General features: G+C 66.3%; 50 protein-coding genes (2 of these 50 only partly in view). 32 read left to right on the plus strand and 18 right to left on the minus strand.

The genetic code is table 11. From position 1 onward, the window contains the following. The 4 genes in view from urtB to urtE are tightly spaced (each overlapping or abutting the next) and all read left to right on the plus strand, a layout consistent with a single transcriptional unit that may run on beyond the window. Positions 1 to 670: the 3' portion of an urea ABC transporter permease subunit UrtB gene (gene urtB, locus ABIA70_RS20245; protein ID WP_354149376.1), read on the plus strand. Its footprint begins 215 nt before the window's first position; 670 of the gene's 885 nt are visible here — the last part of the coding sequence; the start codon falls outside the window, past its left edge; it ends in the stop codon at positions 668 to 670. After that, complete coding sequence (gene urtC, locus ABIA70_RS20250) at positions 667 to 1,869, plus strand: urea ABC transporter permease subunit UrtC (RefSeq protein WP_354149377.1); 1,203 nt, start codon at positions 667 to 669, stop codon at positions 1,867 to 1,869. Before urtB ends, urtC begins: the two co-directional genes overlap by 4 nt. Beyond that, on the plus strand, positions 1,866 to 2,687 hold the full coding sequence (gene urtD, locus ABIA70_RS20255) for an urea ABC transporter ATP-binding protein UrtD (RefSeq protein WP_354149378.1): 822 nt from the start codon (positions 1,866 to 1,868) through the stop codon (positions 2,685 to 2,687). Before urtC ends, urtD begins: the two co-directional genes overlap by 4 nt. Beyond that, on the plus strand, positions 2,687 to 3,379 hold the full coding sequence (gene urtE / locus ABIA70_RS20260; RefSeq protein ID WP_354149379.1) for an urea ABC transporter ATP-binding subunit UrtE: 693 nt from the start codon (positions 2,687 to 2,689) through the stop codon (positions 3,377 to 3,379). Before urtD ends, urtE begins: the two co-directional genes overlap by 1 nt. 6 nt (positions 3,380 to 3,385) lie before the next feature. Here urtE and ABIA70_RS20265 read toward each other — a convergent pair whose 3' ends face one another. Genes ABIA70_RS20265 through ABIA70_RS20290 form a run of 6 tightly spaced genes read right to left on the minus strand, consistent with a single transcriptional unit; the run spans position 3,386 to position 9,893 of the window. After that, on the minus strand, positions 3,386 to 4,201 hold the full coding sequence (locus ABIA70_RS20265) for an aldolase/citrate lyase family protein (RefSeq protein ID WP_354149380.1): 816 nt from the start codon (positions 4,199 to 4,201) through the stop codon (positions 3,386 to 3,388). Continuing rightward, positions 4,186 to 4,971 (minus strand): 2-oxo-hept-4-ene-1,7-dioate hydratase, encoded by a 786-nt coding sequence (gene hpaH / locus ABIA70_RS20270; RefSeq protein ID WP_354149381.1) that lies wholly within the window; start codon positions 4,969 to 4,971, stop codon positions 4,186 to 4,188. The genes ABIA70_RS20265 and hpaH overlap by 16 nt, the downstream gene beginning before the upstream one ends. A gap of 2 nt (positions 4,972 to 4,973) precedes the next feature. Next, positions 4,974 to 6,059, minus strand: coding sequence for a 3,4-dihydroxyphenylacetate 2,3-dioxygenase (gene hpaD / locus ABIA70_RS20275; RefSeq protein ID WP_354149382.1), 1,086 nt, complete (start codon positions 6,057 to 6,059; stop codon positions 4,974 to 4,976). 53 nt (positions 6,060 to 6,112) lie between these two features. Beyond that, complete coding sequence (gene hpaE / locus ABIA70_RS20280; RefSeq protein WP_354149383.1) at positions 6,113 to 7,657, minus strand: 5-carboxymethyl-2-hydroxymuconate semialdehyde dehydrogenase; 1,545 nt, start codon at positions 7,655 to 7,657, stop codon at positions 6,113 to 6,115. A gap of 57 nt (positions 7,658 to 7,714) precedes the next feature. Next, the gene (locus ABIA70_RS20285) at positions 7,715 to 8,419 is read right to left on the minus strand and encodes a GntR family transcriptional regulator (protein WP_354149384.1); all 705 of its coding nucleotides are present in this window, start codon (positions 8,417 to 8,419) and stop codon (positions 7,715 to 7,717) included. Beyond that, a complete protein-coding gene (locus ABIA70_RS20290; protein WP_354149482.1) occupies positions 8,412 to 9,893 on the minus strand; it encodes a fumarylacetoacetate hydrolase family protein in 1,482 nt (493 codons plus the stop codon). Before ABIA70_RS20290 ends, ABIA70_RS20285 begins: the two co-directional genes overlap by 8 nt. A 255-nt stretch (positions 9,894 to 10,148) precedes the next feature. Between ABIA70_RS20290 and ABIA70_RS20295 the strand changes: the two genes are divergently transcribed. Both ABIA70_RS20295 and betT read left to right on the plus strand, forming a co-directional pair. Continuing rightward, the gene (locus tag ABIA70_RS20295; protein WP_354149385.1) at positions 10,149 to 12,065 is read left to right on the plus strand and encodes an FAD-binding monooxygenase; all 1,917 of its coding nucleotides are present in this window, start codon (positions 10,149 to 10,151) and stop codon (positions 12,063 to 12,065) included. Positions 12,066 to 12,248: 183 nt separating this feature from the next. Continuing rightward, the gene (gene betT / locus ABIA70_RS20300) at positions 12,249 to 14,504 is read left to right on the plus strand and encodes a choline BCCT transporter BetT (protein WP_354149386.1); all 2,256 of its coding nucleotides are present in this window, start codon (positions 12,249 to 12,251) and stop codon (positions 14,502 to 14,504) included. 15 nt (positions 14,505 to 14,519) lie between these two features. Here betT and ABIA70_RS20305 read toward each other — a convergent pair whose 3' ends face one another. Together ABIA70_RS20305 and ABIA70_RS20310 are read right to left on the minus strand one after the other, a co-directional pair. After that, entirely contained in the window at positions 14,520 to 15,377 is an 858-nt protein-coding gene (locus tag ABIA70_RS20305; RefSeq protein ID WP_354149387.1) for a prephenate dehydratase, read from the minus strand. Between the two features lie 100 nt (positions 15,378 to 15,477). Continuing rightward, entirely contained in the window at positions 15,478 to 17,415 is a 1,938-nt protein-coding gene (locus ABIA70_RS20310) for an amylosucrase (protein ID WP_354149388.1), read from the minus strand. A 190-nt stretch (positions 17,416 to 17,605) separates the two neighbouring features. Between ABIA70_RS20310 and gdhA the strand changes: the two genes are divergently transcribed. Continuing rightward, complete coding sequence (gdhA, locus tag ABIA70_RS20315) at positions 17,606 to 18,943, plus strand: NADP-specific glutamate dehydrogenase (RefSeq protein ID WP_354149389.1); 1,338 nt, start codon at positions 17,606 to 17,608, stop codon at positions 18,941 to 18,943. Here the strand turns inward: gdhA and map are convergent. Beyond that, positions 18,940 to 19,710, minus strand: a complete 771-nt coding sequence (gene map / locus ABIA70_RS20320) for a type I methionyl aminopeptidase (RefSeq protein WP_354149390.1) — start codon at positions 19,708 to 19,710, stop codon at positions 18,940 to 18,942. The genes gdhA and map overlap by 4 nt on opposite strands. A gap of 212 nt (positions 19,711 to 19,922) precedes the next feature. Here map and glnT point away from each other — a divergent pair, with 212 nt between their 5' ends. The 6 genes from glnT (at position 19,923) to ABIA70_RS20350 (ending at position 27,037) form a co-directional block, all read left to right on the plus strand. Continuing rightward, positions 19,923 to 21,305 carry a type III glutamate--ammonia ligase gene (gene glnT / locus ABIA70_RS20325; RefSeq protein ID WP_354149391.1) on the plus strand — a complete coding sequence of 461 codons (1,383 nt, stop codon included), beginning with the start codon at positions 19,923 to 19,925 and terminating at the stop codon, positions 21,303 to 21,305. Positions 21,306 to 21,379: 74 nt separating this feature from the next. After that, positions 21,380 to 22,288 (plus strand): class II glutamine amidotransferase domain-containing protein, encoded by a 909-nt coding sequence (locus ABIA70_RS20330; protein WP_354149392.1) that lies wholly within the window; start codon positions 21,380 to 21,382, stop codon positions 22,286 to 22,288. After that, positions 22,276 to 23,055 (plus strand): GltB/FmdC/FwdC-like GXGXG domain-containing protein, encoded by a 780-nt coding sequence (locus tag ABIA70_RS20335; RefSeq protein WP_354149393.1) that lies wholly within the window; start codon positions 22,276 to 22,278, stop codon positions 23,053 to 23,055. The genes ABIA70_RS20330 and ABIA70_RS20335 overlap by 13 nt, the downstream gene beginning before the upstream one ends. A gap of 8 nt (positions 23,056 to 23,063) precedes the next feature. Further along, positions 23,064 to 24,437 (plus strand): FMN-binding glutamate synthase family protein, encoded by a 1,374-nt coding sequence (locus tag ABIA70_RS20340; protein ID WP_354149394.1) that lies wholly within the window; start codon positions 23,064 to 23,066, stop codon positions 24,435 to 24,437. 60 nt (positions 24,438 to 24,497) lie between these two features. After that, positions 24,498 to 25,643, plus strand: a complete 1,146-nt coding sequence (locus ABIA70_RS20345; protein ID WP_354149395.1) for an FAD-dependent oxidoreductase — start codon at positions 24,498 to 24,500, stop codon at positions 25,641 to 25,643. 149 nt (positions 25,644 to 25,792) lie between these two features. Next, positions 25,793 to 27,037 (plus strand): allantoate amidohydrolase, encoded by a 1,245-nt coding sequence (locus ABIA70_RS20350; protein WP_354149483.1) that lies wholly within the window; start codon positions 25,793 to 25,795, stop codon positions 27,035 to 27,037. Between the two features lie 44 nt (positions 27,038 to 27,081). On the opposite strand, the gene ABIA70_RS20355 is transcribed toward ABIA70_RS20350, so the two are convergent. Beyond that, a complete protein-coding gene (locus ABIA70_RS20355; RefSeq protein WP_354149396.1) occupies positions 27,082 to 27,681 on the minus strand; it encodes a dihydrofolate reductase family protein in 600 nt (199 codons plus the stop codon). Positions 27,682 to 27,876: 195 nt separating this feature from the next. Here ABIA70_RS20355 and ABIA70_RS20360 point away from each other — a divergent pair, with 195 nt between their 5' ends. Then, the gene (locus ABIA70_RS20360; protein ID WP_354149397.1) at positions 27,877 to 28,536 is read left to right on the plus strand and encodes a helix-turn-helix domain-containing protein; all 660 of its coding nucleotides are present in this window, start codon (positions 27,877 to 27,879) and stop codon (positions 28,534 to 28,536) included. A gap of 317 nt (positions 28,537 to 28,853) precedes the next feature. Then, the gene (locus ABIA70_RS20365) at positions 28,854 to 30,143 is read left to right on the plus strand and encodes an ammonium transporter (RefSeq protein WP_354149398.1); all 1,290 of its coding nucleotides are present in this window, start codon (positions 28,854 to 28,856) and stop codon (positions 30,141 to 30,143) included. Positions 30,144 to 30,351: 208 nt separating this feature from the next. Here ABIA70_RS20365 and ABIA70_RS20370 read toward each other — a convergent pair whose 3' ends face one another. From ABIA70_RS20370 to ABIA70_RS20380, 3 genes are all read right to left on the minus strand, one after another. Beyond that, the gene (locus ABIA70_RS20370; RefSeq protein ID WP_354149399.1) at positions 30,352 to 31,353 is read right to left on the minus strand and encodes a glycoside hydrolase family protein; all 1,002 of its coding nucleotides are present in this window, start codon (positions 31,351 to 31,353) and stop codon (positions 30,352 to 30,354) included. A gap of 123 nt (positions 31,354 to 31,476) precedes the next feature. Then, positions 31,477 to 32,940 carry an HNH endonuclease signature motif containing protein gene (locus ABIA70_RS20375; protein ID WP_354149400.1) on the minus strand — a complete coding sequence of 488 codons (1,464 nt, stop codon included), beginning with the start codon at positions 32,938 to 32,940 and terminating at the stop codon, positions 31,477 to 31,479. Positions 32,941 to 33,152: 212 nt separating this feature from the next. After that, the gene (locus ABIA70_RS20380; RefSeq protein ID WP_354149401.1) at positions 33,153 to 36,614 is read right to left on the minus strand and encodes a DEAD/DEAH box helicase; all 3,462 of its coding nucleotides are present in this window, start codon (positions 36,612 to 36,614) and stop codon (positions 33,153 to 33,155) included. A 242-nt stretch (positions 36,615 to 36,856) separates the two neighbouring features. Between ABIA70_RS20380 and ABIA70_RS20385 the strand changes: the two genes are divergently transcribed. Then, positions 36,857 to 37,708, plus strand: a complete 852-nt coding sequence (locus ABIA70_RS20385) for a DMP19 family protein (RefSeq protein WP_354149402.1) — start codon at positions 36,857 to 36,859, stop codon at positions 37,706 to 37,708. A 64-nt stretch (positions 37,709 to 37,772) separates the two neighbouring features. Here ABIA70_RS20385 and ABIA70_RS20390 read toward each other — a convergent pair whose 3' ends face one another. Then, entirely contained in the window at positions 37,773 to 38,366 is a 594-nt protein-coding gene (locus ABIA70_RS20390; RefSeq protein ID WP_354149403.1) for a DUF5655 domain-containing protein, read from the minus strand. Positions 38,367 to 38,516: 150 nt separating this feature from the next. On the opposite strand from ABIA70_RS20390, the gene ABIA70_RS20395 reads away from it, so the two are divergent. From ABIA70_RS20395 to ABIA70_RS20405, 3 genes are all read left to right on the plus strand, one after another. Then, complete coding sequence (locus ABIA70_RS20395; RefSeq protein WP_354149404.1) at positions 38,517 to 39,215, plus strand: protein tyrosine phosphatase; 699 nt, start codon at positions 38,517 to 38,519, stop codon at positions 39,213 to 39,215. Between the two features lie 138 nt (positions 39,216 to 39,353). Next, positions 39,354 to 39,950 (plus strand): RNA polymerase sigma factor, encoded by a 597-nt coding sequence (locus ABIA70_RS20400; protein WP_354149405.1) that lies wholly within the window; start codon positions 39,354 to 39,356, stop codon positions 39,948 to 39,950. After that, positions 39,943 to 40,830 carry a hypothetical protein gene (locus ABIA70_RS20405; RefSeq protein ID WP_354149406.1) on the plus strand — a complete coding sequence of 296 codons (888 nt, stop codon included), beginning with the start codon at positions 39,943 to 39,945 and terminating at the stop codon, positions 40,828 to 40,830. The genes ABIA70_RS20400 and ABIA70_RS20405 overlap by 8 nt, the downstream gene beginning before the upstream one ends. Positions 40,831 to 40,885: 55 nt before the next feature. Here the strand turns inward: ABIA70_RS20405 and ABIA70_RS20410 are convergent, their stop codons facing one another. Beyond that, the gene (locus ABIA70_RS20410; RefSeq protein ID WP_354149407.1) at positions 40,886 to 41,431 is read right to left on the minus strand and encodes a COG4315 family predicted lipoprotein; all 546 of its coding nucleotides are present in this window, start codon (positions 41,429 to 41,431) and stop codon (positions 40,886 to 40,888) included. A 157-nt stretch (positions 41,432 to 41,588) separates the two neighbouring features. On the opposite strand from ABIA70_RS20410, the gene ABIA70_RS20415 reads away from it, so the two are divergent. After that, positions 41,589 to 42,089: a sigma-70 family RNA polymerase sigma factor gene (locus ABIA70_RS20415; protein WP_354149408.1), complete on the plus strand. Its 501-nt coding sequence runs from the start codon at positions 41,589 to 41,591 to the stop codon at positions 42,087 to 42,089. After that, positions 42,086 to 42,751, plus strand: coding sequence for an anti-sigma factor family protein (locus ABIA70_RS20420; protein WP_354149409.1), 666 nt, complete (start codon positions 42,086 to 42,088; stop codon positions 42,749 to 42,751). The genes ABIA70_RS20415 and ABIA70_RS20420 overlap by 4 nt, the downstream gene beginning before the upstream one ends. Positions 42,752 to 42,799: 48 nt before the next feature. On the opposite strand, the gene ABIA70_RS20425 is transcribed toward ABIA70_RS20420, so the two are convergent. After that, complete coding sequence (locus ABIA70_RS20425) at positions 42,800 to 43,618, minus strand: DUF1206 domain-containing protein (protein WP_354149484.1); 819 nt, start codon at positions 43,616 to 43,618, stop codon at positions 42,800 to 42,802. Positions 43,619 to 43,866: 248 nt separating this feature from the next. Between ABIA70_RS20425 and ABIA70_RS20430 the strand changes: the two genes are divergently transcribed. After that, entirely contained in the window at positions 43,867 to 45,447 is a 1,581-nt protein-coding gene (locus ABIA70_RS20430) for a fimbrial protein (protein WP_354149410.1), read from the plus strand. Positions 45,448 to 45,519: 72 nt separating this feature from the next. Beyond that, positions 45,520 to 45,966 carry a hypothetical protein gene (locus ABIA70_RS20435; protein WP_354149411.1) on the plus strand — a complete coding sequence of 149 codons (447 nt, stop codon included), beginning with the start codon at positions 45,520 to 45,522 and terminating at the stop codon, positions 45,964 to 45,966. A 29-nt stretch (positions 45,967 to 45,995) separates the two neighbouring features. On the opposite strand, the gene trmB is transcribed toward ABIA70_RS20435, so the two are convergent. Both trmB and ABIA70_RS20445 read right to left on the minus strand, forming a co-directional pair. Beyond that, positions 45,996 to 46,919, minus strand: a complete 924-nt coding sequence (gene trmB / locus ABIA70_RS20440) for a tRNA (guanosine(46)-N7)-methyltransferase TrmB (RefSeq protein ID WP_354149412.1) — start codon at positions 46,917 to 46,919, stop codon at positions 45,996 to 45,998. A 79-nt stretch (positions 46,920 to 46,998) separates the two neighbouring features. Further along, complete coding sequence (locus tag ABIA70_RS20445; RefSeq protein ID WP_354149413.1) at positions 46,999 to 47,391, minus strand: hypothetical protein; 393 nt, start codon at positions 47,389 to 47,391, stop codon at positions 46,999 to 47,001. Positions 47,392 to 47,680: 289 nt separating this feature from the next. On the opposite strand from ABIA70_RS20445, the gene ABIA70_RS20450 reads away from it, so the two are divergent. From ABIA70_RS20450 to ABIA70_RS20490, 9 genes are all read left to right on the plus strand, one after another. Beyond that, positions 47,681 to 48,886 (plus strand): MFS transporter, encoded by a 1,206-nt coding sequence (locus ABIA70_RS20450; RefSeq protein WP_354149485.1) that lies wholly within the window; start codon positions 47,681 to 47,683, stop codon positions 48,884 to 48,886. Positions 48,887 to 49,158: 272 nt separating this feature from the next. Beyond that, positions 49,159 to 50,364, plus strand: a complete 1,206-nt coding sequence (locus ABIA70_RS20455) for a substrate-binding domain-containing protein (protein ID WP_354149414.1) — start codon at positions 49,159 to 49,161, stop codon at positions 50,362 to 50,364. A gap of 13 nt (positions 50,365 to 50,377) precedes the next feature. Continuing rightward, positions 50,378 to 51,142: an ABC transporter ATP-binding protein gene (locus ABIA70_RS20460; RefSeq protein WP_354149415.1), complete on the plus strand. Its 765-nt coding sequence runs from the start codon at positions 50,378 to 50,380 to the stop codon at positions 51,140 to 51,142. After that, positions 51,139 to 51,918, plus strand: a complete 780-nt coding sequence (locus ABIA70_RS20465) for an ABC transporter ATP-binding protein (RefSeq protein ID WP_354149416.1) — start codon at positions 51,139 to 51,141, stop codon at positions 51,916 to 51,918. Before ABIA70_RS20460 ends, ABIA70_RS20465 begins: the two co-directional genes overlap by 4 nt. Continuing rightward, positions 51,915 to 52,790 carry a branched-chain amino acid ABC transporter permease gene (locus ABIA70_RS20470; RefSeq protein WP_354149417.1) on the plus strand — a complete coding sequence of 292 codons (876 nt, stop codon included), beginning with the start codon at positions 51,915 to 51,917 and terminating at the stop codon, positions 52,788 to 52,790. Before ABIA70_RS20465 ends, ABIA70_RS20470 begins: the two co-directional genes overlap by 4 nt. 119 nt (positions 52,791 to 52,909) lie before the next feature. Then, on the plus strand, positions 52,910 to 53,968 hold the full coding sequence (locus ABIA70_RS20475) for a branched-chain amino acid ABC transporter permease (RefSeq protein WP_354149486.1): 1,059 nt from the start codon (positions 52,910 to 52,912) through the stop codon (positions 53,966 to 53,968). Continuing rightward, the gene (locus ABIA70_RS20480; RefSeq protein WP_354149418.1) at positions 53,965 to 55,569 is read left to right on the plus strand and encodes a class I adenylate-forming enzyme family protein; all 1,605 of its coding nucleotides are present in this window, start codon (positions 53,965 to 53,967) and stop codon (positions 55,567 to 55,569) included. The genes ABIA70_RS20475 and ABIA70_RS20480 overlap by 4 nt, the downstream gene beginning before the upstream one ends. Then, a complete protein-coding gene (locus tag ABIA70_RS20485; RefSeq protein WP_354149419.1) occupies positions 55,566 to 56,243 on the plus strand; it encodes a TetR/AcrR family transcriptional regulator in 678 nt (225 codons plus the stop codon). The genes ABIA70_RS20480 and ABIA70_RS20485 overlap by 4 nt, the downstream gene beginning before the upstream one ends. Beyond that, on the plus strand, positions 56,240 to 56,608 hold the 5' end (the start) of the coding sequence (locus ABIA70_RS20490; RefSeq protein WP_354149420.1) for an alpha/beta hydrolase. Its footprint extends 537 nt past the window's final position; 369 of the gene's 906 nt are visible here — the first part of the coding sequence; the start codon lies at positions 56,240 to 56,242; its stop codon lies beyond the right edge, outside the window. The genes ABIA70_RS20485 and ABIA70_RS20490 overlap by 4 nt, the downstream gene beginning before the upstream one ends.

Raw genomic sequence — 56,608 nt, forward strand, 5'->3', positions numbered from 1 at the left:
CCTGGTGGGAGGTGCCCTGGGGCTGGTGCTCGAGGCGGTGCTGTTGCGCCGCATGTACCACCGGCCCCTGGACACCCTCCTGGTCACCTTCGGGGTAGCGCTGATCCTGCAGCAGGCCGCACGTGACATCTTCGGCGCGCCCAGCGTTGATGTCCGGGCGCCGGCCTGGCTGCAGGGGAACATCGAGTTGCTGGGCGCCCCCATCCCGCTGACCAGGCTCTTTATCCTGGGGCTCTCGTTGCTATGCCTGGCCGGCCTGGTCCTGCTGCTTAAGGCCACTCCCCTTGGACGGCGTATCCGGGCTGTTGTCCTGAACCGCGACCTCGCGGAAACCTCCGGGGTGTCCACCCGGCGCAGCGACCAGCTGACCTTCTTCATTGGTTCGGGCCTGGCCGGCATCGCCGGCGTCGCGGTTACCCTGATTGGTTCCACCAGCCCGTACCTGGGCACCAACTACATCGTGGACGCCTTCCTGGTGGTGGTGGCCGGCGGCATCGGCCAGATCAAGGGGGCCGTCATCGCCGCTTTTGCCCTGGGAGTGCTGCAGTCCGTCTTCGAGTACTCGACGACGGCCAGCATCGGCAAGGTCCTGATCCTGATCGTGATCGTGGTGTTCCTCCAGCTCCGGCCGCAGGGCATCTTCAGCCTCAAGACGAGGAGCCTGGCATGAAAGGCCTGTTGCGCGGACGGATGGGAACCGCGCTCGGATTCACTCTTGGGGCGGTCCTGCTGCTGGGCGTTGCGCCCGCGGTACTTCCTGCCTTCAACCTGGCGCTGCTCGGGAAGTTCCTCTGCTTCGCGATCGTGGCGGTCGGCATCGGCCTGGCGTGGGGACGGGGCGGCATGCTGACCCTGGGCCAGGGGGTGTTCTTCGGTCTCGGCGCCTACATCATGGCCATGCACATGAAGCTGGCCGATGCGTCGCTCTTCGGCGGCTCCGGTGTCCCGGACTTCATGTCCCTTTACGGCAGCGGCGAGGTGCCCGGCTGGTGGGAACCGTTCCGCAGCCCCGCGGTGACGCTCCTTGCCGTGGTCCTGGTTCCCGGGCTGGTGGCACTGGTCCTGGGATTGGCGATCTTCAAGCGCCGCGTCAAAGGTGCCTATTTCGCGATCCTCAGCCAGGCCCTGGCAGCCGCCTTCGCGGTGTTCCTGATTGGCCAGCAGGCCACAACAGGCGGCTCCAACGGACTCAACGGGTTCCGGTCCTTCTTCGGTTTCGACCTGAAGGATCCGAACAACAAGCTCATGCTCTACATGATCGCCGCGGTTGTCCTGCTGCTCTCCCTGGCCGCTGCCCGGCAGCTGATGCACAGCAGGCTCGGCGAGTTGCTGGTGGCAGTCCGGGACCAGGAGGAGCGGGTCCGTTTCCTTGGTTACGATCCCGCGACGGTCAAGACAGTCATCTACGTGGCTGCAGCCGTGCTGGCAGGCATTGCGGGGGCGCTGTTCGTCCCGCTCGTGGGGATCATATCGCCGGCGGATGTGGGGGTGATCCCATCCATCGCGTTCCTGATCGGCGTCGCAATCGGCGGCCGCGCCACACTGCTGGGGCCGGTCCTCGGCGCTGTGGGAGTCGCCGCAGCCCAGTCCAGCCTTTCCTCCACCTTCCCGTCCTTCTGGGTGTACTTCCAGGGGCTGCTGTTTGTCCTGGTGATCGGGTTCATGCCGGGCGGGCTTGCCTCTTTGCCGGGGCTGGCGCGCAGGCGGCGAAGGACCCAGGCTGCAGCAGCACCGCAAGCAGCAGCGCCCGAAGCGGCAGTGCCCGCGGCGCCGCGTCCTGCCCCGCCGGATGCCGAAGCAGCGGATCCTGCAGCACCGGACCCCGCACCTGACACGAGAACAACCAGGCCTGAGGAGGTCAGCAGATGACTACCCCCACTCTGCTTCCCGAGGGGGAGCCACAGGCCGGGGGGCTGCGCCACGGCCGGCCCAAATACCTTGAAGTCCGCGGCCTCTCGGTATCCTTTGACGGATTCCTCGCCGTGGACAACGTCAACCTCACTGTGATGCAGGGCGATCTGCGGTTCCTGATCGGACCCAACGGTGCCGGGAAAACGACCGTCATCGATGCCATCACCGGGCTGGTGCCGGCGTCGGGGTCAGTGAACCACACCGGTACAGAGATCCTCGGCCGCAAAGTGCACCAGATCGCCAAGCTTGGCGTGGGGCGCACGTTCCAGACCGCGAGCGTGTTTGAGAACCTCTCCGTGCTCCAGAACCTCGATATCGCTGCGGGCTCGGGCCGCGGCCCGCTGAAGATGCTCCGCCGCCGGAAGTCCGTGGAGCCGGCCGTGGAAGAGGCACTGGAAATCATCGGCCTGGCAGGTGCGGCGCACAAGCAAGCCGGCATCCTCGCCCACGGCCAGAAGCAGTGGCTGGAGATCGGCATGCTGCTGGTGCAGAACTCAGACGTGCTCCTGCTGGATGAACCAATTGCAGGGATGAGCCAGGATGAGCGGGCTGAAACAGGTGAACTGCTCCGCCGGATCGCCGCCAGCCGGATCACCGTGGTCATTGAACACGACATGGACTTCGTCCGTGAGTTCGCCACGTCGGTCTCAGTCCTCGCCGCCGGCAAAGTCCTTAGCGAGGGAAGCGTGGCACAAGTGCAGGCGGATCCGAAGGTGCAGGAAGTCTATCTGGGCACCCCGGGGACCTCGGGAACTTCGGGAACGGAAGGCCACTGATGCTGGAAATCGAAAATCTTCAGACCGGCTACGGCCGCACTCAGGTGATCTCCGGAGTGAGCCTGACGGTGGAGGAGGGAGCCGTTGTCTCCGTCCTGGGGCACAACGGTGCCGGGAAAACGACGTTGCTGCGTGCCGTCGTCGGGCTTCTCAAACCCATGGCGGGACGCATCACGCTGGACGGGGAGGACATTTCTGCCCTCCGCCCGCACCAGCGAGTGGCGCGCGGCATGGCCTATGTGCCGCAGGGCCAGCAGTCTTTCGGGCAGCTGTCCGTCATGGAGAACCTGCAGCTCGTGGCAGACGGGCGGAAGAACGGTGCTGAACGAGTGGCGGAGGCCCTAGAGATGTTTCCCGCCCTCCGGCCGCTGCTGGCACGGCGGGCGGGACTGCTTTCGGGCGGCCAGCGTCAGCAGCTGGCCATTGCCAGGGCCCTGATCACCGACCCGAGACTGCTGATCCTCGACGAACCAACTGAAGGAATCCAGCCCAACATAGTGGCCGAGATCGAAGCGACCATCGTCAAGCTGTCCCAGCGCGACGGCATGAGCATCCTCCTGGTGGAGCAGCACATCGGATTTGCCCTCCAGGCTGCCGACAGTTACTACGTCCTTTCCGCCGGCAGGGTCTCATCCTCTGGAGCCGGGGGTGCCGGATCGGCCGCCAGTGTGCGGCAGGCCATGCTCATCTGAGGCGACCTAGTAGCTGGCAGGGGGTTCGCCGTCGGACGTTTGGATGAAGGCGGCGGCGAGGGCTTCGGAGCCCCTCGCCAGCAGGGCGACGTCGGCGCCCACCAGGATGAAGTCGGCGCCGGACTCAAGGTAGTGGCGGGCGGTGTCGGGGTTGAAGGCGTTGACGCCGGCGGGTTTGCCGGCCGCTTTGGCGGCGGCGAGGCAATGCTCGACGGCGGCGCGCACCTCGGGATGTTCCTGCTGGCCCAGCAGCCCCATGGAAGCGGCGAGGTCGGAGGGGCCGAGGAAGATGGCGTCCACGCCGTCAACGGCGAGGATGTCTTCCACATGGTCCACGGCGGCCGTGGATTCGACCTGGACGGTGACACTGATGGTCTCCCCGGCCCTGGCAAGGTAGTCCGGGACCCTGTTCCAGCGCGCGGCCCGGGCAAGGGCGGAACCCACCCCCCGGACTCCTTGCGGCGGATACCGCGTGGCGGCCACAGCCGCTTCCGCCTCCGCTGAAGAGTTGACCATGGGGATCAGCAGGTTCTGCACGCCCAGGTCGAGGTACTGCTTGATCACCACAACGTCGTTCACGGGCGGACGGACCACCGTGTGGACGGGGTAGCCGTGGATGGCCTGCAGCTGGGCGAGGACGGATTCGAGCCCGTTGGGGCTGTGTTCGGCGTCGACCAGGAGCCAGTCCAGCCCCGACCCTGCGCACAGCTCGGCCACCAGCGGGCTGCCCGAGCACACCCACATCCCCGCCAGCGGACGGCCTGCGTGGTCCCTTTGCCTGCGGAGGGCATCGCGGAACGTGTCTTCTATTCGAAGCGGCATGTCACAACTCCCAGTGGTCCGTAGTCTGCGTGGACGGTGTCGCCCTTATATACCCACATCGGCCGCGTGAAAGAGCCGGCCAGGATGATGTCGCCGGCTTTCATCCCGTCCCCGTGCGCGGCGATCTTGTTGGCCAGCCAGTGCACCCCGTTGGCCGGATGGTCCAGGACCCCGGCGGCGACACCGGTTTCCTCCACGGTCTGGTTCTTGTAGAGGATGGCGGCGACCCAGCGGAGGTCCACGGCGTCGGGCTTCACAGGGTTGCCGCCGATCACCATGGCACCCATGGCCGCGTTGTCCGCGATGGTGTCCACTATGGTCCGGCCTTCCATCTCGATCCTCGAATCCAGGATCTCGAGGGCCGGAACCACGTAATCAGTAGCTCGAAGCACATCGAAAATGGTGCAGCCCGGGCCCTTCAGCCCGTCCTTCAGGACAAACGCCAGCTCCACTTCCACCCGGGGGTGGGTGTACTGGTCCCATTCCACCGAGCAGCCGGTCTCCAGCACCATGTCATCAAAGATGGCGCCGTAGTCCGGTTCCGTGATGCCGGTGGCGGCCTGCATGGCCTTTGACGTGAGGCCGATCTTCCGGCCCACGAGGGTCCGGCCGGCTTCCTCGTTCCGGCGCCGCCACAGCTGCTGCACCGCATAGGAGTCCTCCACCGTCATCTCCGGGTAGCGGGCTGTCAGGCGGCGGACCGGTTTCCGGTTCCGGCCGGCCTCCAGCAGCTCGTCCGCAATGGCCTCAATCGTCTTGGCGTCCAGCATGGCTACAGCTGCGCTCCGAGCTTGAAGCCTGTCCGGTCCCCTTCAGGGGCGCCGTCCTTTCGGGTGTAGGAGAACCCGTCGGCGCCCACGGTGACCGCCATTTCGCTCTTCTCTTCACGGACAATGACCGGCTGCGGGTTGCCGTCGAGGTCCAGGACGAGGGAGGCTTCGGTGTACCAGGAGGGAACTACCGGGTTGCCCCACCAGTCGCGGCGCTGGTTGTCGTGCACGTCCCAGGTGACCACGGGGTTGTCGGGGTCGCCGGTGTAGTAGTCCTGGGTGTAGATCTCTACGCGGTGGCCGTCCGGGTCCAGGATGTAGAGGTAGAAGGCGTTGGACACGCCGTGGCGGCCGGGGCCGCGTTCGATGCGGTCGCTGATGCGGAGGGCGCCCATCTTGTCGCAGATCTGGATGATGTTGTGCTTCTCGTGCGTGGCGAACGCGATGTGGTGCATGCGCGGGCCGTTGCCGCCGGTCAGCGCGGTGTCGTGGACGGTCTGCTTGCGGTGCATCCAGGCCGCGTACGTGACGCCGTCGGAATCCTGGATGTCCTCCGAGACGCGGAAGCCCAGGTCCTCCAGGTACTTGCGGCCGCGGGGAACGTCAGGGGTGACCTGGTTGAAGTGGTCCAGCCGCACCAGTTCGCCCGCGGAGTAGAGGTCGTAGCGCTGGGTGAGGCGTTCCACGTGCTCCACCTCGTAGAAGAACTCGTAGGGGAAGCCCAGCGGATCCTCTACCCGGACGGAGTCGCCGATGCCCTTGGTGAAGCCTTCCTTGCGGCGTTCGGTACGGCAGCCCAGTTCCTTGTAGTAGGCCTCGGCGGCGTCCACTTCTGCGGGGGACTTCACCCGGTAGGCGAAGGCTGCGACGGCGGCGATGGGTCCCTTGCGGAGCACCAGGTTGTGGTGGATGAACTCCTCGAGGCAGCGCAGGTAGATGTTGTTCTCATCCTCCTCGGTGACGTGCAGGCCCAACATGTCGACGTAGAACGCACGGGACTTGGCGAGGTCGGTGACCACGATCTCCATGTAGGCGCAGCGGACGATGTCCGGGGCCGGGACGGTGGGGGTGGGAACGAAGTTGGTCATGATGCTCTCTCTTCTTTGAAAGGGGGATCTTCTTTGAAAGGGGGATATGGGATTTAGCTGTCGCCGGCGGCGGCGGAGTCTTCGATGCTGCCGAACTTGGGCGTGTGGACCGTACCCAGGGTGATGTGGACGGCTTGCTGGTCGGTGTAGAAATCGATGGAGCGGTAGCCGCCTTCGTGGCCGAGGCCGGAGGCCTTGACGCCGCCGAACGGCGTGCGGAGGTCGCGGACGTTGTGGCTGTTCAGCCAGACCATGCCGGCCTCGACGTTCTGGGAGAAGTTGTGGGCCCGCGTCAGGTTCTGGGTCCAGATGTAGGCGGCCAGGCCGTACCTGGTGTTGTTCGCCAGAGCCAGCGCCTCGTCGTCGTTCTCGAAGGGGGTGATGGCGACGACGGGACCGAAGATCTCCTCCTGGAAGATCCGGGCGTCGGGGGCGACGTCGGCGAACACCGTGGGTGCGATGTAGTTGCCTTCGGGGAGGCCTTCCGGCCGTCCGCCGCCGGCCAGCAGCCGGCCCTCGGATTTGCCGATCTCCACGTAGGAGGCCACCTTCTCGAAGTGCTCGGGGTGCACCAGCGCGCCCACCTGGGTCTTGGGATCGTGCGGGTCGCCGACCACGATGTTCTTGGCGCGGGCTGCGTACTTCTCGCAGAACTCGTCGTAGATGGCACGTTCGACCAGGATGCGCGAGCCGGCGGTGCAGCGTTCGCCGTTGAGGGAGAACACCCCGAACAGGGCGGAATCGATGGCGGCGTCCAGATCGGCGTCGGCGAACACGACGCACGGGGACTTGCCGCCGAGCTCCATGGACAGGCCCTTGAGGTTGGCTGCGGCGTTGCGGAAGATGGTCTGGCCCGTGGTGGTCTCGCCGGTGAAGGAGATCAGCGGAACATCCGGGTGCTTGACCAGCGCGTCACCGGCTTCCTCGCCCAGGCCGTTCACCAGGTTGAAGACGCCATCAGGCAGGCCGGCGTCCTTGAAAATGGTGGCCCACAGTGAAGCGGACAAGGGGGTGAACTCGGCGGGCTTCAGGACCACGGTGTTGCCCGTGGCCAGTGCCGGGGCGAGCTTCCAGGACTCCAGCATGAACGGGGTGTTCCAGGGTGTGATGAGGCCGGCGACGCCGATGGGCTTGCGGTTCACGTAGTTGATCTGTGAGCCGGGGACCTTCATGGCGTCGTCGAACTGCGCCACGATCAGGTCGGCGAAGAAGCGGAAGTTCTCCGCCGCGCGCAGGGCCTGGCCCTTGGCCTGGGTGATGGGCAGTCCGGTGTCGAATGTTTCCAGTTCGGCGAGGCGGGCCTCCTGCGCCTCAACGGCATCGGCGATTTTGTTCAGGATGCGGGCCCGTTCGCGGGGCTTCATTTTCGGCCACGGGCCGTTCTTGAAGGCTTCGCGGGCTGCGGCGACGGCGAGGTCGATGTCCTCTTTCTGGCCGGCGGCGGCCGTGGCGTAGTTCTGGTTGGAGACCGGGTCCAGGACGTCGAAGGTTGCCCCTCCCACGGAATCTACGAACTGGCCGTTGATGTAGTGCTGGATGTGGGTGGGAAGGTCCTGCGGCACGTAATGCTTCGTGGTCTGTTCGGCAGTGAACGTCATTGTCTTCTTCCTTACTTAAGAGCAACGCGGGGTCACTTCTGGCCCTTTGGAGGCCCGTTATCGGGCGTTTAGTGACCCCGCGTTGTGTGGGGAGGGGGCTGCCTGGGCGAGGTAAGCGTCCAGGGTGGAGGAACGGTGCAGCCGGGCGGCCTTTTCAATCTCTTCCGCGTCCGCTCCGGTTTCGATGAGCCGGAGCAGCGCCTCGTGCTCGTCCACGGATTCGTGGGCGCGGCCGGGGACAAAGCGGAAAGTGGAGGACCGCAGCGAAGCGAGCCGGTTCCAGCCGCGGTGTACCAGGTCCAGGATGTGCGGGTTGGGGCAGTGTTCGAACAGGACGCTGTGGAAGTCCTGGTTCAGCTGGGTGAAACGGACGGGATCGAAGTGCTCCAGGCAGTCCCGCATTTCCGAGTTGATGCTGCGGGCCCGCGCGATGTCCTGCGCTCCGATCAGCGGAGCCGAGATGGCGGTGGCCGCTCCCTCCACGATGCTCAGGGTCTGCATGGTGTAGAGGTATTCGGTGGGATCTATGCCTGCCACGGTGGCGCCAATGTTGCGTTCGAAGGTCACCAGGCCTTCGGCTTCGAGCCGGCGGATGGCTTCCCGGACCGGAACAACACTGAACCCAAGGTCCTTGGCGATGGTGCCCAGGACCAGCCGGTAGCCGGGCGTATACGTTCCCTCCACGATCCGGGCCTTCACGGCGCGGTAGGCCTGCTCAGACTTGCTGCCTGTATTACCGGCGGCCACAGCTGTTTCAGTCACGGGCTTGGCCTGCTTCCCATTCCTGGTACCTGGCCCGCCAGCCCGCGTTCAGCGGGTACAGGCCGTCCACGCTGTGGCCCTGCTGGACCATTTCGGCGATGAACGTTTCCTCGCGTTCCTGGACGATGGAATCGTCCGCGACCTCCTCGGCCAGCGCCGGCGGGATGACCAGGATGCCGTCCGAGTCGGCCACGATGATGTCACCCGGCTGCACGGTGGTTCCGCCGCAGGCGATGGTGATGTCAGTGTCCCAGGGGATGTGGCGCCGGCCCAGCACCGCCGGGTGCGGGTTGGAATAGTAGGTAGGCATCTCCATCGCCGCTACCGCCGAGAAGTCGCGCACGCCGCCGTCGGTGATGATCGCAGCGGCACCGCGCACCTGGGCACGCAGGGCAAGGATGTCGCCGATAGTGCCGGTGCCCTTCTCCCCGCGGGCCTCCATCACCAGGATCTCGCCCTCGTTGACCGAGTCGATCGCCTGCTTCTGGGCATTGAAGCCGCCGCCGTGGGTCTGAAAGAGGTCCTCACGGTTGGGAACGTAACGCAGGGTCCGGGCCAGGCCGACCACCCGCTTCTCCGGCCGCGTTGCCGTAAGCCCGTCAATGCTGACGTTGTTAAGCCCGCGCTTGCGCAGCTGGGAGGACAGTGTGGCGGTGCAGACGCTCTCCAGTTTTGCCTTCAGTTCCGGGGAAAGGACGGGCCCGACGGCGGCGCTCCCGTTGGCGGTCAATCCCGCGGCCTCACGCGAACCGTACGCCTCCTCGCGCTGGACGTCATCAGCCTGCGGCTGGGCACCAAAGTCGGCGAACGGCGTCGTGCCTTCCTCCACTGTGGTGGCCAGTCGGCCGGTGGCCAGGCGCCCGTCGGCGGTGCTGACTTCCACCTCCAGAACATCCCCCGGTTTGGCGACGGAGGCGCCGGCGGGGGTGCCGGTGAGGATGATGTCGCCTTCTTCGAGGGTCAGCAGCTGGGACAGGTCCGCCACCAGCTGGGCGAACGGGAAGAGCAGGTCTGCCGTGGTGTCGTCCTGTACCGCCACGCCGTTGTGCCAGGTGCGGATCCGCAGGCCGGCGGGGTCGACGGCGTCTGCCGGAATGAGTGCCGGGCCCACAGGGGTGAAGCCGTCCCCGCCCTTGGACCGGAGGTTGGAGCCTTTGTCCGCGTAGCGGAGGTCGTAGACACCGAGGTCGTTGCTGGCGGTGACCCATTCGACGTGGCTCCAGGCGTCCGCGATCCCGACGCGCCGGGCGGGCTTGCCGATGATGAGCGCGATTTCGCCCTCGTAGCCGAGCAGTTCGCAGCCCGCTGGGCGTTCCACCGGTGACCCGCTGAGCGAAAGGGAGGAGGATGGCTTGAGGAAGTAGGACGGCTGGGCGGGAGTCCGTCCGCGCTGGGCGGCACGGCTGGGGTAGTTGATGTGCACCGCGATGACTTTGCGGGCCGAGGCCAGGGTGTGGTCGGTGACCTGTTCCAACAGATGCTCCTCGTCGAGTACGAAATCGTATACGATCACTATACTCACCGCCGACGGCCCGTCAAGCCCCGGCTTCCCGGTTTTTTTGAACGCTGCAAAGCGTGAAGGGAGGGCAAATCGAAAGACCCTTGTAGCCCCCGTCACACCTGCCGTACAGTTGAAATCCAATCTATGGTTTCATTTATCGAACGGTAAATTCTCATATAGAACAGACCGTCCGCCGACGACCACCACACAGCGAAGTGAGGAAAGCCCGTGCAGTTCCACCATCACGGATATGTATCCGGGAACCCCCGCGTAAAGCCGGCAGCCGGAGTGGGCATCAACCGGCCTGAGGACCTTCCGGATGAGGTCGACGTCCTCATTGTGGGCACAGGCCCGGCGGGCATGCTCGCCGCCGCGCAGCTCTCCGAGTTCCCGGACATCACCACCCGGATTGTCGAGCGCCGCCCCGGCCGGCTCGTCATCGGCCAGGCCGACGGCATCCAGGCCAGGAGCGTCGAGACGTTCCAGGCGTTCGGCTTTGCCGAGCGGATTATCGCCGAGGCCTACCGCATTACGGAGATGGCGTTCTGGAAGCCGGACCCGGCTGACCGTTCGCGCATCATCAGGGGCGCCAGGGCGGTCGACGACGAAATGGGCATCAGCGAGTTCCCGCACCTCATCGTCAACCAGGCGCGTGTGCTGGACTACTTCGCCGAAGTCATGGCCAACTCGCCCACTCGAATGTCCCCTGACTACGGCTTCGAGTTCCGCGGCCTTGAGGTCACCGGCGAGGGGGAGTACCCCGTTACCGTGACACTCGCCCACTCGGTGGGTCCCAACGAGGGCCAGGAGCGCGTTGTCCGCGCCAAGTACGTTGTTGGTGCCGACGGCGCGCGGAGCAAGGTGCGGGACTCGATCGGGTGCACCCTCGCGGGCGATGCGGCCAACCATGCCTGGGGTGTTATGGACGTCCTCGCCAACACGGATTTCCCGGACATCCGGACCAAATGCGCCATCCAGTCCGGCTCGGGCGGCAGCATCCTGCTGATCCCGCGCGAAGGCGGCTTCCTGTTCCGCATGTACGTTGACCTTGGTGAAGTCGATCAGCATGACCGCGGAGCCGTGCGCGCCACCACCATCGAGCAGATCATCGCCCACGCCAACCAGATCCTGCACCCCTACACGCTGGACGTCCGCAATGTTGCCTGGCACAGCGTCTATGAGGTCGCCCATCGCCTCACTGACAGGTTCGACGACGTCCTTCCGGACCAGCGTGGGACCCGCACCCCGCGCGTGTTCATCACCGGTGACGCCTGCCACACGCACAGCGCCAAGGCAGGCCAGGGAATGAACGTCTCCATGCAGGACGGCTTCAACCTCGGCTGGAAACTGGGGCACGTTCTTGAGGGCCGCAGCCCGGAGAGCCTGCTGTCCACCTACTCCGAAGAGCGCCAGGTGGTGGCGAAGAACCTCATCGACTTCGATAAGGAATGGTCCACCATGATGGCGAAGAAGCCCGAGGAGTTCGCGAACCCCTCCGAGCTTGAGGACTTCTACGTGAGCACGGCGGAGTTCCCGGCCGGCTTCATGACGCAGTACGCGCCGTCGATGCTCACCGCCGAGCCCGCGCACCAGGACCTTGCGGCAGGCTTCCCCATCGGCAAGCGCTTCAAGTCCGCGCCGGTGATGCGTGTCGGTGACACCAATCCGATCCACCTTGGGCACCACGCCACGGCTGACGGCCGGTGGCGGATCTACGTCTTCGCCGATGCGGCGGCGCCCCAAGCGGCACAGGCCGGACCGCCGTCGGCCGTTGACAACTTCGCCGAGTGGATGGCGAACTCGCCGGACTCACCGCTGGCCGCGACGCCGTCGGGCGCTGACCTGGACGCCTGGTTCGACGTGAAGGTGATCTACCAGCAACCGCACACGGAAATCGACATCAATGCCGTTCCCGCAGTGTTCAAGCCGCTCGTGGGACCGTTCCAGCTCAGGGATTACGAGAAGGTCTACGCCACGGATCCGAAGGCTGACATCTTCGAGCTGCGCGGCCTGGACCGCAGCGGCGTGGTGGTTGTAGTGAGGCCGGACCAGTACGTGGCCAATGTCCTCCCCCTGACGGCGACGGCGGAACTGGGTGCGTTCTTCGCGCCGCTCCTGCAGGTCCGCCAGCCCAAGGAGGCCTGACCCCCGGTCCACTTGAAGGCAACCGGTTGCCACCTATTGGAGGCCGTGTACTAACATAGGCATGCAGCCCGCACGCAAAATGCCTGCTTGTGCACGGCCTCCCCTCCGTCCCGGACCGGGGCCGCCGGCGGTAACCCCTCATTGGCGGCCGCCCGAGCTCGTTGCCAATCGGAGGAGGACCTCATGGCTGAAGAAATAGACACGCCCCGCTCTGCGGACCCGCCGCCGAAGGCACTGATCCCCCGGAGCCAGCTCGGCGGCACGGACAGGCGGCGTAACGGCCAGGACGTCGAAAACCGCCCGCCCGTCTCCAGCCAGGAACTCAGCAAGGCACCCGCCGAACTGATCGAGGAACGTGGGCCGAAGGTCAACTGGCGCGTTTTCGTGATCTCCTCGGCCATCATCATTGCCTTCTCCGTGTGGGCCATGGTCATGCCCACCGGGGCAGCCGCGACCATGAAGACCGTGGTGGCCTGGATCGCGGAAAACCTCGGCTGGTTCTACGTCCTCACTGTCACGGTGGTGATTGTGTTCGTGCTGTGGGTGGCCCTGTCCAAGGAAGGGTCGGTCCGCCTCGGCCCGGACCACTCCCGCCCGCAGTACAAACTCTTCACCTGGGTGGCCATGCTGTTCGCCGCCGGCGTGGGCATCGACATGCTCTTCTACTCGGTCACAGGACCCATCACCCAGTACATGATGCCGCCCGTGGGCGAAGGCCAGACCCCGGCCGCCGCCCAGGACGCCGTGGTCTGGACCATGTTCCACTACGGGGTGGCCGGCTGGGCCATGTACGCGCTGCTTGGCATGGCCATGGGCTATTTCGCCTACCGCTGGGGCATGCCGCTGTCCATCCGCGCCGCCCTCTATCCGCTGCTGGGCAAGCGCGTCCGCGGCGGCATGGGCGACGCCATCGACATCGTGACCCTGGTGGGCACGGTCTTCGGCGTTGCCACGTCCATGGGGATCGGCGTGGTGCTGCTGAACGTCGGGTTCTCCTTGCTTTTCGGCCTGCAGCAGGGCCTGGCACTGCAGATCGCACTGGTGATTGTCGCCGTGGTGATGACCATCGCCGCGTGCACCTCCGGCGTCGACAAAGGGATCCGGTGGATCTCCGAGCTGAACATCTGGAGCGCAGCGGCCATGCTGCTTTACATCCTGGTGACGGGCCAGACCTCGTTCCTGCTCAACTCCATGGTGGAGAACATCGGCCGGTTCCTGTTCACTCTTCCTGACCGCACTCTGCAGACGTTCGCTTACGAGGAGGGCGGCTCGGAGTGGATGGCCGGCTGGACCCTGTTCTTCTGGGCTTTCTGGCTGGCCTGGGGTCCGTTCGTGGGGCTGTTCCTGGCCCGCATTTCGCGAGGCCGGACCTTGCGGGAGTTCGTCATCGCCGCCATCACGGCCCCTGTGCTGTGCGATTTCCTGATCGTCAGCATGTTCGGCAACAGTGCCATGCATGAGGTCCTGAACGGCAACACGGAGTTCGCCCAGCTGGCCATGGACAGCCCGGAACAGGGCTGGTACGCCCTGCTGGAGATGTTCCCCGGTGCCGGCTTCCTGATCGGCCTGGGCACCCTGTCCGGCATGCTGTTCTACCTCACCAGCGCCAACTCCGGAGCGATGGTGATGTCCAACTTCTCATCCTCCATCCCGGATCCTTCACAGGACGGGGCCAAGTGGCTGCGCATCTTCTGGGCGGTACTCACCGCGCTGCTGACCATCGCCATGCTGGTGGCCGGCGGCGTAACCACCATGGAATACGCCACGCTGATCTTCGCCCTGCCGGTGACCATCATCGCCTGGCTGGTGATGGCGTCCTTCTCCAAGGCACTGCGCATGGAGCGAGCCGAACGTGAAGGACAGGTCCTGCGGCGGCAGTCGACGGCGGCCCATGGCGGCCACGTGCCGGACCGCACCTGGCGCCAGAGGCTGGCCGGGATGCGTTCGTATCCGTCGAAGAAGCAGGTGGCCCAGTTCATGGAACGCACTGTGCAGCCTGCCTTGGCGGATGTGGTCAGGGAGTTCACCAAGCAGGGCTACCAGGCCACCCTGGACCTGATCCCGGACGAGCACACGGCCATTTCCAGCCACGCGCTGGTGGTCAGCATCCCGGACCACCGCGACTTCCACTACCAGGTCAAGGTGGTTGAGGCGCCGGTGCCGATGTTCGGCGGAAGGATGTCCAGGCAAACGGACGTCTACTACCGGGTGGAAGTGTTCGCCCAGACCGGCTCGGAGGGCTACGACCTCATGGGGCTGTCCCACCAGCAGGTCATCGACGACGTCCTGGACCGGTACGAGGCGCACCTGGGTTTCCTGACCTACTCAACCCAGCACGACTACGCCTCGGTGCTCACTCCGCCCGTTCCGACAGCGACGGGGAGCATGCCGCTGGTGGAACTGCCGCGCGAAGGTGGAACGGACAAACCCGGAGCCTAAGCGGGCGGGCGCCTCCTAGACAGTTGCCGCCTTGCCCAACCGGTAATCGGCGGCGGCGTAAACGCCGAGGATCCGCACTTCGGTGGTGAAGAACGCCAGTTCCTCGAGGGCCAGGCGCAGCGCCAGGTCCTCGGGGTGGCCTTCGACGTCGGCCATGAACATGGTGGCGGCAAACTCGTTGCCCACCATGTAGCTTTCCAGCCGTGTCATATTGACGCCGTTGGTGGCGAACCCGCCGAGGGCCTTGAACAGCGCCGACGGGACGTTCCGGACGCGGAAAAGGAAGCTCGTGACGGCCGGCCCGGCCAGTTCATCCCTGCCGGGAAGCTCTTTTTCCGGCGCCAGGACTACAAACCGGGTGGTGTTCGACGGGTCGTCCTCCACCCGGGAAGCCAGTACCTCCAGGCCATAGATCTCGGCGGCCAGCGGGGGAGCGAGGGAGAGTTTCGTGGGGTCGTTCCACTCCCGCACCTCCCGGGCTGAACCGGCGGTGTCGCCGGCAATGACGGGCTTGAGGCCGTGCTCGCGGATCAGCCGCCGGCACTGGCCCAGGGCGTGGATGTGGCTGTGGACCTCGGTGGCCGCATCGATGCTGCTGCCGGGAATGCCCAGCAGGTCGAAATGGATGGGCAGGAAGAACTCGCCCACGATCTGCAGCCGGGACTGCGGCAGCAGGATGTGGATGTCAGCCACCCGGCCGGCGATCGAGTTCTCAATGGGGATCATCGCCAGTTCTGCCTCGCCGCTGGAAACCAGCTCGAAGGCATCCTCAAAGCTGGCGCAGGGAACACTTTCCAGCTCGGGGAACATCTGCATGCACGCGATATTGGAGTTGGCGCCGGGCTCACCCTGGTACGCAATCTTCTGGGCCATGGTCCGTATGGTTTCACGGCCCGCCCAATCCCCCCAATTGGCGGCTGTTATCCCGTCATGGTTGCTGCCGCCACGCGGCCACTTCGACCACACGAACCGGTCAGCTCGGCATGACCCGGAGCCAGACGTACTGGTACGGGGCAAGGACGATGCCGCCGGCCAGGCTGACGGTTGCCCCGGTGAGAAGTTCGACGGCGGCGGCCCCGAACCCGGAAAACGTCACCGCCGGAAGCTGCCGGACGCCGTCGCTGAAGTTTGCCAGCACCAGGACGGTGCTTGCCGGACCTGCGCTGCCGGGACCTGTGCCGGCCTCGCCCGGACGCTGGAAACCCAGCACACCGGGGGAGTTTGTACGGAAGCCAATGAGCCGGGTCCCCGCCAGTTCAGGGGTTGAGGCCCGAACCTCGGTCATGCGGCGAAGACCGCTGAAGATCCGACCCTCGGGGGTGGCGGGGTCGTGCCTGCGGGCGTACTGCTCCGCGGGATAGTGGGGCCGATGCACCCAGCGGCTGTCGGCGTCGTGCCCTTCCTCCAAGGCGTAGTGATAGTCATTGAGCTGCCCCACCTCGTCGCCCAGGTAGAGGAGGGGAATGCCGCCGGTGCTGAACGCCACCGAATGGGCGAGCAGGATCCTTCCAATCGCGTGCTCCGGATCGTCCTCCAGCCCGCAGAGGGAGGCGGTGGTTCCGGAAATGCGGCAGTCGCCGGTGCGGGGGTTGTCCTGGAACGGCACGCCCCGTGCAAAGCTTCCCGGGAAACGGTTGACGTAGAAGGCGTTGAGGAACCGCCGGTGGTCAAAGCCGTTGATTCCCAGTTCAGCAGCGTCCTCGTCGGCGAAGGTCCAGCCGATATCGTCATGGCTGCGGACATAGTTCACCCATGATGTGCCGGCGGGAATGTTGTGCCGCCGCTCTAGGGCATGGGACAGCAGCGCCACGTCCCGGGTGGCCAAGGACTCCCAGATGAGGGCCATCTGCAGCGGGTTGTAGGACAGCTGGCATTCGGCCGGATCGATGTAGAGCGCCACCTCGTCCGGGTGCACAATAGCCTCGGATTTGAACAGCAGCGACGGCGCCGCGAGCCGGCACACGGCGTTGAACGCCCGCAGGAGCAGGTGGGCTTCGGGCAGGTTCTCGCAGGGTGTGCCGAGCTGCTTCCAGATGAAGGCGACCGCGTCCATGCGCAGGATGTCCACGCCCTGGTTGGCGAGGAACAGCATTTCGCCGGCCATGGCCCGGAACACCGCCGGGTTCGCGTAGTTGAGGTCCCACTGGTAGGTGTGGAACGTGGCCCACACCCACCGGCCGTCCGGCAGCGGGACGAAGGATCCGGGGTGGTCGTCCGGGAAGATCTCCCGCACGGTCCGCTCAAAGGCGTCGGGCATGGTCCGGTCCGGATAGATCCAGAAGTAGTCGCTGCACTCCGGATCGCCTGCCGCCGCCCTGCGGGCCCACTCATGTTCATTGGACGTGTGGTTGAAGATGAAGTCCACCACGAGGTTGATCCCGTTGTTCCGGAGCTCCCCAGCCAGCTCGCGCAGCTGCTCCATGGTGCCCAGTTTCGGGTTGACCTGGCGGTAGCTGGAAACCGCATAACCGCCGTCGGAGTGCGGCTCCGGCGCCAGGAACAGCGGCATCAGGTGGAGGTACGTGAGGCCGAGCTCCTTGAAATACGGGATCCTCGCCCGGACGCCGTCCAGGCTCTCGGCGTACCGGTCCACGTAGCAGACGCCGCCGAGCATGCTGTTGGACAGGAACCAGCTGCTGTTCCCCTCCCGCTCGGCGTCGACGGCCTTCAGCCCGGCCGGTCGCTCCTGCCAGGAGCGGGCACATTGGACCACCAGTGCGGTGAGCTGATCGAGCCAGTCCTCCCGTGTTCGGTACAGGCCGTGAAAGAGCTTCCGGAGCTCGGGGAAATGCCGGTCAAAGCGTTGCCTGAACGCGCCGTCCGGGTCCGCTTCCGCCCGGGGAAGGTCGCGGTTCAGCGCGTCCAGGACGTGCTGGTAGGCCGATTCGTCCACGTTGACCTGCCCCTGCATAGTCCACTCCTCCTGCTGCGGCCGGCTCATCCCGCCGGCTCGTGGTTAGGGAAGTATGCCACGGGAACATGACCGCTGACAGGCGCCGGCCCGGCCAGAACGGCCTGCGGCAGCAGGCCGCAGGAAGTCCGGGAGCAACAATCGTTGATAACATCGGATGTTGAACATTCAATGAATTTGAGGAGACAGTGTGGACTCGCGGCTGGAAACCATCCGGAATACCGTGTTGGCGCGGAACCCCGGCGAGGCTGAATTCCACCAAGCGGTGACAGAGGTTTTCGAGAGCCTTGGACCCGTCCATGACAGGCACCCGGAGTTCCTCGAAGCGGCCATCCTGGAGCGGCTGTGCGAGCCCGAACGGCAGATCATCTTCCGCGTGCCGTGGACCGACGACTCCGGCCGCGTGCGGATCAACCGGGGCTTCCGGGTTGAATTCAACTCAGCCCTCGGCCCGTACAAGGGCGGCCTGCGCTTCCACCCGTCCGTCTACCTGGGGATTGTGAAGTTCCTTGGTTTCGAGCAGATTTTCAAGAACGCGCTGACCGGCATGCCCATCGGCGGCGGCAAGGGCGGCTCGGACTTTGACCCCCGCGGCCGCAGCGATGCCGAAGTGATGCGGTTCTGCCAGTCGTTCATGACCGAGCTGTACCGCCACATCGGTGAGTACACGGATGTGCCTGCCGGCGACATCGGTGTGGGCGGACGCGAGATCGGCTACCTCTTCGGCCAGTACAAGCGCATCACCAACCGGTACGAATCCGGGGTCCTGACCGGCAAAGGCATCTCTTGGGGCGGCTCGCTGGTCCGGCCCGAGGCCACCGGCTTCGGCACCGTCATCTTCACCGAAGAGATGCTCAAGACCCGGGGAACGTCCTTCGACGGCCAGCGTGTGGTGGTCTCAGGTTCCGGCAACGTCGCCATCAACGCCATCGCCAAGGCCCAGTCGCTCGGCGCCATGGTGGTGGCCTGTTCCGATTCGTCCGGCTACATCGTGGACGAGGCGGGAATCGACGTCGAACTCCTCCGGCAGGTGAAGGAAACCGAGCGCGGACGCCTTAAGGACTATTCCCTGCGCCGTTCCGGCGTTGCCTACGTGGAGGCCGGCTCCGTGTGGGACGTCAACGCCACCGTGGCTTTGCCGTGCGCCACGCAGAACGAGCTCGACGGCGATGCTGCCGCGAGGCTGGTCCGCAACGGCCTGCTTGCCGTCGGTGAGGGCGCCAACATGCCATCCACCCGTGACGCGGTCTCAGTGTTCCAGGACGCCGGCGTGCTGTTCGGCCCGGGCAAGGCAGCCAACGCGGGCGGCGTGGCCACGTCGGCGCTGGAGATGCAGCAGAACGCCAGCCGCGACTCCTGGTCCTTCGAGCACACCGAACAGCGCCTCACGGAGATCATGGTGGGGATCCACCACCGCTGCGCCGCCACTGCCGATGAATACGGGGAGCCCGGCAACTACGTGCTCGGCGCCAACATCGGCGGCTTCGTCAAGGTAGCCGACGCGATGCTCGCCCAGGGCCTGATCTAGCGCGGCAGGGTGAGGATTTCGGCGCCGTCGCTGGTGATCGCGATGGTGTGCTCGCTGTGGGCCGTCCGGCATCCGGTCGCGCTCCGGAGCGTCCACCCGTCCGCATCGGTGACGAGCTGGGCGGTGTCCACCATGACCCATGGCTCCAGTGCCAGCAGCAGCCCGGGGCGCAGTTTGAATCCACGGCCCGGCCGTCCGGTATTCGGAACGTGCGGGTCCTGGTGCATGGTTGATCCGATGCCATGACCGCCGAACTCGGTGTTGATGGGATACCCCGCTTCGCTGAGGACGGCGCCGATGGCGTGGGAAATGTCGCCGATCCGGGCCCCGGGACGGGCGGCGGCTATCCCTGCAACGAGGGCGCGTTCGGTCGCGTGGATCATGGCGACGCTCTCCGGGGGCTTTGATCCGCCCACGATGAAACTGATGGCGGAGTCTGCGGCGATTCCCCGCTTAGAGACAGCGAGGTCGAGAGTCAGCAGGTCGCCGTCGGCAAGCGCATAGTCGTGCGGCAATCCGTGGAGGACGGCGTCGTTGACGGCGGTGCAGATGTAGTGGCCGAAAGGTCCGCGTCCGAAGGATGGCGCGTAGTCGACGTAGCAGGAATCCGCTCCAGCCTTGACGATCATGGCCTGGGCCCACCTGTCGATGTCCAGGAGGTTCGTCCCTACAGTGGTGCGGCCCTTCAGCGTCTGCAGAATGTCAGCGACCAGGGCGCCTGTTTCCCTGGCCCGGTCCAGTTCCGTGGAGTTCAGGATCTCGATCATGCGGCGCCTCTCTCATGCGGCCAATATCTATACCGGCCATATTATGGTGGGCCTTCCCTCGATGCAGTGGGCCGAAACCATCCAGCGTCTAGGCTGCGCCCGGGCCGTAACAAGCATTTAACATTCCTGCACGACGCCCGTAATGACGTTTTGGCTACTCTGATGCAACAAGGTTTACTAGTAGCTAACACCAACCGGACAGGAATGTTTCGATGACAAGTGTCGCAACCCCTGCTGTATCCGCACCATCTGTAACTCCAGCTGACCGAATTTCGCTGAAGGACATCGCCCAGGCCCACGACGTCCGCTTCCTTCTGGCCACCTTTGTGGACATGACCGGCAAGCCCTGCGCCAAGCTGGTTCCCGTTGAGGCCGCCGACGAACTCGAGGCCGGGGCCATGGGGTTCGCCGGCTACGCCGCCGGACTGATCGGGCAGAAGCCGCAGGACTCGGACCTGATCGCGGTACCGGACCTGGCCTCCTTCACCCCCGTGCCCTTCATCAAGGAGGGCCTGGCGATCATCCACTGCGATCCGCACGTTGACGGCAAGCCCTGGCCCTATGCCCCTCGGGTGATCTTGAAGAACACCCTCGCGCGACTGGCCGGGAAGGGTATGCAGGCCAAGATCGGCGCCGAGGTGGAGTACTTCCTGGTGAACAGGAACGACGACGGGACGCTGAGCACCGCCGATGCCCGCGATGATTCGCCCCGCCCCTGCTACGACGCCCGCGGCGTTACCCGGATGTACGACCACCTCACCTCCATCTCGGAGGCGATGAACTCCCTGGGCTGGGGCAACTACGCCAACGACCACGAGGACGCCGCCGGCCAGTTCGAACAGAACTTCAACTACGCCGACGCGCTCACCACCGCGGACCGCGTGGTCAGCCTCCGCTACATCCTGAACATCGTCGCCGAACAGCGCGGCATGACCGCCACGTTCATGCCCAAGCCGTTCACCGACCGGACGGGTACCGGCCTGCACTTCCACTTATCCCTGTGGTCGGGTGCCGAGCCGCTGTTCCCCGGTGATGCCGGTGGAACGGACGACGCCGGCCGCGGCCTTGGGCTCTCGGAGCTCGCCTATTCGTTCATCGGCGGCATCTTGGAGCACGCGCCTGCCCTGCAGGCCTTCTTGGCGCCCACCGTGAATTCCTACAAGCGTTCGGGCGCCACCACCAGCTCCTCCGGTGCCACGTGGTCGCCTCGGAAAGCGTCGTTCGGCGGAAACGACCGGACCCACATGATCCGCGTCCCGGACAACAAGCGGATCGAGCTCCGCTCAGGGGACGGCTCGGCCAACCCCTACCTGGCCATCGCCACCGCCATCGAAGCAGGCCTGGACGGTGTTGAACGGGCCGTGGATCCGGGAACGCCCTCCGGCCCCGGCGAGTCCAAGCCTGATGCCCACCTCCTGCCGGCCACCCTGCTGCATGCCGTAGAGGCGCTGCGCCGCGACCCGGTGATCCTCGCCAGCCTCAGCGGCGACGCGGAGATCGGCAGGTACTACGCGGACGCCAAGGAAGAGGAATTCCTCAGCTGGCACAACCAGGTCAGCGACTGGGAAATCCGCACGTACCTCACCTCCATCTAACGCAGCGTCCATCTGACCCGGCTCCAACAAGAACCCCCATCAAGCCAGCTCCACCAAGCAAAGGAACCCCAACCATGTGCGGAATCGCCGCGCTGCAGCTGCGCAACCCCCTGCTGCACCCCCAGATGGGCAGCCTGCTGTCCTCGATGATGTGCCAGATCGTGGACCGCGGCCCGGATTCAGCCGGCATGGCTGTGTACGACACCCCGGGCCTGGTCTCCGAAGGAACCTCCACCCTCAGCCTGCTGGGCAAGGACCAGGGTCTGCCTCTCGCAGAGATCCAGCTCGCAGTAGCCGGCATGCTGCCTTCCGAGGCAGCTCCGCTGGTCCGGGTGGTGGGCGATACGACCCTGGTGAGCGCCGCCGTCGGAACTGATCTCCTGGTGAAGGCGGTCAGCGAAACCCTTCCCGGCGCCACCATCATTGGCCGCGGCGAGCACGTGGCTGTAATGAAGAGCGTCGGGCACCCCATGGAGATCGCCGCCGAGCACGGGCTCGAAGCGATGGCCGGAAGCCAGGGCCTCTCGCACACCCGGATGGCCACCGAATCCGCCGTGACGGCTCGCGGCTCGCACCCCTTCTCCGTTGCCGACGACCTTTGCCTGGTCCACAACGGCTCCTTCTCCAACCACGCCACGGTCCGGCGCGACCTCAAACGCGAAGGCGTGGTGTTCGACTCCGAAAACGACACCGAGGTGGGTGCCCGCTACGTGGCCTCCCGCCTGCAGCAGGGCGACACCCTCGAGGAAGCCCTGGTCAACCTGGGCAAGGTCCTCGACGGTTTCTACACCCTGGTGGTGACCACCGCGGACAGCATGGCCGTGGTCCGGGACCCCATCGCCTGCAAACCGGCCATCATCGCCGAAACGGACGACTACGTGGCGATGGCCTCCGAATACCGTGCCCTGGCCGCCCTGCCCGGTATCGAAAACGCCCGCATCTTTGAACCGGAACCCGGAAAGGTCTACACATGGTCACTCTGACAGCCCCCGAAACCAGCGCCCCCGAAACAAGCAGCCCCGAAACAAGCAGCCCCGAAACCAGCGCCACCCCAAGCACTGAATCAACGCAGGAAACCTTCGTTGTTGACCTGGCCGGCAGCCCGGTCCGCGCGTTCAACCAGGCCCTCCACAACGCGGTTGACGGACAGTCCTGGACCGTCACCAACCCCGAGGGCAAGCACAGCCTCGCGGTGGGAATCAACGCTGACGTCTCGGTGACCGTGGAAGGCCACGCCGGCTACTACGCAGCCGGGATGCACCAAAAAGGCGACGTGACCATCAACGGCAATGCCGGCGTCGGGCTGGCCGAGAACATCATGTCCGGCCGCGTCCACGTCAAGGGCGATGCCTCCCAGTCCGCAGCGGCCACCGGCCACGGCGGCCTGGTGGTCATCGACGGCAACGCCAGCGCCCGCTGCGGCATCTCCATGAAGGGCGTGGACATTGTGGTGGGCGGCAACATCGGCCACATGTCCGCATTTATGGCCCAGGCCGGCCGCCTGGTGGTCTGCGGCGACGCCGGCGAAGCCTTGGGCGACTCCATCTACGAGGCCCGGATCTACGTCAAAGGCACCGTGGCCTCCCTCGGCGCCGACTGCATCGAAAAGCCCCTGAAGGAAGAGCACCTGGCCGAACTCGCCGGGCTGCTCGCCGCCGCCGGCCGCAGCGACAACCCGGCCGACTTCAAGCGCTACGGCTCAGCCCGGAACCTCTACCACTTCAGCGTCCACAACTCGACGTCGTACTAGGAGCCACCATGACCATCACCTCCATTCCCCAAGCCGCTCCCGCGCAGGACACCGCGTTCCCCACCCAGAATGTCGCGGAACTGGGCCTCCGCGAGTCTTCCACGTTCGACCGTGCAACCATCGCCGACATCCAGCGCGCCGCCGCCACCGGCGTTTACGACATCCGCGGCTGGGGCGCCAAGCGCAAGGTCCCGCACTTTGACGACCTGCTTTTCCTCGGCGCCTCAATGTCCCGCTACCCGCTGGAGGGCTACCGCGAAAAGTGCGATACCGACGTCGTCCTCGGCGACCGGCACGCCACCCGCCCGCTTCACCTGCAGACCCCGGTGACCATCGCCGGCATGAGCTTCGGCGCCCTCTCGGCCAACGCCAAGGAGGCGCTGGGCCGCGGCGCCACCGAGGTGGGGACCTCCACCACCACGGGCGACGGCGGCATGACCCCTGAGGAGCGCGGCCAGTCCAAGCACCTGGTGTACCAGTACCTCCCGTCCCGTTACGGCATGAACCCGGATGACCTGCGCAAGGCCGACGCCATCGAGATCGTGCTGGGCCAGGGCGCCAAACCCGGCGGCGGCGGCATGCTGCTGGGCCAGAAGATCACCGAACGTGTGGCCGGAATGCGCACCCTGCCTGTGGGCATCGACCAGCGCTCGGCCAGCCGGCACCCGGACTGGACAGGCCCGGACGACCTCGAAATCAAGATCGGCGAACTGCGCGAAATCACCGACTGGAAGACCCCCATCTACGTCAAGATCGGCGCCTCCCGGCCGTACTACGACACAGCGCTCGCCGTGAAGTCCGGTGCGGACGTTGTGGTGGTGGACGGTATGCAGGGCGGCACCGCCGCCACACAGCAGGTGTTCATCGAAAACGTCGGCATCCCCACCCTCGCAGCCATCCCGCAGGCCGTTCAGGCACTGCAGGAACTCGGCGTCCACCGCAAGGTCCAGCTCATTGTCTCCGGCGGCATCCGCACCGGCGCCGACGTCGCCAAGGCCATGGCCCTGGGTGCGGACGCGGTGGCCATCGGCACCGCGGCCCTGATTGCGCTCGGCGACAACGATCCCCGCTACGCCGCAGAATACGCAGCCCTCGGTTCCGCCGCCGGCTTCTACGACGACTTCCAGGACGGCCGCGACCCCGCGGGCATCACCACCCAGGACCCGGAGCTCGCCTCCCGGCTGGACCCGGTAGCCGCCGGCCGCCGCTTGGCCAACTACCTGAGGGTTCTTACGATGGAAGCGCAGACCATAGCCCGGGCCTGCGGGAAGTCACACCTGCACAACCTCGAACCCGAGGACCTGGTGGCCCTGACCATCGAAGCGTCGGCCATGGCACGCGTCCCGCTGGCCGGCACCAGCTGGATCCCGGGCGCCAAGTAGCAGGCGCCAAGCAGCACGCGCCAAGCAGCACCTCTACCCGTCCTTATAAGGGAGCCCGTGATGACAGATTCTTCAGACTATGTGGTGGTGGGCGCCGGCCTGGCCGGTGCCGCCACCGCCTGGCAGCTGGCCGCCCGCGGGCACCAGGTGACCATCCTGGAACGCAACGTTCCGGCCAGCCACGATGCCAGTTCGCACGGCTCCGCGCGGATCTTCCGCTACGCCTATGCGGACCACTTCTACACGCACGCGGTGGCGGAGTCGAAGGGTCTGTGGGACGGGCTGGCCGAGGTCGCCGGAACGCCCCTGATCACCCCGTCCGGAGCGGTGGACTTCGGTTCGGAGCGCCATCCGCGGCTGCTGGCGTCGGTGCTGGCTGACGAAGGCATCGAGCACGAACTGCTCGACGCCGACGCTGCCCGCGACCGCTGGCCGGGCCTCGCGTTCGACACCGAGGTCCTCTGGCACCCCGGTGCCGGAGTCATCGACGCCGAAACGGCAGTCAACGCCATGGTGGACCAGGCCGTGAAGCACGGTGCCCGCCTTCTGACAGGCTGGTCCTTGCGGTCGCTCGACAGGACGGCCGCCGGCTACCGCCTGTCCTCCACCACGGGTGAAACGTTCGACGCGGGTCACGTGGTGATCAGCGCCGGTGGCTGGCTTCCGGGGCTGCTGGGGAAGCTGGGGCTGCCGGCGGGCTTCCTCGCCGGGCTGCCCCAGATTACGGTCCGGCAGGAGCAGGCGTTCCACTTCCGTTACCGGGATCCTGACAGCGCCGCCAAATGGCCCACGTTCATCAACAAGCGCGAAGACATCCAGGTCTACGGTCTCCCGGGCGGCCGCGACGCCGGCTTCGCCGGCCAGAAAGTGGCCGAATACAACGGCGGCAGGTTCATCCCCAGCGCCGCCGAACAGACCCGCGAAGTGGACCCCGCCAACCGCAGCCGCGTGGTGGACTACGTCACCCGCCTCCTGCCCGGACTGGACCCCGAGCCGTACGCCGAGACCACCTGCCTCTTCACCAACACACCTACCGAGGACTTCATCATCGACCGGGTGGACGGCCTGACCATCCTCTCACCCTGCTCCGGCCACGGTGCGAAGTTCGCCCCGCTGATCGGCCAGTGGGCAGCGGATCTGGCCAGCGGGGCAGCCAACGTAGCGCTCCGTTTCCGGACGGCGACGACGGCGGTCAGCAACCGCTGACTGCGCGCTTCCCCAGTACTCATCCTGCCCCTGCACTCATCTCGCCCCTGCACTCATTCGAGAAACGGACCCCCGTGACTGCCTCCACCTCTTCCGCTTTCCGCCAGACCCCGGAGGCTGCACCGCACGCGTCCCCCGCCTCGCCAACAGTGGCTGAGCCGGCCGCCGCAACGGTGAGCGGCCTGCTCAGGGACATTGCCGACGTCGGCCGCGACACCGCACGGGGCGGCTACTCCCGTCCGGTGTTCTCCAGCGCCGAGACGGAGCTGCGGAGCTGGTTTGTTGAACAGGCCGCGCGCCGCGGGCTGGACGTCCAGACCGACCACAACGGCATCATCTGGGCCTGGTGGGACATCTCTGCCGGCGCAAGGCAGGACGCCGTGGTCACAGGCAGCCACCTCGATTCCGTGCCGGGCGGCGGTGAGTACGACGGTCCGCTGGGGGTCGCCTCGGCACTGGTCGCCGTCGACCTCCTCAAAGCCCGGGGGCTGCGTCCGCGGCGCCCGCTGGCGATTGCCGTCTTCCCGGAAGAGGAAGGGTCCCGCTTTGGCGTGGCCTGCCTGGGGTCGCGCCTGCTGACCGGCGAACTGGATCCGAACAAGGCCCGGCGGCTCAAGGACCCGGACGGCAACACCTATGCGGACGTTGCCGCCGCGAACGGCCAGGATCCACGGCTGATCGGTGCTGACTACCAGGCGCTGGCGCAGCTGGGCATGTTCGTGGAGCTGCACGTCGAGCAGGGGAGGGGCCTGATCGACCTGAACCAGCCGGTTGCCATTGGCTCATCGATCCTTGGCCACGGACGCTGGAAGCTGACCGTCACCGGCGAGGGCAACCACGCCGGCACCACCCTGATGAAGGACCGGAAGGACCCCATGATCGCTGCCGCAAAGGTGATGGTGGGCATCCGGGACACCGCCAGGAAGTACCGTGACGCGCGGGCCACCGTGGGCCGGCTCCAGCCCGTGCCCGGGGGAACAAATGTCATCGCTTCCCGCGTGGACCTGTGGATCGACGTCAGGCACCCCGACGACTCCGTGACGGCCGCGCTGGTGGAGTCCATCGCGCTGAATGCCCAGGTAATGGCGGCCGAGGAAGGCTGCACCGCCAACCTCACCATGGAATCCCTCAGCCCCACCGTGAACTTCGACGCTCCGCTCCGGGACCGGCTCCGCGAACTGCTGCCGGACGCGCCCGTCCTCGACACGGGAGCAGGGCACGACGCCGGTGTGCTGAGTTCGCAGATCCCCACCGCCATGCTGTTCATCCGCAACCCCACAGGCATCTCCCACTCGCCGGACGAGCTGGTGGAGGATTGGGACGCCGAGGCCGGCGCAGTCGCGCTCGCGGACTCGCTGGCGGGACTGTTGGGCGAGGCGCGGAGTATCGGTTAGCGGCGCGGTTGCTGTCCTGCTGCGCTCGCGTTAGGGAACGCGCTTCAGTTCCTCACCCGGTAAACCATCAGCACGCAGCCGCCGTCGAGCCGGCGCGACTCTGTCAGTTCCAGTCCAATACGGCCCTTGAGATCGCGGAAGAAGGGAACGCCCGAGCCCAACAAAACGGGATGCACGTTCAGGCTTACCTGGTCGATGGCGCCGGCCTCAAACAGCGAGCCCGCGAGCTCGCCACCGCCCATCAGGCAAATACCCTTGCCGGGCTGCCGCTTGAGTGTGTTGACGAAATCGACCGCATCGGAGGAGACGAGTTCGGTGCCGGGCGGTGCCTCGGAAAGTGTGCGCGAGAACAGGTAGGTGGCAACCGGTGGAATTCCGCTGCCCTCGAGGCTGCCGGATTCAGGTCCTGAGCCTGGCTCGGAGCTTGGTTCAGAGCTTGGTTCAGAACCGGGTTCACCGCCCATGCCCTGGGCGGCCGCGAACTCCCACGTCTTGCGGCCCATGAGGACGGCATCCACAGTGGACCAGTACTCGCTCATGTACTGTTCCACGTCCGGGCTGAATTGCATCCAGTCGACGGCGCCGTCGCTGCCGGCAATGAACCCGTCGAGGCTGCACGCCGCACCATAAGTCACGGTCCGCATCGCATTTCCTTCCGCTGCCGCCCACTAAAAACTCTGGCACATGCCTGGGGCTTTGGCTACGGTCCTTGACTGCTAGGGGTGCCCAGCCGGCGCTGCAGCTGGCGTGCGTTTGGCGTGGGCCTGGCGTTTTTCCCACATCCGGTAAACCCTGCCTCACACGTTATGGCTGGTCCGGCGCGACCTATGATGGCTCCTATGACCAATCACGCCCGGGAAGATGTTCCAGCGGCCGAATCCGCAGCCAACGCGGAGGACGGCCTTACCGGTGCCGGTATCGCGGGGAAATTGGAAGTCTCCGGAAAACTGGAACAGGTCATCGCCGCCCAGGTCCGGCACTACCGCACGGCCGGAGGCTTGTCCTCGGCGGAACTGGCGGCCCGGACCGGATTGTCCAAAGCCATGATCTCCCGGATCGAAACCGCCACCACATCGTGCTCACTGACCACCCTGCAGCGTCTGGCCGACGGCCTGAAGATTCCGGTCACCGCCCTGTTCCGCGGCGCCGACACTGACCGTGATGCAACCTTCACGAAAAGCGGCCAAGGCAGCCTGACCGTGCGGAGCGGGACGCAGCACGGTCACGAGTACCGGGTCCTGGGCACGCTTAAGGGCCGCACTGATGCGCTTGAACCGACATTGGTCACCCTCACCGACGCCTCGGACGTCTTTCCGCTGTTCCAGCACCCGGGCACCGAGTTCATCTACATGCTCACGGGGAAAATGATCTACGGGCACGGTGCCTACGAATACGCGATGGAGCCAGGGGACTCGCTGCTGCTCGACGGCGAAGGCCCCCACGGTCCGCTGGAGCTTCTGGACCTGCCTATCCGGTTCCTTGCCGTTTCCGCCAAGTGATCCGCCCCGCCAAGTGATCCGCCCAGCCAATTGATCTGCACCGCCAGGTAGCTCTGGATTTCACCTGCGATACCGCACCTCAACCGGCTTTGGCGGACAACCGCAATGTCTCTGAGTGACGTGTGAAACTCGCTTGCCAAGGACTGAAACGTTGATTTAACGAGCCGGAAACCCACCGCAGTACTGCGCCCACCAAGATTGAAGCAGACGGCAATAGCTGCCCTCCGATGAACGTGGTACTGACTCCGCGTCCCTCCTCCGGAGCGGCTCTGACGGGCAATTTCCGTTCTCTCTTCGCATCACGAAAGGGGTTTCCCATGGATTCGGGAAATGTCGCTTGGATTCTGGCCAGCTCGGCGCTGGTTTGTATGATGATCCCCGCCCTGGCCCTGTTTTACGGGGGCATGGTGGGGTCGCGCCGCATTCTCAACATGATGATGATGTGCTTCGGCGGCGCCAGCCTGGTGGCCGTTCTGTGGGCGCTCTTCGGCTACTCGATGGCTTTCGGAAATTCAGTGGGCGGCCTCGGGCTGATCGGTGACATCACCGAGTTCCCCGGAATGGGGCAGCTGCTCGCCGCAGACGAAGCAGCATCCATCCCTGTCATCCTCTTCGCAGCCTTCCAGCTGTTCTTCGCCTGCGTCACCACCGCCCTGGTTGCGGGAGCGGCAGCCGGGCGTATGAAGTTCGGCGCCTGGATGCTCTTTGCTGGAATCTGGGCAACGATCGTCTACTTCCCGATCGCGCACTGGGTGTTCGCCTTCTCTTCGGCCGACGGCAGCGTTACCGGCGGCTGGATCGCCAGCGGCATCAAAGCCATTGACTTCGCCGGTGGCACCGCGGTCCACATGAACGCGGGCGCCGCGGCACTGGCTCTGGCACTTGTCCTGGGCAGGAGCTCCGGCTGGCCCAAGATGGAACACACCAAGCCCCACAGCCGGCCTCTCGTGCTCGTCGGCGCAGGGCTTCTCTGGGTGGGCTGGTTCGGCTTCAACGCCGGTTCCGCACTCTCCGCAGGCCAGTCGGCGTCGGTGGTTTTCCTCAACACCGCAGTGGCAGCCTCCGCAGGCCTTCTCGCCTGGGCCCTTGTTGAGCGCGTCCGCCACGGCGCGGCGACCAGCATGGGCGCAGCGTCCGGCCTGATCTCCGCCCTGGTTGCGATCACTCCCGCTTGTGGCGCGGTCAGCCCCCTCGGAGCGCTGGCTATCGGCGCTATCGCTGGTGCTGTTTGCTCGCTGGCCATCGAACTCAAGTTCCGTCTCGGCTACGACGACTCACTCGACGTCGTCGGCGTCCACCTGGTGGGCGGCATCCTTGGCACCCTGCTGATCGGCCTGTTCGCGACGGACGCCGCTCCGAACGGTGTGAGCGGCCTGTTCTACGGCGGCGGTGTTGAACTGCTGGGTGTCCAGGCGCTTGCCACGGTCACTGTGCTCGTCTACTCGTTTGGCGTCACGTGGATTCTGGCGAAAATCCTGGACCGCATCATCGGCCTGCGCATCAAGCCGGAGGACGAGATGCGCGGCATTGATATTGCCGCCCACTCCGAGTTCGCCTACCTGACGGACGAAGACCCTGTGGAGCTTGGTTCCCCGCAGCGGGCCTGATATCCAGCTCCGCACAGGGTGTCGCCAGGAAGTCCTTTGTAAGTAACCCCACAAATCCGGGTAGGCAGCCGTTCTCCCAGAGGCACGAGTCAGGCAGAGGGCCGAACCACGGACCGGTGTCAGCAGCAGCTGGCTTATAGTTCCGAGGTTCGGCCCTTTTGCCGTGGTGGGGGGCAGGGGGTCCAGGGGCGGGCGTCAGGTGCGGGCATCAGGTGCCGACGCAGACCAGGTTGCCCTCGTGAACCTCCAATACCGCGGCCCTAACGTGGCTGAGATGGGTCTTCGGGTCCGCAGTCATTGCTTCGATGTCCTCTCCGTTCCAGAACGGATGCGTGAAATAGACGATGAGTGCCCGCTCTTTGCCGGCATCTGAGTTTTCCAGCGGGACAACGTCCGCGTGCCGGGCCGCCACCGGACCGCCGTCGGCTGTTTCGGGAGACGTGAGGATGAGCCCGTCCCGGTGTTCCTGCCGGACCCAGCCGCCTGCTGCATCGTCTGAGCGGTAGACAGCCTGACCCCGCCACTCGTCCACGATCATCCAGTAAGAGCCCTCCAGCTGGAAGACTTTGGGGCCTTCGTGCGGTCGCCCGGGAATGACGAGCCCTTCCATAACCCACGACGACGGGTCGGCAGGCGAATCGCTGACTGCGCTGTAGGTATTGGATTCGCGGGCCTCGTCCTTGTACCAGAGCCGGTACCGGCCGTCGCCGCAGGGGGCTACAGCCGCATCGATGACGCGCGGAGAGTCCAGTTCGACGGCGCCGAGGTGCTTCCAGGTGATCAGGTCCCGGCTGGCGAGCAGGACGATGGAAGCATCCCCGGTCCAGTCAGTCCGCATCCCGCCGAGCACCGTCAGGTACATGATCCATTGGTCACCTACACGCACGACGTCGGGCGCCCACAGGGTAGCGGGAAGCTCCGTTCCTGGCGGGACCAGTCCGTCAACGGTGCCTTGGTACGCCCAATTGAGTCCGCCGTCCGACGAACGGGCCACTCCGATTGCCGTTCCGTGCACCCATTCCACTCCGGTCAGGCCCGGTTGCGTGGCCCGGCGCTGGGTGTAGAAGAGGACCCACTCTCCGGTCAGGTGGTCGGGCACCAGGACGGGATCTGTGGGGCCGTCCCAGACTGGATCCCGGTATGGCGTCGCGAAGGCCTCAGGGCTGAGAGGGGTCAGTACAGATGCCTCGGCGTTCATTTGGTGGCGCACGGAAGTCTCCAATGAAAGGCTGATTTCGCTACAGCATAAGGGAGAAATCGGTTTCTCGCAGCTCTACAGCCGGGTGGGGCTGGACGCCAGCACAGAACCGGCGGCTCGAACCGCTCCACGTCGTCAGACAGGACTGTGATCCACGGGCAGGCGATCATCAGCAATCGGGTCTTCGAGCCGATCTTTATCAACGAAGGTTGCTACTTCAGGCGGGATTCCTGACCAGTATTCCGGTAGTTGTGGTGGTTCCCAGTCGGGTTGTTCGCTGGCGTAGCGTCTGCCGGTGGGTGAGATCCAGCCTGGTGGTTCGTGTTGGGTGGCGCGGCCGGGTGTCCAGCCGCCGGTGTGCCGGAGCTTGTGGTGTTTGGGGCAGGGCTGGGCGAGGTTGGTGATGCCGGTGGTGCCGCCGTGTGCCCAGGCGAGGAGGTGGTCTGCTTCGTTGTCCAGGGATTGGTTGTGGCAGCCGGGGAACGGGCATTTCCCGTCGCGGAGGCGCAGCCATTGGCGTTGGGCTTTGGTGACGGGGTAGCTGGTCCGTCCGATCTCCAGCGGTGCACCGTCCCTGGGGTCGATGAGGACGCGGTGGAAGGAGGTGGCGCCGTCCGCGATGAGCCTGCGTGCCATGGTGACAGGGATCGGCCCGAACCCGTCCAGCATCGCCGATTCATCCGTGGCGCCGAGCAGGGACATGATGGGCACGGTGACCAGGACCTGCGCCCGGGGTGAAGGCACCCGCCCCGCGGCAGTTCCCTCCGCGTCCCCACAGAGGAGCAGGGTCGCGGCGATGTCGGCACGCATCTGGGTCATGGTGCGGTCCTCGTCCGGGCCCTGTAAGGCGCGGGCGTCGGCGGTGGTGCGGTTCCAGATCCCGGCGGCCTGGTCCGCTGGCAGGTACGCCGAGAGCCAGGCCATGCCGTCCCGGTCCGGCCGGTATTCCAGCCGCCGGTCCGCGACGGACCTGGTGTGGCGTTTTTCGATGCTGACCGGGTGGTGCCGTTCGCGCCAGATCCGGGCCTTGTGCCGGAACCTGGAGGCGACGAGTTCCCCGGCCGGGCAGCCCCGGTTGGGGTTCTGCGCCTCGGGGTCCAGGAAGTGCGCCTCCAGAGCCTGAGCAGCAGAAGCCTCCAGGTTGGTGGTCTCGTCCACCATGACCCGGGCGTGCTGCCAGGAGAGGGAACCGGCCGTCAGAGCGGAGAGGGTCAGCGGCAACGCGGTGGTCAGGGCCTGGGATTCAGCCAGAAGGGCCCCGGCGGTCCGCTCGCTGACGGTCAGCACACACGCGACCTCGGCCACGACGGCCATCTCCTGCGCCCGATCAGAGGTATCGGGGGACGCCAACGCCTGGGCCGTGCCGGCATACCCGGCTGCCGCGTGGACCGCCACAGCGGCGACCTGCGCATTGAGCCTGGCGGTCAGGGCCAGCGTGTCCAACCAGCCATCAGCTTCCCGGCGCAACGGATCATCAACACCTGAGCCAGCCAATTCATCAACCCCAGCGGACTCCGTGCCGCCCTTAGCCGCAGCGAGCAGCGCCGCAGCGGAGGCACAAACAGCCTCCGCCGCCTCAACCGCCACCCTGTTTCCCATACATCAAGCATCCCGCGGGGCAGTGCCGAAAACCGCGAGGCATCAGGCCCATGTGGATAACTGGCAACCACAGCGGACAGTGGCTTTGACGGCCCGCTCGGGAGCCAGCCAGATGCGGCCATTACCAGGCCAGACCCTCAGAACAGGCAGTCATCAGCTGGCCCCGGGCCAGTTCGGTTCCGCTTGCCAGCGCGGCTCCGTGCATTGCCTGCTCAGTCCTTGAAAAGCCCTGCCAGGTCCTCGGCCGTGATGGAACCGCCGGAGAGGGCATCGCCCTCCATGACGTCAGCGAACAGCTGCGACTTCCGGGCCTTCAGCGCCATGACCTTTTCCTCAATCGTGTCCTTGGCCACCAACCTGTAGACCATCACGTTCCGGGCCTGGCCGATCCGGTGTGTCCGGTCCACAGCCTGCGCCTCGGAAGCCGGGTTCCACCAAGGGTCCAGCAGGAACACGTAGTCGGCCTCGGTCAGGTTCAGGCCGAACCCGCCGGCCTTCAGTGAGATCAGGAAGACCGGAGCGGAGCCGTTCTTGAATTCGTTGACGACGTCGGTACGGTTGCGGGTGCCGCCGTCGAGGTAGCAGAACTCGATCTTCTCCTCCACAAGCCGTTCCCGGACCTTGCCGAGGAAGCCGGTGAACTGGCTGAAAATCAGAGCGCGGTGGCCCTCGGCAACGAGATCCTCCAACTGCTCGAACAGCACATCCAGCTTCGAAGACCGGACCCCGGACAGCGACGGATCCACCAAGGATGCGTCGAGGCTGAGCTGCCGCAGCAGGGTCAGCGACTGGAAAATCGTGAACCGGTTCTTGTTCACGTCCTCGATCAGGCCCAGGATCTTTTGACGTTCGCGCTGCAGGTGCGTCTGGTAGACCTTCTGGTGGCGCGGGTTGAGCACCACCTCCAGGATCTGCTCCTGCTTGGGCGGCAGGTCGCGGATGACCTGGTCCTTGGTGCGGCGCATCATCAGTGGCCGGACCCGACGGCGGAGCTTGTCCAGCTGCCCCTTGTCACCGTTCTTTTCAACTGGCTTCTGGTAGTACTCGGCGAACCGTTTGGGGCTGGCGAACAGGCCCGGCGCCACGATGGAGGTCAGCGCCCAGAACTCCATCAGGTTGTTCTCCAGCGGCGTGCCGGTGATGGCCAGCTTGAAGGCAGCGGGTAGCTTCCGGGCGCATTGGTACGCCTTGGACTGGTGGTTCTTGACGAACTGCGCCTCGTCGAGGACCAGGCCCGCCCACGTCTTGGAGGCGTAGGAATCGTAGTCGATCCGGAACAACGCGTAAGAGGTGATGACAATGTCCGCGCCGGCCAGCTCAACGGCCGCATCCTGGCCGTTCTTGGCAAAGGTTTCACCGACGGTCCGCACCGTCAGGCCCGGGGCGAACCGTGCCGCTTCAGCCGCCCAGTTGCCCACCACGCTGGTGGGGGCAACCACCAAAAAGGGCGTGCCGCCGTCGGGCGCTGCGGCCGCCGTGTCTCCTGGAGCGCCGGAGACGCCACCCAGCTCCTTCGCCGCACACATGAGGGCGAGGGCCTGGACGGTCTTGCCCAGGCCCATGTCGTCAGCGAGCACCCCGCCCAGGCTGTGACGGTAGAGGAAGCTGAGCCAGTTGAAGCCCTCGAGCTGGTACGGCCGCAGTTCCGCATTGAGCGAGGCAGGCAGCGGCAGCCCGTTGATCCCGCCCTCAAGCAGCCCGCCAACTGCCTCGCGCCAGGCGGCGGCCTGCTGGTCCACGATACCCAGGTTCGCCAGCTCGTCCCAAAGGCCAGCCTGGAACCGGCTGATCTGCAGCGGGGCATCCTTGTTGTCCTGCAGGGAGCGCGCCTCCTCAATCAGGGCGCGCAGCTGGTGGAGTTCGGGGAGGTCCAGGGAGAAATAGGCGCCGCTGGGCAGCAGCATCTTTGTCTGGCCCGCGGCAAGGGCGGAGAACACAGCCGCAAACGAGACAGGCTGGCCCTCCAGCGAGATCTGGATGCCGAGATCGAACCAGTCGCGCTGCTCGGTGGCCTTGGTGGAGACCGAGATGACCGGGGCTTCCTCGGCCTCGCGGTAGTCGGCGATTTCACCGGCCGTGTCCACATCCACGTCGCGTGCCTGGCGGAGCAGGGGCAGCACGTCCTCGGTGAAGGCAAGCGTGTCCAGGCCGCTCAGTTCCACGGAGGCAGCCAGGCGGGGTGTGCCCCAGCCGCCGGTAGCCGATTCGCCGAGGGCCGGAACCACGTTCCACGGCTGGCCGATGCCCTCCAGGATGCGGGCTTCGGCGGGGTCGTCACGGTAGCCGTGGTCGCCGGGGTGGCGCCACAGGGGCTGGGCGGTCACCAGTTTTCCGGTCTTGTAGTGCCACTCCCAATGCAGCCGCAGCTTGTGGTCGGCGCCGTAATTGGCCAAGAGTGAAAGCGTGGGGACCGCCAGCGTGGGCAGTTCAACCGACTCGTCCTTGGCCGTGATCCGGGCGGCCTGCTTGAGCTTGGGGTAGAAGCCTGTCAGGAACCGCGTCTCGTCCTTGGCCGGGATCTGCAGGGTGCTGCCGGCCGTCACGAACGCCAGCAGTTCCTCGCTGAGCCCGTTTTCCAGCGGCGCAAGGGTGATCACGTGGTCTGCGTCGACGCCGGGCAGCGCGTCCCCGCCGGACGTGAGGAAAATGCCGTGGGCGGGGCGCCCGATGGTGCCCACGGAGGCCGGATCGACCTCAACCCCGTCAACGGTGACGGTGGGTGCCAGCGCCAGCCCGCCGTCGTCGGCCGCGGTTGCAGTGCCCGCCGCAGCCGTACCGGCGGCCGCATCCGGGCTGACCGGGGTGCCGAACCGGCTGAGGTTAAGGCCGACGGCGGCAGGGGACTCCGCGAGCCGTACCGGCTCGGTGCCGCGGCTGTGGACCAGGCTCAGGCCGATCTTTTTGGCGTCGGCCAGCAGGCTCCACAGGTTCTTTCCGGCGAAGGTGTTCATGCCGAGCCAGAGGGCGGACGAGTTGTGCAGGCGGTTCGCGGCGGCGGTGTGTGCGGCCAGGAATTCCTGCATCCACTCCACATGCATTTGGTTGCATTCGCGGCGGAAATTCAGGTAGCTCAGGGTGTTCCATGAGACGTCGCCGCGGATCCATTTGCCCTTAGATCCCATGATGACCGGGCGGGCCTTGAGCTGGCGGACGCTCCGCAGGGGATCGCGGCGCCCTGTGTAGGAGAAGTGCGGCGCCGGTTCTTCGACGTCGAACTGGAGTGCCAGCGGGATGCCGTTGCTTGAGGGCGTGATGCCGGGCTGGGAGATCAGCGGGCTCAGTGCCTGCTCCCAGTCGGCGAGTTCAAGCGTGGCGGGCTGCCGTGACAGCCGGGAAACGTCCGCCGGGGTAAGCAGCTGCACGCGGATGGCGGGGTTGTCCTCGGCGGCGAAAAGCAAGGCGGCCACATGCTTGCAGTCCTTGCGGACAGGGCAGCTGCAGACACCGACCGGGCAGCTCCAGCCGCCTGCCTTCCGGACCAGCTTGGCCGTGGTGGAATACGGCACGTCCGAGCCTCCCCGGACCTTGCCGAGCATGAGGCCGGTGGCGGCGTCGAACGAGATCCCGGAAACGCGGCTTCCCATGGCATAGGCCAGTCCGGCCGCGAGGGAACGGTCGTTGATGGCGGGGGTCTGTATTGCCAGTGCCGCACTCTCGTCCGGTTGGGATGGCATGGTGCGCGCTACTTTCAGCTGGCCGCGGAGGACCAGTGTCCGATCGATGGTTATCTGCTCCATCTTAGTTCGCCCGGAGGAACCGCACCGCGCGGCCCTTTTGCTGGGCCGAGGCCATGTGGACAACCTGCCCCGAAATCTTCTCCTGACGTTCACTTCAGCCTCAACATCCCGCTGTTCCTGCCCACGTAGCGTGAAAGTGTCCTGAGCATCACCGAAGCTAACAGCAGTGAGGAACACCCATGACCACGAGCCAGCACCCGGTCGTCCTGACCACCGCCAACGTCGAAGCCGGCAACGAGGAAGTTGTTGATGCGAACGTTCACGTGGTGAATGCCATGTACGCGGAACTGCTTGACGCCGCCGAAATCGCCCCTGCGGCCCTCGGCAGCTACTACGTGGACTTCTACGTGACCCAGTCCCTGGAGGGCGGCTTCGCCCAGTACGTTTTCACCGCAGACCGGGAAGAAGTGGATCCCCTCATCCGCGAAGGCCTGGAAGGCATGGGTGCGACGGCGCATCTTGAGCTCTTCAACCGGACCGTTGAGGCGTTTGACGCACTGTCCCAGGAGGACGAGGAGCGCTACCTCGACGGCGACCTGGACACCGAGGAGGAACCCACCGATGGCGTGCGCACCATGGAGGAACTGGACGGCGAATTCGAGGAGCTGTTCGAAACCGAGAACATCACGGCCCTCAACGCTTCCTGGCTCCTGCGCCAGGAGGGCCTGCTGGTCCTTGAGGAGGATGAGCTCGCGGCCTACATCGAGCGCCAGGTTGCGCTGATCCCCGACCTTGAGGAGCGCAAGGCCAGGGCCGACGCCGAAGCGCTGGAGGATGCCCCGGACTTCGAAATCATCATCCGCGAGCTGTGCGATGTTGCCGGCTACGAGCTCCAGAAGATCACTATGGGCGATCCGAACTACGTCCACAACGGGGAGAAGACCCTGGGCTGGCACTTCGCCACGGATCACGGCGATTTCATCATGGTCGAAGAGGACGATGAGGCGTTCATGATCAACCCGCAGACGCAGGAAATCGTCGCAGCGGTTGAATTTGAGGAAGCCGACGACGACGAGATGGCCGACGCGTAGCAACCCAACCGGCGGCGGGCGGTCACCTTTCAAGCGGAGGTGACCGCCCGTCGTCGTACGCGTTCTAAGAGTTCTGGTCCAGGGCCTTCGCCAGGATGTCCAACAGCTCCCCGTCCACCTGGTCCACGGAGGTGAGCCGCACCCGGCGGGTGAAGGGGTTCTCAGTGCGGGTCTTCAAGGCTTCGAGGCGTCCCTCGGCGGCTGCGTCGAGGCGCAGCGCCACGTCAACGGCGGTGTTGGTGGTGCGGGTTACCTGGGCGAACTTGCGGCGGGGCCCCAGGAGCGAGACGTAGCCCTTCCGCATCTGGATCTCCACGCCGTCGGTGGCCGCTGCCCACGCCAGGAGGGCATCGGCGATCGGCCTCAGTCCGGGGTGGTTGGCGTACTGTCCGTCGATGAGTTCGTCCGCATCCCGAAGCATGAAATCCGGGTATCCGAACAGCTCCCACGACACCGCGTACTGGGCATAGCCCGTGATGCCATGTTCGGTGCGCATCCACCCGCGGAGCTCGGCGTCATTCTTCAGGCCAGCGGAGCGGGCACGCTCAGCCCAGTACCCGACGCCGTGTCCGGTCTTCCGCTCGAGCAAGGCCTGGTTGCTGTCCACCATGCCCTGCCAGGTCCGGGCGGTTTTCTGCTGATCGGGGGTTGTAGCCATGCCTCGATGGTAGTGGGCAGCCCTGACAGCGGCGGGCGGCCCAAAAAAGTTTCCGCGGCCCCGTAACTTTCCCGGTGCGGCCGGCGATGTAGGAGGTGATTGGTTCCACGGAGCCGGATCTGACTTGTCTTCTAGATTTTGGAGTTTCCCATGCCCCTGTTCACCGTTCTCGCCACCAGCAAAGTCGCCGCCGGAGTATTCGCCGCAGGTGCCCTGGCCGTCGGTGGTACCGGCGTCGCAGCTGTTTCCGGCGCTCTCCCGGACGCCGCACAGCAGTCCGCCCACGAACTTCTCGGCGCCCCCGCCCCGAAGCTGTCCGGCGAAGCCGCCGCAGCCGCGGACGCTGCGGCTGAAGCAGCCGGCGACGCCTCCGCAGATGCAGATGCGGACGCGACCGCAGACACGACGGCCGATGTTGCCGCCGCGGCCGACGCTTCGGACGGAAAGGTTGCGGCAGGAGCCAGCGTCTCCGCCGCTGCGAAGACCACGGCCGACGCTGCCGGTGCCGCATCCCTGGGCCTCTGCACAGCTTTCGCCAATGGTGGACTCAACACTTCCTCAGAGGGGTTCGCCTCGCTGGTTGTAACGGCCGACGGCGCAGCCAACGTTGAGAGCTTCTGCGCCGACGTTGTCTCCCAGGCCAACGCCGCGGTTGACGCAGGTGCCGCTGCCAATGGCGCCGCCACTGTCGAAGCCGACGCCCCCACCGTGCCTGCTGTTCCGGCAGTTCCCGCCGTCCCCGGTGTTGAGGGCGTGCCGGCTGTGCCTGCCGTCCCCGCTGTCCCGGCCGTGCCCGGCAACGTGGTGGACGTCCCAGCCGTTGACGCACCCGCCGTTTCGGCCCGCTAAGACCCGCTCAGCTAGTGTGGACTGCGGCATCCGCCTCCTGAGGGCCGGATGCCGCAGTCCATATGGCAAGCCAGAGCAGACCCACAGCAGCGGAGCACGCCGCGCCAGATACCGGGAAGAGCGATTCCGCTGCCCGGGATGGAGGAGCCGCCGGTGACTGACACCTTGGCCGACGCAGACATCGCGATATTCGAAGACACCCAAATATTCGAAAGCACAGCCGAAACTGACCCGGCCGTGCTGTTCAGCGCTGTCTACCGCACCTTTGCCGGGGCGGTCCTCGGCTACCTCCGGGCGCGCGGTGTGGACGATCCGGAGGCTGTCACCCAGGACGTGTTTCTGGCGTTTTTCCCCAAAATAGGTGATCTGACAGGCGGGCTTCCCGGCGCCAAGTCGCTGCTCTTCTCCATCGCCCACGCCCGGATGGTGGATCACTACCGGCGCCTCGAACGGCGCCCGGAGCCGTCCAGTTTCGATCCTCTGCAGGACCCGCGCCGCACCGCCTCCGCCGAAGACCAGGTGCTGGAACAGAATGGTGGCGCAACCGCCCTCCTCGAAGGCCTCGCCGACGACCACCGTGAGGTCCTGGCGCTGAGGGTTGTGGCGGACCTGTCCATCGAGCAGGTGGCCGGCATCATGGGCAAGTCCCAGGGCGCCATCAAGCAGCTGCAACGCCGCGCGCTGCAAAATCTCAAGGACCAGACGCTACGAAGAAACCAGGCACATCATGAGTGACACCGCAGGTTCCATGCGCAACACAGCAGGCCACCGCAGCGGCGGCCCAGAAAACGACGCGGCCGTTGACCGGCTGCTGCTCGAAGCAGAACTGGACGACGACGGCGGCCTCCGCGCCGCCCTGGTTGAGCTCCGTTCCCTTTCGGTGGGACAGCCCGTTCCCTCCGACGCGGTTGCTGCGCTGATGGTCCCCGCGGCGAACGCACCGCGGGTGGCTGCTGTTGCGGCGGTCGCCCGGACTTCAGCCACGCCCGCTCCTGCCGAAGCGCTCGCCGCTGTGCCGGCCGAAGCCCCGGTTGATGAGCTTGCCGCCCGACGTCGCGCCAAGCGCCGGATCACCATGACCACCCTCTCGGTGGCAGTGTCACTGGCCGCCGGCGGCGCGGTTGCCGTGGCGTCCGATCAGGGCATCCGCGACGCGATCGGCGCACTGAACCATACCGTCACGTCCTTCGTTGCCGGGGCAGGCGGAGCCTCACCGGACAAGACAGGCCAGGCGCCGCCGAGCGATCCCACCCAGCCCGGCGGTGCTGCGTCAGTGCCGGTTCCCGGCACGCCCGAGCCGTCCGCGCCGGGCGCACAGCCAGCAACTTCGCCGGCGTCGGGCGCTGACGGCCAGGCCGCCGCGCCCGCACAGTCAACGCTGGGGGCTGTGCCGCCGGGAGCCACCCTTCCGGACAACCTGGCGGGAATACCGGTCGCCGGCGTGCCAGGCGCCGGGGAACCCCTTAACGGCGCGCCCCTTAACGGCGGGCCCCTAAACAGTGGGCCGAACGGCGGGCCGCTCGACGAGGCAGCGCCCGGCCTCCCGGTGCCGCAGCCATTGCCTCCGCTCCCGATCACCCAGCCTCCCGGTTCGGCGCCGGCCTCCGGACAGTAGGCGTCGCCAGACCTGGCCTGCAATCGGCCCGGCCCTTCGAGACCCCAAGCGGCGGTCAGTACCCGGATGCGGCCTTCCGGATCATCTCCCCTGCCGGGCTCGCCAGGTACCAGACGTCATTCACGCCCTGCCCCAGGACGTCGCCGGGCTTGGTGTCCTTCGCGAAGTAGTACAGCGGCAGCCCGTTCAGGGTCACCTGCTTTGCCCCGGCCGGCGTCGTAATCGTGCCGAGGGTGCCGGTGACGCCTTCGGCGGTCGGTGTCGCCCGAGTGGTGAGGAGGGGCGGCCATGCGGCCAGGCAGGCCGCCGTGCAGGCGCTGGTGCCGGAATCCTTCACGTCCTTGGTGAAGTAGTAGACGCTCATCCCAGCGGCATCAACCACGATGTTGCCGGCGCTGGAGGAAGCTGTCTTAAGGTCGACGGCGGCTGCCGCGGTCGACGAGGCGGCCCCCGGCCCTGCCGAGGCGGACATACCGGCTGAAGGCGCGGCCGACGTCGCTGCCGGGCTCGCGGTGGTGGTGGTTCCGGGACTGCCGCCGCAGCCGGAAAGCGCGGCCATAAGGGCCAGCGCGGCAAGTCCGATGCCCAGATGCTTTTTCATGTGAATGCTCCTTGGCTCGTGCCCGGCGTCGGATTGCCGGACGCTAACCGATACGACGCGCACCGGAGAACAATGGTTCACAGTGAACCGTTTTCCCTGCGTGGACGTTTGTAAAGCAGGGATGCGCTGGAATTGCGCTGGGACAGGAGGAGCGGGCATGCCGCTGGACGAGGACGTGGTGGCCGCAATCTACCGCGAACACGGCCCCGCCCTGCGCCGTTTTGTCCTCAGCGCGTCCCGTGACCCGCAACTGGCCGAGGACGTGGTCCAGGAGACCGTGCTCCGGGTCTGGCAACAGGCTCCCGACATTACCGGCAGCCTCCGAAGCTACCTGTTCAGGACCGCCCGAAACATCATGATCGACAATTACCGCAAGGCCCAGCGACGCCCGGCAGAGGCGCTCGGATGGGAGCTCACCGACCCGGCGGACGCCGTCGAACGCGTGGATGAGCTGCTCAACCGCGTGCTGATGGAGGAAGCGCTGCTCCGGCTCAGCGCTGAACACCGTGACGTCCTGGTGGCCCTCCACTACCGCCGCTTCACCGTCAACGAGGCTGCATTGCAGCTGAATATTCCCAGCGGAACCGTGAAGTCACGGGCCTACTATGCGGTCCGGGCGTTACGGACGATTCTGGACGAAATGGGGGTGGAACGGTGAACGCTGCCGAGCTGCACCAGCTGCTGGGTGCTTATGTGCTCGGAGGGCTCGACGCCGCTGACCAGCGCCGCTTCGAGGAACACCTCCAGGAATGTGCCGAGTGCCAGGAGGAACTGGCGGGACTGGAGCGGCTGCCTGCCCTGCTGGACGCCCTTCCGGTGCCTGACGCGGTGGCCCTGACCGGAAACGGCCGCCCCGCCGCGGCACTGGAACCGGCCGGTTCCGTGCCGCTGGCGGCCCTCGGCGAACTGGCTGCCCGCCGTCGTGAGGTACGAAGCCGGTGGACGGCGCTGGCGGGCGCCGTCGCCGCCGCGTGCCTCGCCTTGGGCCTGGCAGCAGGGCCGATGCTCACCCGGGCGCCGCAGCCGGACGCCAGCTACTCGGTCCAGGCCGACAACGGCCTGCGCTTCAGCGTCGATCTGGCCCGGAAGACGTGGGGGACGGAGCTGGCCGTGAACGGCAGCAGTATGCCGTTGGACGGGACCTACTCGCTGTGGGTCCGGGACCGCGACGGCGGGGAGGACCGCGCGTGCGCCTGGACCGCGACGCCCAGCGGCCGGGTCAGGGTCACCGGAGCCACCCCTGTCCAGCTCGCCAGCATAGCCAGCGTGGAGCTCCGGGACGAGGCGCAAAAGGCCGTTGCCGTGATCACCGTTCCCTGAGCCGGGAACGAGACGGCCTGGATGGGGCTTTGATGGGTGGGCGATGCCCTATTGCGTCATCTTGGCCAGACGGGCCCGGACCACCATAAAGAGCCCGTAGCAGATCAGGCCTGCACCAACAGCCGCCAGGAGGTAGGGTCCGAAGGTCTGGTCGCGGAGCGCCCGGAGGCCCCCGTCCAGGCCGGTGGACTCTTCCGGGTGGGCCGTTATCGTAGCGATGGCGATCAGCAGGCCGGTCAGGAGCAGGACGGCGCCTTTGGCAACGTAGCCGGTCACTCCCAGGACGGTGACAGCGGTGCGGGCGTTGGGCGAGGCGGGCATCGTCAGGTTCTTTTCGAACGACTTCCTGATGCCCCTGATCCCGTAAATAACGCCGGTGACCGCGATGCCCACGCCCACCAGGACCAGCAGCGCCACACCGCCGGGGGCCTTCATCACGGTGAGGGTGAGATCGCTCGCGGATTGCCGGTTGTCGCCGCCGGATCCCGTTCCCATGGCGAAGCTTGCCAAGGTCAGGGCCAGTCCGGCGAAAACGAGGGCCTGCGCTGCCGCCTTGGCTTTCTTGCCGGCTTTCTTCTTGGCAGGCAGCCGGTTGTAATCAAAGATCGCATCGCTGGTCTGCCAGATCGCCAGTGCCGCGCACGCCGCGAAGCTTGCCCACAGGAGGAAAGGACCGGCAGGCTGCTTGGCAAGTTCGGCCACCGCTCCGCTGAAGTCAGCGCTTCCGGTGCCGCCCATGGCGAGGCGGATGGCGATGGTTCCCACCAGAAGGTGCAGAATGCCGCTGGCCGCGAAACCCGCCCTCGCCAGCAACTCCAGGGTGCGTGAGTTGGTGATGTCCTCCGCCGCATCGGCGGCCTGCTTCAGTTCTCTTTTGATGGCGGGTTCCTTCGAGCCAGTACCTATCGCGCCGCCTGGGGGACTGCGCGAGCATTCATCGTCCCACGTGAAGCCCACATCGAACAGAGTGGAGCCCGTATCGAACAGAGTGGAGCCTGAACCGAGCTAAGTGTTGGGAGCATGGGGACTGATCCCCATCGCGGGGCGCCCACCGCCATGCGACGATGTGTGCAGCGATAGACCTTGAACACCAAAGATTCTCCGGGGGAGACACCATGACTTTTTACGGCGCGGACACCAGCCAACTGCGCGAGTTGGCCAAGGCTGTGGACACGGCCGCCTCGCTGCTCAGCAGCCGGGCCAGCTCCCTGCAGAGCCAGATCCAGTCCGCACCCTGGAAAGGGGCCGACGGCGCACGGTTCCGCCAGGACTGGACCGGAAGCCACCGCCCCAGCCTGGAACGCGTGGTGTCCAGTCTGCGCCACAACTCCAAACTCCTGCTCCAGCACGCCGACGAGCAGGAGAAGGCCTCCGACAAGTCCGGCGGCGGCGGGTCCGGCAGCGTCCTGGGCAAGTTCCTGGATCTTGGCAGCAAGGGCGTTTCATGGCTTGAAGAAATGGCCCGGAAAGCGGCCGCGGCGCAGGCCCACCGCGAGGAGCTGGAACAGGGCCTGAACGAGATGGTCAAGGCCAGTCCGGAGGAACAGGCCAAGTGGTGGGCCGGCCTGTCTGAGGAGGACCGCCAGTACCTGATCGAAGGTGAAGGCGAGGACGGTCCGTTCGCTGAGGATCTCATGGACATGGACGGCGGCATCCCGGCATCCGCCCAGGAGCAGGCTAAGCAGCGGCTCCAGGACGTCATGTCGGAGGACATTTCCGTCTACACGGAGACCAGCAAGGCCTCCCTTGATGTCCGTGTTGCCTGGCTGCACGGCGGCGCCCAGGTAGGCGCCACTGTGGTCGAGAATGCTGACGGGTCCGCCACCCTGAAGGTTCACGGAAACCTGGGGATCGGTGTGAACGACACTTCCGGCACGGTGGGGGCCACGCTCACAGGGGAAGCTTCCCGCGAGTACGAATTTGGCAGCATTGAAGAGGCCATGGCGGCACGCGAACAGATGTACAGGGACCTTCCGCCGGACGACGCCGGGGAGATCCGGGACGTTGTGGGCAACCCGCCGGGCTACATACTGGACACCATCAACGACGCAGCGAAGGATAACGGTTCCACCGATCAGGTGGACAAGGCAAAGGGAACGCTTTCCCTCAAGGCGGAGGGCGAATCGGAGCCGGTATCCGGCTCCGCGCAGCTTGATCTGGCATATGAGCGGAACCTGTCGGACGGCAGCGCCACTGCCAGCGCCGAGGTCTCCGCCCAGGGCAAGCTGGACCTTGACGGCCGGATCTTTGAGGCCTCGGGCAAGGGTGGCCTGGAAGTGAGCCTGGACAAGGACAGCAACATCGAGAAGGTCTCGCTGTCCATGGACGGCACCGTCGCACAGGGCGCGTCAGTAGGCCCCGACATCAAGCCCTACAAGATGGAGTCTGAGGTCACGGTCGGCACCCAGGGCAGTGTGAAGATCGACGTAGAGTACAACGCGGAGAACAAGGCCGTCATCGACAGCTACATGCGGAATGTGGCGCTCGGAAATGACACCGGTGCCGCCGCTGACGCCGCCAAGCTCTATGAGGCGGGTTCTGCCACCGTGCAGGTCAACAGCGTGGTGACAGCGACGAACACGGCCGGCTTCAAGGGCGGCGTCGGCGAAGTGGAGTTCAAGACTGAGAACCAGGCAACCACCAACCTGTCAACGTATGTGAAGGTCGCCAACGACACCAAGCTCGAGAGGCTCTGAGGTCCCGTGCCGGAACCGCTGCCCGCCCCCACCTCAGCCAGACCCCACAAGACTTACCGCTAAGGAGCAACCATGTCAGTGCACATCGAATCCCCGTTGGGATATACGGCAGACTTCCCCGAGCACACCCAGGTCATGGAGGACTCCACGGCCGGGCCGAACAGTGAGCAGTACACCCTGCTGGGAGGGGTGCTGGTTACGGTGATAAAGGATGACACCTCGGTCACGGATGCCCCCCAGGCCAACGGCTGGGCGCACCTCATGTCCGAGTTCTACATTGAAGAACGCGGCGGGACCAAACTCACCGAAGGTGAACTCAACCTTCCCGGCAAAGCCTCCTACGCCGTCCTGGTGGGCTATACCGACCATGCCGGCGACGCACGGATTGCAGCCACCGTGGGCGTTTGGGAGAACAACCGGTTCATCGGCGTCCTGGTGATCTGGCCCTACGTAAACCCGGAGATCGAGCCCCGGATTGGGATGCTCAAGGAGATTGTCTCTTCCATCAGCGTCGCCTGAAAACCGTTTGACGCTGACGCGGCAGCCCGTTAGCGCCGGCGGTAGCAGAGGTCGAAAATCAGCCGGCCCGCCTCGTGGGCCTTGGCCTCGAAGCTCGTGCGGATGCGGCCTTCGAACCGTGGAGCCCAGCCGCCGGTCTCGTCCACGCCCTCGTTGGGTCCGGTGTGCGCGGTACTGACCGGTGCCCTGCCTTCGCGGACGGGCGCCCCGCCTACCAGCGATTCGACGCCGGATTGCCACACCTGGGTCAGCGGGCTTTCCGGACCGTGGCGTTCGCCGGTGTGGAGGTTCTCGAAGTCCGGCGACTCTGCCAGGACATCGCGGACGTGGACGGCGTAGTTGGACCAGTCGGTGGCGATCCGCCAGAGCCCGCCTGGCTTGAGGGCGCGTGCCGCGAGCTGGGCGAACTCCGGCTGGATGAGCCGGCGTTTGTGGTGCCGCGACTTGTGCCATGGATCAGGGAAAAATACCCACAGCTCACTGACGGATCCGGCCGGGAGCATGGTGGCGAGGACTTCAGGGGCGTTGGCCTCCACAACCCTCACGTTGCCCAGTCCGCGGCTGTTGATCTTGATGATGGTGTTCGCCAGGCCCGGGGTGTAGACCTCCACGGCCAGGAAGTCCGTGTCCGGATTCTGTTCGGCGGCGTGGCAGATCGCGTCGCCCAGCCCCGACCCGATCTCCACGATCAGCGGCGCCTTGCGCCCGAACTCTTCCTCGGCGTCGAACGTGTAGTCCGGGTGGACCGACGTGTTGGCAACGTGCCGGGGCACATCAAGGGCCCACCGTTCCGAGTGCTCTTCCCACGCTGTTTGGCGCCGTCCCTGCAGACGGGTACCGCGGCGCACAAAGCTGACGGGCCTGCCGCCATAGGTGCCGAACGACGCCTGGGTTCCGGGCGTCACCGGCCGCGGGACATGCGGAGGCTGGGGGGATTCTGGGGATTCGCTCATCCCTTCCAGAATACCCGCGGGCCCGCCGGAGACGTCTTCCGATGGCGGCGGCCCTCTGCAGGCCAGCCTCTTACAAAGGCTAGAAAAGGATCATCGGATCTCCGTGGACCAGCACGAGACCCAGTCCCACTGCGGCCTCGGCCCCGGCCAGCGATAACCCGGCCATGCCTCTCCGCGAGCCCCTTGAGCGGGGCGGGCAGACCCGGAGGGCCACCACGCCGAGAGTTATGGCAGCAAGGCCAAAAAGCACCGGGCAGCTCCAAAGCACCAGCGGCGCCACCCAGTCCCGATCTCCTGGACCCTCATCCGGCCTGGTGAAAAGCGCCGCTATGAGACTGAGCGGCGCGGTCCAGTACATGCTCGCGGCTGCGAGAACGCTCAGCGTAAGGCTGGCTGTGCCTTCCGCGCTGCCGTGTGCTTTCCGCGCGGCCGGGGCGGGTTGTGGTGGATTGTGCAAAGGTGCGGCATTCATAGTTCTCCCGTTGTCGAATGCACTTGCGGCTGGTGGCGGTGTGCTGATCCCACGCTAGGTTCGTAGCCGGGCCGGCCAACAGCCTTTTCCCCGCGTATGTGGATAACCAGAATGATGCTGCCCCTGAAATGACGTCTGGCGGCCCCGCTGCAGGACCTCCCTAAGACTTCTGCGGAAGCCACGCAAGGCAACGGACTGACAGAATGGGTCCGTGACCCGCCCTGAGAATGACGCCCCTGAACTGCAGAAGGACGCCGTCAGCGGCGGATCCGCGGCGGCAGAGACAACTGTGCCGCCCCAGCCGAGCAGCCGGCGGGCGCTGGCCTACCTGGGCCTCTGCCTGGTGCTGATCGGACTGAACCTCCGGACGGTTTTCTCCAGTTTCGCCGCTGTCCTTCCCGAGGTCACCGCCGGCGCTAGCCTTCCCGGCTGGGCCGTGCTGGCGCTCACCACCGTTCCCGTGACGCTGCTGGGAGTGTTCGCGCCGCTGGCGCCGGGACTGGCCAACCGCTTCGGAGCAGAGCGCATACTGCTGGCGGCCATGGCTCTGCTTACCGCCGGCCTGCTGCTGCGGCCCACAGACCTTGGCTGGCTGCTGCCGGGGGCGGGGCACCTGCCGGCGCTGCTGGTGGGCACTGCCGCCTGCGGTGCCGCCGTGGCCCTGTGCAACGTGCTGCTTCCGGGATTGGTGAAGCGGGATTTCCCGCACCGGCTGGGGCTGATGGGCGGGCTGTACACCACGGCAATCTGCGCCTCCGCCGCGCTCGGAGCCGGGTTCACCTACCCGGTGTACACGGCTACGGGGGAGTGGGCGGCGGCGCTCTGGTTCTGGGCGCTGCCCGCCGTCGTCGTCCTTTTGCTGTTCCTCCCGGTGGCCCTCGCCCAGCACTCTGTGCGACGAAGGACCGACAAAGACGGCGTCAGCGTCTGGCGCTCCGCCGTTGCCTGGCAGGTCACCATCTTCATGATGCTGCAGGCCATGATGTCCTTCAGCGTGTTTGCCTGGCTCGCCCCGATCCTGCGGGAACGCGGCGTCGACGGAGGCACCGCGGGCGTGATGGTGTCCGTTTGCATCGTGCTGCAGATGCTCGGTTCCCTGTTCGCCCCGGCGCTGGCCGCGAAACTCTGGGACCAGAGGGCCATCAACACGGTGGTGGCGCTGATGACCGGCGGCGGATTCGCGCTGAGCATCTTCGGCCCGCTCGATTTCATCTGGGTGTGGACCGGGCTGCTGGGCCTGGGGCAGGGAAGCCTCACCGCAGTGGCGCTGACCATGATCATGCTGCGGACCCGCGACGGGCACACGGCCTCGCATTTGTCCGGCATGATGCAGGGCGTGGGCTACGGGGTGGGCTCCACGGGCACACTGCTGGTGGGTTTGCTGCACCAGGCCACGGGATCCTTCACGGCGGCAGGCGTGCTGTTCCTCTGCATCGGCGCTCTGGCTGCCGTGTTCGGTTACCGCGCGGGCCGCAGGAAGTTCGTGGGCGGCTGACCCGTCCCCGCCCTCCACAAGCAACGCGGGGTCACTTTTAGCCCTCTGAGGGCCGTTTATTGGGCGTCAAGTGACCCCGCGTTGCTTGGGTGGTGTTGGAGGGGGACAAATATCCGTTGCCGGAACGTTGCAATCGCGCGCCCGGAATCCGTTGACAGAGTGTGACCTGCGCCATAGATTTGCCGTAACCTGAATCGCCTTTCAGGTTTACTCCAGATTCTTACTTCAGATCCACCTGCTCAGATTCCGCGGATTTCAACGAAAGGCATCCCGTGAAGGATACAAAGAGGTTCCTGCTGGCCGCCGTCATGGCCACGGGGCTGGCCCTCAGCGCCTGTGCGCCCACCACCGGCTCAGCCACCCCGGCCGGCTCCGGCAGCGCCGGTGCCACCGCCGCCGCGGAACCGGTGGACGTGGGCATCATCTACTCCAAGACCGGACCGCTTGCCGCCTACGGCGCCACCTACTACGAGGGCCTGCAGGCAGGCATTGATTACGCGACGGGCGGGACCGGCGCTGTCAACGGTGCCAAGATCAACCTGACGTACGCGGACGACGGCGGCGATCCGGACAAGGCCGTGACAGCAGCGAAGGACCTGATCGGCAAGGGCTACAAGATCATCGGCGGCACCGTGGTCTCCGGCATCGCACTGAAGCTTGCCGAACAGGCGGCCCAGAACAAGGTCCTGTACATCTCCGGCCCCGCCGCCACCGACGCCATCCAGGGCATCAACAAGTACACGTTCCGCTCCGGCCGCCAGAGCCTGCAGGACGTTGCCACGGCGGGCTCCTTCATCGACACCAAGGGCAAGAAGGTGGTGGTGTTCGCGCAGGACAACGCCTTCGGCCAGGGCAACGTCGCCGCGGTCAAGGCCGTCCTCGGCGCCAAGGGTGCCACCGTGGAGGCCGTGCTCGTCCCGGACGGACAGGAACTCACTCCGTTCGCCCGCCAGCTCATCGACGCCAAGCCGGACATGACCTTCGTGGCCTGGGCCGGGGCAACCTCCGGCACCATGTGGCAGACCCTGAGCCAGCAGGGGGTTTTCGACGCCGCTCCGGTAGTCACCGGGCTCGGCGACGCCGCCACCTTCGGCGCGTACGGAGAGGCCACGGGCAAGATCAGCTTCCTGAACCACTACTTCCCGGGCGCCTCAGGCACCGACGTGGAGAAGAAGATGATCGCCGCCGTCGAAAAGGCCGGCGCCAAGGCTGACCTCTTCACCCCGGACGGCTTCGTTGCCGGCCAGATGATTGTCCAGGCCATCAAGGAAGGCGGCTCCGACGCCGACGCCATGGTCAAGGCACTTGAAGGCTTCAGCTTCGACGGCCCCAAGGGCAAGGAAACTGTCCGGGCCTCGGATCACGCCCTGATCCAGGACATGTACCAGGTCAAACTCGTCCAGAAGGGCGCAGCCTGGAGCCCGGAACTCGTCAAGGTGGTTGCCGGCGATCAGGTCGCACCGCCCGAAAAGAAGTAGAAGAGGCCAGCGAATGGTTGCTCCAGCCCTGCCCGCCCTCGCGGTGGACGGCCTCGGCCTGCAGATCGGCGGGGCCCGCATCCTCCAGGATGTGAGCTTCGCCGTGGCCGCCGGCGAAATGATCGGCGTCATCGGCCCCAACGGCGCCGGCAAGACCACCCTGTTCAACCTGATCTCGGGCGTGATGCGGCCCACCGAAGGCAGCATCACCCTGAACGGCAGCGAGATCACGGCCGCGCCGATCCACCGCAGGGCCAAGGCGGGACTGGGGCGGACCTTCCAGACCTCCAACCTGTTTCCCCGGCTCAGTGTGCTGGAGAACGTCCGGCTTGCCGCGCAGGCGAAAATCGGCGGCAGCTTCAGCATCCTGCGCTTTCCCTCAGCCTCCGACGACGCCACCCGGATTGCCCTGGGCACCATCAAGGAGGTGGGGCTCACCGGCCAGCTGACGACGGCGGCGGGGGACCTCTCGCACGGCGAGAAACGCAAGGTGGAGATCGCCGTGCTCCTGGCGACGGATCCCGCCGTCGTCCTCCTCGACGAACCGATGGCCGGCGTCGCGTCCGGGGACGTCCCGTCCCTGACCGCGATCATCCGCGGGATGCACCGCGACCGCGGCTGCACCGTGATGATGGTGGAGCACCACATGGACGTGGTCCTGGGGCTCGTGGACCGGGTGGCGGTCATGCACCACGGCAGCCTGCTCGCCCTGGACAGCCCGGGGGCCGTCATGGCTGATCCGACAGTACAAAGTGCCTACCTGGGAGAACCCGTATGAGCGCCGCCGCGGAAGCCCGCCCGATCCTCAGGGTCGAGGGATTGAACGCCCACATCGCCGGCCAACAGGTAGTGGAGAACGTTTCCTTCACGGTTCCGGCAACCGGAATCACCGCCCTGCTGGGCCGCAACGGCGTCGGCAAGACCAGCACCATCAAGGCCATCATCGGCCTGATCGACCGCACCGGCACCGTGGAACTCGACGGCGTCCGGGTGGAAAAGGAACCGACCTACAAGATCATCCGCAGCGGCGTGGGGTACGTGCCGGAGGACCGCGAGGTCTTCTCCAAGCTCACGGTCGCGGAGAACCTGCGCCTCGCGGAACGCGACGGCGCACCGCGCCGGCAGCTCGTTGAGGAACTTTTCCCTGACCTGCTGGCCCGTGCCGGCCAGATGGCGGGCACCCTCTCCGGCGGCCAGCAGCAGATGGTGTCGCTGGCCCGCGCCCTGCTGAACACCAACAAGATCCTCCTCGTGGACGAACCCACCAAGGGCCTGGCCCCGAAGATCGTCGCCGAGGTGGCCGAAACACTCGCCGAAGCAGCCAAAACAGTTCCCATCCTCCTGGTGGAGCAGAACCTCCACGTTGTCCGCCAGCTCGCGGCGGGGGCCGTTGTCCTGTCCGGTGGACGGGTGGTCCACACCGGCAGCGCCCTGGGGTTCCTTGACGACGCCGAGCTGACGCAGCGGCTGCTGGGCGTCTCGGCTGAGGGTGCCTCGCACGACGCGGCACCCCACGCCGCGTCCGCCCCGACAGAGAAAGGCGCGGCCCTGTGAGCACCGTCGTCCTCCTGCTCTTCACCGGCCTCGGCCTCGGCGCCCTGTACTTCCTTGTGGCCGCCGGACTGTCGCTGATCTACGGGCTGATGGGCGTCCTCAACTTTGCCCACGGCGCGTTCCTCACCCTCGGCGCCTTCACGGGTTGGGAAATCGCCCGCCGCACAGGCTCTGACAGCTGGTGGACGTTCCTGCTCTCCCTGCTGGTGGGAGCCGTAGCCGGGGCACTTTTCGCGGTCTTCACCGAGTTTGTCCTGATCCGCCGGCTCTACCAGCGGCACATCGAGCAGGTCCTCATCACGGTGGGCCTATCGCTCGCCGCCGTTGCCCTCTTCGACGGCATCTGGGGCACCGATCCGGTCTTCATCCAAGGCCCCGCGTGGTTCAAGGACACCACCGAAATCCTCGGCGCCCGCGTCCCGAACGACAGGTTTGTCTGCATCATCGCGGCTGTCCTGGTGCTCCTGGCGATGGTGTTCTTCCTCAAGAACACCCGCTACGGCATGATCATCCGGGCCGGCGTCGAAAACCGCTCCATGGTCACCGCCCTTGGCATCGACGTCCGCAAGGCCTTCACCCTCGTCTTCACCATCGGCGGCGCCGCGGCGGGACTGGGCGGAGTCCTGGCCTCCCACTACTTCGGCTACGTCTCGCCGATGCTGGGCGGGTCGCTGCTCATCTTCGCCTTCATCGTCACCGTGATCGGCGGGCTCGGTTCCCTGACCGGCGCGGCGATTGCCGCCGTCGCCGTCGCTGTCCTCCAGCAATTCGCCAACTTCTACCTCGGCGGCACCGGTGACTTCGTCGTGGTGCTGGCACTGGCGCTGGTGCTGCTGTTCCGTCCCTCCGGCCTGCTCGGGAGAACCTCATGACCACCGATACCGACGCCACGGACACCGAAGACAGCCGGACGACGGCGGCCGCGCCCGGAACCAGCCATGGCTCCACTGCCGTGGTTGGCCCAGCCCGTCCCCGCCTGACCCGCCGCCGGATGGTGGGCGCCGCAGCAGGCCTCGCGGGCATTGTCCTGCTGGTCCTGCTCCCGCTGCTCAACCTGTCCCTGCCCGGCGTGCTGCCCGGCCCCACCTACACTCCCGGGTCCCTGCAGCTGCTGGCGATGTGCATGCTGATGGCCGCTGCGGCTTTGACCTACCACCTGCTGCTCGGGGTGGCCGGCCTGCTTTCCTTCGGCCACGCTCTTTACTTCGGCGCAGGGGTCTACGGCCTGGCCATCATCCTGCAGAACCTGGACATCCCGCTGCTTCCGGCGATGGGACTGACCCTCCTGGTGGTGATAGTGCTGGCGCATGTGGTGGGCAGCATCAGCCTGCGCGTCAGCGGCATCCCTTTCGCCATGGTCACACTGGCCTTCGCCCAGGCCGGTTCGGTGATCGTTGGCCGCAATCCGGAAGGTGTCACCGGCGGAGATGAAGGCCTGACGCTGCGCACGGACAACCTGCCGGACTTCCTGGTGGGCGTCGTCAACACGCGCAACCTCTACTGGCTCGCGCTGGCAGTGCTGGTGGCCGTGTTCATCGTGGTCACCTGGGTGCAGTCCTCCCGCGCCGGGCACGTGGCCGCGGCTGTCCGCGAGAACGAATTGCGCGTCCGCGTTCTTGGCCTGCAGCCCTACCTCATCAAGCTGCTGATCTTCGTGGTCTCGGCTGTCCTGGTCTCCATCATCGGCATGGTGTTCCTGCTGCTGCAGAGCGGCGCCGTGCCCCGGGCCGTGTCCGCCGACCTCACCATCACCCTTTTGGTCATGGTGGTCCTAGGCGGCGTCGGCTCCCGCTGGGGCGCGGTCATCGGCGGGGTTTTCTACACCATTCTCGATCAGCGGCTCACAACGCTGGCGAATTCCGATGCCATTGATGCGCTGCCTGACATCCTGCGCGTACCGTTGTCGGAACCGCTTTTCATCCTGGGCACGCTGTTCATCCTCGTGGTGCTCTTCCTGCCCGGCGGCCTGACGGGCACCGCCCAACGGCTCGCCCAGCGCCGCAGCCGGCGCACCGAGAAGTCCCGCGAGATCCTGGAGGAGGCGGCATGACCACCGCTGACGGACTGCACACCCTGGGCCGCTGGACAACGGACCGCAGCCTCGCCAGCCCCAACAGGATCGCCATCGACGACCGCGGCTGCACACTCACTTACGGCGAACTGGAACGGCGCGCGGCCGGCCTGGCCGCGGGCCTGCACGCCGCCGGCTACGTCACCGGTGACCGGATAGCCACCCTCACCGGCAACAGCTCGGACCATGTGGTGGTGTTCTTCGCCTGCGCCAAGGCCGGGCTCGTGCTGGTACCGCTGTCCTGGCGCCTGTCGCCGCGTGAACTGTCTGCGCAGCTGGGGCTGGCGGACGCCCAGCTGCTGCTGGTGGAAGGCGATCTGGACGCCCTGGCCGCCGCGACATGCTCGCTCCTGCCCCAGCCGCCGCGCACAGCGGCGCTCGGCCCCGGCGGCGTCGAAAAGTCCGTGCCGGCGCCTTCCCGGGTGCTCCGTGCGGGGGCGTTCAAGCAGGAAGCGCACAGGACTGAAGTGCGCGACGACGACGCCCTCCTGATGATCTTCACGTCCGGCACCGAGGGGGCCAGCAAGGCTGCGGTACTGACCCATGCGAACTGTTTCTGGACCAATCTTTCGCTGTCGCGGACCCTGGACATCGTCAGTACCGACGTCGTTCTGGCCGTGCTGCCGCAGTTCCACGTGGGCGGGTGGAACATCCAGCCGCTCCTGGCGTGGTGGACCGGCGCCACAGTGGTCCTGGAGCGCGGCTTCGAACCGGGCCGCGTACTGCAGCTCATCTCGGAACGGCGGGTGACCATGCTGATGGGCGTCCCCACTCATTACCTGATGCTGGCGGAGCACCCGGATTTCCGCCAGGCCGAACTGGGAAGCCTGCGGCATGCCGTGGTGGGCGGGGCTCCGATGCCCGCGCCGCTGCTCCGGATATGGCACCGCCGGGGAGTGGCACTGAGCCAGGGTTACGGCTTGACGGAGGCTTCGCCAAACGTCCTGTGCCTGGCGAATGAGGATGCCGAGCGCATGGTGGGTTACTCCGGCAAGCCGTACCCGCACGTCGCGGTTGCGGTGGCTGACCCCGTCACCGGGGAAGTGTACGACGGCGCCGCCATGGGCGAGCTGCTGGTGGGCGGCCCGGGTGTTTTCGCTGGGTACTTCCGCGACCCCGCCGCCACAGCCGCCGTCCTTGCGGACGGCTGGCTGCGCACCGGGGACCTGGTGGAACGTGACGCCGACGGTTACATCCGGATAGTGGACCGGCTCAAGGACATCTACATTTCCGGCGGCGAAAACGTTGCGCCGGCCGAGGTTGAAGCGGTCCTGCTCTCCCACCCTGCGGTGGCCCAGGCAGCGGTGGTCGGAGTGGAAGACCACCGCTGGGGTGAAACCGGGCACGCCTTTGTGGTGGTCCGGCCCGGCATGGCCACCGACGAGCAGGAGTTGCTACAGCACTGTGCCTCCCAGTTGTCCCCGTTCAAGGTTCCCGCCACGATTGCGATGGTGGGATCGCTGCCCCGGACCGCACTGAACAAAGTGCTCCGGGCCAGGCTGCGGCAGGAACTCGCGGGAAGCCATCCTGGCGTGCGGGCACCGGCACCGCGGCAGCACGCGGAAGGCGGAACCAGATGAGTGCTGTGCCCCGCACCGCCAGGGGCACGCGCACCAGGGCCAAACTGCTTGAGGCGGCGGAGACTGTCTTCGCCTCGGTGGGCTACCACGAAGCCTCCATCGTGAAGATCACGGAGGAAGCCGGCGTCGGGCTTGGTACCTTCTACCTCTACTTCGACGGCAAGCAGACCATCTTCGACGAGGTGGTGGAGGACCTCAACAGGCGGGTCCGCCACGCCATGACCGACGCAGCCCGCAGCGCCGGCACCCGCCTGGAAGCTGAACGCGCAGGTTTCCGGGCCTTCTTCCGTTTCACGGCCCAGCACCCGGCGCTCTACCGCATCATCCGGCAGGCCGAGTTCGTCTCGCCGGGGGCCCTGCGGCTGCACTACACCCGGATCGTCAACGGCTACATCGAAGGGCTCAAAGCGGCGCAGCTCAGCGGGGAGGTCCGGGAGATGGACCCCACCGTCGCGGCGTGGGCCCTGATGGGCATCGGCGAACTGATCGGCATGCGCTGGGTGCTCTGGGATGAGGAAGGTACCGATCCCGTCCCCGGAGCGCGGCCCGACGTGCCGGAAGAGGTCTTCGAGGAAATGATGCAGTTCATCGAGCGGGCCCTGGCGCCCACGCCCGGCACCACCCCAAGCTCCACGCCCAGCGCCGCCCGGCCCGAGGAAGGGAAAACCCCATGACGCCAGAAGCCAGCAACGCCACATACCGCACGGCCGACGTCGAGGTCCGGGGCGGAAAACTGCACACCGCTCTCTGGGGCCCGGAGGACCCGGGTGCGCCCACCATCCTCGCTGTCCACGGGGTGACGGCCTCCCACAAGGCGTGGCACCATCTGGCAGAGGCTTTGCCTGGCGTGCGGATCATCGCCCCGGACCTGCGGGGACGGGGCCGCAGCAACGGACTCCCCGGGCCTTATGGCATGCCCACCCACGCCCAGGACCTGGCAGCCGTACTGGCGGTCTTCACGACTGGGCCGGTGGTGGTGGTCGGCCATTCCATGGGCGCCTTCGCGGCCTTGGTCCTGGCCAACCTGTTTCCGGAACGC

This window comes from Arthrobacter sp. 754 (assembly GCF_040548695.1).
Lineage (GTDB): Bacteria > Actinomycetota > Actinomycetes > Actinomycetales > Micrococcaceae > Arthrobacter.

What these genes read in the sequence shown, in the direction of transcription:
- urtC (WP_354149377.1), top strand. Translation starts at nt 667, where the DNA reads ATGAAAGGCCTGTTGCGCGGACGGATGGGAACCGCGCTCGGATTCACT.
- urtD (WP_354149378.1), top strand. Translation starts at nt 1,866, where the DNA reads ATGACTACCCCCACTCTGCTTCCCGAGGGGGAGCCACAGGCCGGGGGG.
- urtE (WP_354149379.1), top strand. Translation starts at nt 2,687, where the DNA reads ATGCTGGAAATCGAAAATCTTCAGACCGGCTACGGCCGCACTCAGGTG.
- ABIA70_RS20265 (WP_354149380.1), bottom strand. Translation starts at nt 4,201, where the DNA reads ATGCCGCTTCGAATAGAAGACACGTTCCGCGATGCCCTCCGCAGGCAA.
- hpaH (WP_354149381.1), bottom strand. Translation starts at nt 4,971, where the DNA reads ATGCTGGACGCCAAGACGATTGAGGCCATTGCGGACGAGCTGCTGGAG.
- hpaD (WP_354149382.1), bottom strand. Translation starts at nt 6,059, where the DNA reads ATGACCAACTTCGTTCCCACCCCCACCGTCCCGGCCCCGGACATCGTC.
- hpaE (WP_354149383.1), bottom strand. Translation starts at nt 7,657, where the DNA reads ATGACGTTCACTGCCGAACAGACCACGAAGCATTACGTGCCGCAGGAC.
- betT (WP_354149386.1), top strand. Translation starts at nt 12,249, where the DNA reads ATGGCTGAAGAAATAGACACGCCCCGCTCTGCGGACCCGCCGCCGAAG.
- ABIA70_RS20305 (WP_354149387.1), bottom strand. Translation starts at nt 15,377, where the DNA reads ATGGCCCAGAAGATTGCGTACCAGGGTGAGCCCGGCGCCAACTCCAAT.
- ABIA70_RS20310 (WP_354149388.1), bottom strand. Translation starts at nt 17,415, where the DNA reads ATGCAGGGGCAGGTCAACGTGGACGAATCGGCCTACCAGCACGTCCTG.
- map (WP_354149390.1), bottom strand. Translation starts at nt 19,710, where the DNA reads ATGATCGAGATCCTGAACTCCACGGAACTGGACCGGGCCAGGGAAACA.
- glnT (WP_354149391.1), top strand. Translation starts at nt 19,923, where the DNA reads ATGACAAGTGTCGCAACCCCTGCTGTATCCGCACCATCTGTAACTCCA.
- ABIA70_RS20330 (WP_354149392.1), top strand. Translation starts at nt 21,380, where the DNA reads ATGTGCGGAATCGCCGCGCTGCAGCTGCGCAACCCCCTGCTGCACCCC.
- ABIA70_RS20335 (WP_354149393.1), top strand. Translation starts at nt 22,276, where the DNA reads ATGGTCACTCTGACAGCCCCCGAAACCAGCGCCCCCGAAACAAGCAGC.
- ABIA70_RS20340 (WP_354149394.1), top strand. Translation starts at nt 23,064, where the DNA reads ATGACCATCACCTCCATTCCCCAAGCCGCTCCCGCGCAGGACACCGCG.
- ABIA70_RS20345 (WP_354149395.1), top strand. Translation starts at nt 24,498, where the DNA reads ATGACAGATTCTTCAGACTATGTGGTGGTGGGCGCCGGCCTGGCCGGT.
- ABIA70_RS20355 (WP_354149396.1), bottom strand. Translation starts at nt 27,681, where the DNA reads ATGCGGACCGTGACTTATGGTGCGGCGTGCAGCCTCGACGGGTTCATT.
- ABIA70_RS20360 (WP_354149397.1), top strand. Translation starts at nt 27,877, where the DNA reads ATGACCAATCACGCCCGGGAAGATGTTCCAGCGGCCGAATCCGCAGCC.
- ABIA70_RS20365 (WP_354149398.1), top strand. Translation starts at nt 28,854, where the DNA reads ATGGATTCGGGAAATGTCGCTTGGATTCTGGCCAGCTCGGCGCTGGTT.
- ABIA70_RS20375 (WP_354149400.1), bottom strand. Translation starts at nt 32,940, where the DNA reads ATGGGAAACAGGGTGGCGGTTGAGGCGGCGGAGGCTGTTTGTGCCTCC.
- ABIA70_RS20380 (WP_354149401.1), bottom strand. Translation starts at nt 36,614, where the DNA reads ATGCCATCCCAACCGGACGAGAGTGCGGCACTGGCAATACAGACCCCC.
- ABIA70_RS20385 (WP_354149402.1), top strand. Translation starts at nt 36,857, where the DNA reads ATGACCACGAGCCAGCACCCGGTCGTCCTGACCACCGCCAACGTCGAA.
- ABIA70_RS20390 (WP_354149403.1), bottom strand. Translation starts at nt 38,366, where the DNA reads ATGGCTACAACCCCCGATCAGCAGAAAACCGCCCGGACCTGGCAGGGC.
- ABIA70_RS20395 (WP_354149404.1), top strand. Translation starts at nt 38,517, where the DNA reads ATGCCCCTGTTCACCGTTCTCGCCACCAGCAAAGTCGCCGCCGGAGTA.
- ABIA70_RS20400 (WP_354149405.1), top strand. Translation starts at nt 39,354, where the DNA reads ATGGAGGAGCCGCCGGTGACTGACACCTTGGCCGACGCAGACATCGCG.
- ABIA70_RS20405 (WP_354149406.1), top strand. Translation starts at nt 39,943, where the DNA reads ATGAGTGACACCGCAGGTTCCATGCGCAACACAGCAGGCCACCGCAGC.
- ABIA70_RS20410 (WP_354149407.1), bottom strand. Translation starts at nt 41,431, where the DNA reads ATGAAAAAGCATCTGGGCATCGGACTTGCCGCGCTGGCCCTTATGGCC.
- ABIA70_RS20415 (WP_354149408.1), top strand. Translation starts at nt 41,589, where the DNA reads ATGCCGCTGGACGAGGACGTGGTGGCCGCAATCTACCGCGAACACGGC.
- ABIA70_RS20430 (WP_354149410.1), top strand. Translation starts at nt 43,867, where the DNA reads ATGACTTTTTACGGCGCGGACACCAGCCAACTGCGCGAGTTGGCCAAG.
- ABIA70_RS20435 (WP_354149411.1), top strand. Translation starts at nt 45,520, where the DNA reads ATGTCAGTGCACATCGAATCCCCGTTGGGATATACGGCAGACTTCCCC.
- trmB (WP_354149412.1), bottom strand. Translation starts at nt 46,919, where the DNA reads ATGAGCGAATCCCCAGAATCCCCCCAGCCTCCGCATGTCCCGCGGCCG.
- ABIA70_RS20445 (WP_354149413.1), bottom strand. Translation starts at nt 47,391, where the DNA reads ATGAATGCCGCACCTTTGCACAATCCACCACAACCCGCCCCGGCCGCG.
- ABIA70_RS20460 (WP_354149415.1), top strand. Translation starts at nt 50,378, where the DNA reads ATGGTTGCTCCAGCCCTGCCCGCCCTCGCGGTGGACGGCCTCGGCCTG.
- ABIA70_RS20465 (WP_354149416.1), top strand. Translation starts at nt 51,139, where the DNA reads ATGAGCGCCGCCGCGGAAGCCCGCCCGATCCTCAGGGTCGAGGGATTG.
- ABIA70_RS20475 (WP_354149486.1), top strand. Translation starts at nt 52,910, where the DNA reads ATGGTGGGCGCCGCAGCAGGCCTCGCGGGCATTGTCCTGCTGGTCCTG.
- ABIA70_RS20480 (WP_354149418.1), top strand. Translation starts at nt 53,965, where the DNA reads ATGACCACCGCTGACGGACTGCACACCCTGGGCCGCTGGACAACGGAC.
- ABIA70_RS20485 (WP_354149419.1), top strand. Translation starts at nt 55,566, where the DNA reads ATGAGTGCTGTGCCCCGCACCGCCAGGGGCACGCGCACCAGGGCCAAA.